52 protein-coding genes and 1 pseudogene (1 of these 53 only partly in view) are annotated in these 56,050 nt (G+C 73.9%); 18 read left to right on the top strand and 35 right to left on the bottom strand.

From position 1 onward, the window contains the following. The 6 genes from AC067A_RS24150 to AC067A_RS24175 form a co-directional block, all read right to left on the bottom strand. Positions 1-261, bottom strand: the beginning of a protein-coding gene (locus tag AC067A_RS24150; RefSeq protein WP_479244551.1) for an ATP-binding protein. 1,911 nt of this gene lie to the left of the window's left edge; only the first 261 of its 2,172 coding nucleotides appear in the window; it begins with the start codon at positions 259-261; its stop codon lies beyond the left edge, outside the window. Positions 262-312: 51 nt separating this feature from the next. Further along, the gene (locus AC067A_RS24155) at positions 313-1,902 is read right to left on the bottom strand and encodes a molybdopterin-dependent oxidoreductase (protein ID WP_479244552.1); all 1,590 of its coding nucleotides are present in this window, start codon (positions 1,900-1,902) and stop codon (positions 313-315) included. 96 nt (positions 1,903-1,998) lie between these two features. After that, positions 1,999-2,901, bottom strand: a complete 903-nt coding sequence (locus AC067A_RS24160; protein WP_479244553.1) for an amino acid ABC transporter permease — start codon at positions 2,899-2,901, stop codon at positions 1,999-2,001. Then, entirely contained in the window at positions 2,898-3,563 is a 666-nt protein-coding gene (locus AC067A_RS24165; RefSeq protein WP_479244554.1) for an amino acid ABC transporter permease, read from the bottom strand. Before AC067A_RS24165 ends, AC067A_RS24160 begins: the two co-directional genes overlap by 4 nt. A gap of 10 nt (positions 3,564-3,573) precedes the next feature. Beyond that, entirely contained in the window at positions 3,574-4,422 is an 849-nt protein-coding gene (locus AC067A_RS24170; RefSeq protein WP_479244555.1) for a glutamate ABC transporter substrate-binding protein, read from the bottom strand. Between the two features lie 44 nt (positions 4,423-4,466). After that, positions 4,467-5,222: an amino acid ABC transporter ATP-binding protein gene (locus AC067A_RS24175; protein ID WP_479244556.1), complete on the bottom strand. Its 756-nt coding sequence runs from the start codon at positions 5,220-5,222 to the stop codon at positions 4,467-4,469. A gap of 451 nt (positions 5,223-5,673) precedes the next feature. Between AC067A_RS24175 and AC067A_RS24180 the strand changes: the two genes are divergently transcribed. Further along, positions 5,674-6,132 carry a Crp/Fnr family transcriptional regulator gene (locus AC067A_RS24180; RefSeq protein ID WP_479244557.1) on the top strand — a complete coding sequence of 153 codons (459 nt, stop codon included), beginning with the start codon at positions 5,674-5,676 and terminating at the stop codon, positions 6,130-6,132. Between the two features lie 53 nt (positions 6,133-6,185). Here the strand turns inward: AC067A_RS24180 and AC067A_RS24185 are convergent, their stop codons facing one another. Then, positions 6,186-6,854: a Tat pathway signal sequence domain protein gene (locus AC067A_RS24185; protein ID WP_479244558.1), complete on the bottom strand. Its 669-nt coding sequence runs from the start codon at positions 6,852-6,854 to the stop codon at positions 6,186-6,188. A 519-nt stretch (positions 6,855-7,373) separates the two neighbouring features. Here AC067A_RS24185 and AC067A_RS24190 point away from each other — a divergent pair. From AC067A_RS24190 to AC067A_RS24210, 5 genes are all read left to right on the top strand, one after another. Continuing rightward, complete coding sequence (locus AC067A_RS24190) at positions 7,374-8,048, top strand: TetR/AcrR family transcriptional regulator (protein WP_479244559.1); 675 nt, start codon at positions 7,374-7,376, stop codon at positions 8,046-8,048. Positions 8,049-8,243: 195 nt separating this feature from the next. Next, the gene (locus AC067A_RS24195) at positions 8,244-8,903 is read left to right on the top strand and encodes a DUF6230 family protein (protein ID WP_479244560.1); all 660 of its coding nucleotides are present in this window, start codon (positions 8,244-8,246) and stop codon (positions 8,901-8,903) included. Positions 8,904-8,905: 2 nt separating this feature from the next. After that, positions 8,906-9,358: a DUF6114 domain-containing protein gene (locus tag AC067A_RS24200; protein ID WP_479244561.1), complete on the top strand. Its 453-nt coding sequence runs from the start codon at positions 8,906-8,908 to the stop codon at positions 9,356-9,358. A gap of 370 nt (positions 9,359-9,728) precedes the next feature. Then, a complete protein-coding gene (locus AC067A_RS24205; protein ID WP_479244562.1) occupies positions 9,729-11,066 on the top strand; it encodes a carboxyl transferase domain-containing protein in 1,338 nt (445 codons plus the stop codon). Between the two features lie 111 nt (positions 11,067-11,177). Next, positions 11,178-11,915: a nucleotidyltransferase domain-containing protein gene (locus AC067A_RS24210; protein WP_479244563.1), complete on the top strand. Its 738-nt coding sequence runs from the start codon at positions 11,178-11,180 to the stop codon at positions 11,913-11,915. A 79-nt stretch (positions 11,916-11,994) separates the two neighbouring features. On the opposite strand, the pseudogene AC067A_RS24215 reads toward AC067A_RS24210, so the two are convergent. Together AC067A_RS24215 and AC067A_RS24220 are read right to left on the bottom strand one after the other, a co-directional pair. After that, positions 11,995-12,195: pseudogene (locus AC067A_RS24215) on the bottom strand (TrmO family methyltransferase domain-containing protein); the annotation flags it as partial. Between the two features lie 39 nt (positions 12,196-12,234). Then, entirely contained in the window at positions 12,235-12,666 is a 432-nt protein-coding gene (locus AC067A_RS24220; protein ID WP_479244564.1) for a hypothetical protein, read from the bottom strand. 162 nt (positions 12,667-12,828) lie between these two features. On the opposite strand from AC067A_RS24220, the gene AC067A_RS24225 reads away from it, so the two are divergent. Continuing rightward, positions 12,829-14,535, top strand: coding sequence for an FAD-dependent monooxygenase (locus AC067A_RS24225; protein WP_479244565.1), 1,707 nt, complete (start codon positions 12,829-12,831; stop codon positions 14,533-14,535). Here the strand turns inward: AC067A_RS24225 and AC067A_RS24230 are convergent. The 4 genes from AC067A_RS24230 to AC067A_RS24245 form a co-directional block, all read right to left on the bottom strand. Next, positions 14,476-16,122 carry a glycosyl hydrolase family 8 gene (locus AC067A_RS24230; protein WP_479244566.1) on the bottom strand — a complete coding sequence of 549 codons (1,647 nt, stop codon included), beginning with the start codon at positions 16,120-16,122 and terminating at the stop codon, positions 14,476-14,478. The genes AC067A_RS24225 and AC067A_RS24230 overlap by 60 nt on opposite strands. Positions 16,123-16,491: 369 nt before the next feature. Continuing rightward, positions 16,492-17,199, bottom strand: a complete 708-nt coding sequence (locus tag AC067A_RS24235; RefSeq protein ID WP_479244567.1) for a 4'-phosphopantetheinyl transferase family protein — start codon at positions 17,197-17,199, stop codon at positions 16,492-16,494. A 10-nt stretch (positions 17,200-17,209) separates the two neighbouring features. Next, the gene (locus tag AC067A_RS24240; RefSeq protein ID WP_479244568.1) at positions 17,210-17,467 is read right to left on the bottom strand and encodes an acyl carrier protein; all 258 of its coding nucleotides are present in this window, start codon (positions 17,465-17,467) and stop codon (positions 17,210-17,212) included. A 75-nt stretch (positions 17,468-17,542) separates the two neighbouring features. Next, positions 17,543-18,403 (bottom strand): class-II aminoacyl-tRNA synthetase family protein, encoded by an 861-nt coding sequence (locus tag AC067A_RS24245; protein ID WP_479244569.1) that lies wholly within the window; start codon positions 18,401-18,403, stop codon positions 17,543-17,545. A 442-nt stretch (positions 18,404-18,845) separates the two neighbouring features. Here AC067A_RS24245 and AC067A_RS24250 point away from each other — a divergent pair, with 442 nt between their 5' ends. The 4 genes from AC067A_RS24250 to AC067A_RS24265 are packed head-to-tail and all read left to right on the top strand — an operon-like array spanning position 18,846 to position 24,330. Then, the gene (locus AC067A_RS24250) at positions 18,846-19,949 is read left to right on the top strand and encodes a phytanoyl-CoA dioxygenase family protein (RefSeq protein ID WP_479244570.1); all 1,104 of its coding nucleotides are present in this window, start codon (positions 18,846-18,848) and stop codon (positions 19,947-19,949) included. Then, a complete protein-coding gene (locus AC067A_RS24255) occupies positions 19,931-21,235 on the top strand; it encodes a DUF6271 family protein (RefSeq protein WP_479244571.1) in 1,305 nt (434 codons plus the stop codon). Before AC067A_RS24250 ends, AC067A_RS24255 begins: the two co-directional genes overlap by 19 nt. A 46-nt stretch (positions 21,236-21,281) precedes the next feature. Continuing rightward, the gene (locus tag AC067A_RS24260; protein ID WP_479244572.1) at positions 21,282-23,045 is read left to right on the top strand and encodes a condensation domain-containing protein; all 1,764 of its coding nucleotides are present in this window, start codon (positions 21,282-21,284) and stop codon (positions 23,043-23,045) included. Between the two features lies 1 nt (position 23,046). Next, the gene (locus AC067A_RS24265) at positions 23,047-24,330 is read left to right on the top strand and encodes an MFS transporter (RefSeq protein WP_479244573.1); all 1,284 of its coding nucleotides are present in this window, start codon (positions 23,047-23,049) and stop codon (positions 24,328-24,330) included. A gap of 65 nt (positions 24,331-24,395) precedes the next feature. Here the strand turns inward: AC067A_RS24265 and AC067A_RS24270 are convergent, their stop codons facing one another. Then, a complete protein-coding gene (locus tag AC067A_RS24270) occupies positions 24,396-25,811 on the bottom strand; it encodes an amidase (RefSeq protein ID WP_479244574.1) in 1,416 nt (471 codons plus the stop codon). 140 nt (positions 25,812-25,951) lie between these two features. After that, positions 25,952-26,746, bottom strand: coding sequence for a polysaccharide deacetylase family protein (locus AC067A_RS24275; RefSeq protein ID WP_479244575.1), 795 nt, complete (start codon positions 26,744-26,746; stop codon positions 25,952-25,954). A 233-nt stretch (positions 26,747-26,979) separates the two neighbouring features. Here AC067A_RS24275 and AC067A_RS24280 point away from each other — a divergent pair, with 233 nt between their 5' ends. Then, the gene (locus tag AC067A_RS24280) at positions 26,980-27,375 is read left to right on the top strand and encodes a hypothetical protein (RefSeq protein ID WP_479244576.1); all 396 of its coding nucleotides are present in this window, start codon (positions 26,980-26,982) and stop codon (positions 27,373-27,375) included. Positions 27,376-27,513: 138 nt separating this feature from the next. On the opposite strand, the gene AC067A_RS24285 is transcribed toward AC067A_RS24280, so the two are convergent. The 5 genes from AC067A_RS24285 to AC067A_RS24305 all read right to left on the bottom strand — a co-directional run bounded on the left by AC067A_RS24285 (position 27,514) and on the right by AC067A_RS24305 (position 35,866). Next, positions 27,514-29,925 (bottom strand): polysaccharide lyase 8 family protein, encoded by a 2,412-nt coding sequence (locus tag AC067A_RS24285; RefSeq protein ID WP_479244577.1) that lies wholly within the window; start codon positions 29,923-29,925, stop codon positions 27,514-27,516. 108 nt (positions 29,926-30,033) lie between these two features. Then, a complete protein-coding gene (locus tag AC067A_RS24290; protein ID WP_479244578.1) occupies positions 30,034-31,164 on the bottom strand; it encodes a LacI family DNA-binding transcriptional regulator in 1,131 nt (376 codons plus the stop codon). Positions 31,165-31,331: 167 nt separating this feature from the next. Then, entirely contained in the window at positions 31,332-33,365 is a 2,034-nt protein-coding gene (locus AC067A_RS24295) for a helix-turn-helix domain-containing protein (RefSeq protein ID WP_479244579.1), read from the bottom strand. A gap of 146 nt (positions 33,366-33,511) precedes the next feature. Then, the gene (locus AC067A_RS24300) at positions 33,512-34,879 is read right to left on the bottom strand and encodes an MFS transporter (RefSeq protein WP_479244580.1); all 1,368 of its coding nucleotides are present in this window, start codon (positions 34,877-34,879) and stop codon (positions 33,512-33,514) included. Between the two features lie 192 nt (positions 34,880-35,071). Continuing rightward, the gene (locus tag AC067A_RS24305; RefSeq protein ID WP_479244581.1) at positions 35,072-35,866 is read right to left on the bottom strand and encodes a 3-hydroxybutyrate dehydrogenase; all 795 of its coding nucleotides are present in this window, start codon (positions 35,864-35,866) and stop codon (positions 35,072-35,074) included. A gap of 304 nt (positions 35,867-36,170) precedes the next feature. Between AC067A_RS24305 and AC067A_RS24310 the strand changes: the two genes are divergently transcribed. Continuing rightward, positions 36,171-36,947: a CoA transferase subunit A gene (locus AC067A_RS24310; RefSeq protein WP_479244582.1), complete on the top strand. Its 777-nt coding sequence runs from the start codon at positions 36,171-36,173 to the stop codon at positions 36,945-36,947. Between the two features lies 1 nt (position 36,948). Next, positions 36,949-37,596, top strand: coding sequence for a CoA transferase subunit B (locus tag AC067A_RS24315; protein WP_479244583.1), 648 nt, complete (start codon positions 36,949-36,951; stop codon positions 37,594-37,596). Between the two features lie 67 nt (positions 37,597-37,663). On the opposite strand, the gene AC067A_RS24320 is transcribed toward AC067A_RS24315, so the two are convergent. The 9 genes from AC067A_RS24320 to AC067A_RS24360 form a co-directional block, all read right to left on the bottom strand. Further along, the gene (locus AC067A_RS24320; protein ID WP_479244584.1) at positions 37,664-38,185 is read right to left on the bottom strand and encodes a DUF3291 domain-containing protein; all 522 of its coding nucleotides are present in this window, start codon (positions 38,183-38,185) and stop codon (positions 37,664-37,666) included. Positions 38,186-38,217: 32 nt separating this feature from the next. After that, complete coding sequence (locus tag AC067A_RS24325) at positions 38,218-38,925, bottom strand: helix-turn-helix transcriptional regulator (protein WP_479244585.1); 708 nt, start codon at positions 38,923-38,925, stop codon at positions 38,218-38,220. A 9-nt stretch (positions 38,926-38,934) separates the two neighbouring features. Continuing rightward, positions 38,935-40,344, bottom strand: a complete 1,410-nt coding sequence (locus AC067A_RS24330) for a tetratricopeptide repeat protein (protein ID WP_479244586.1) — start codon at positions 40,342-40,344, stop codon at positions 38,935-38,937. A gap of 228 nt (positions 40,345-40,572) precedes the next feature. Then, positions 40,573-40,923 carry an ArsR/SmtB family transcription factor gene (locus AC067A_RS24335; RefSeq protein WP_479244587.1) on the bottom strand — a complete coding sequence of 117 codons (351 nt, stop codon included), beginning with the start codon at positions 40,921-40,923 and terminating at the stop codon, positions 40,573-40,575. A 99-nt stretch (positions 40,924-41,022) separates the two neighbouring features. After that, positions 41,023-41,382 (bottom strand): zinc ribbon domain-containing protein YjdM, encoded by a 360-nt coding sequence (locus AC067A_RS24340; RefSeq protein WP_479244588.1) that lies wholly within the window; start codon positions 41,380-41,382, stop codon positions 41,023-41,025. Positions 41,383-41,455: 73 nt separating this feature from the next. Then, on the bottom strand, positions 41,456-42,178 hold the full coding sequence (locus AC067A_RS24345; protein WP_479244589.1) for a response regulator transcription factor: 723 nt from the start codon (positions 42,176-42,178) through the stop codon (positions 41,456-41,458). After that, positions 42,175-43,317, bottom strand: a complete 1,143-nt coding sequence (locus AC067A_RS24350; protein ID WP_479244590.1) for a sensor histidine kinase — start codon at positions 43,315-43,317, stop codon at positions 42,175-42,177. The genes AC067A_RS24345 and AC067A_RS24350 overlap by 4 nt, the downstream gene beginning before the upstream one ends. 63 nt (positions 43,318-43,380) lie before the next feature. Beyond that, positions 43,381-45,438: an MMPL family transporter gene (locus AC067A_RS24355; RefSeq protein WP_479244591.1), complete on the bottom strand. Its 2,058-nt coding sequence runs from the start codon at positions 45,436-45,438 to the stop codon at positions 43,381-43,383. A gap of 168 nt (positions 45,439-45,606) precedes the next feature. After that, complete coding sequence (locus tag AC067A_RS24360; protein ID WP_479244592.1) at positions 45,607-46,215, bottom strand: TetR/AcrR family transcriptional regulator; 609 nt, start codon at positions 46,213-46,215, stop codon at positions 45,607-45,609. Positions 46,216-46,332: 117 nt separating this feature from the next. Here AC067A_RS24360 and AC067A_RS24365 point away from each other — a divergent pair, with 117 nt between their 5' ends. Both AC067A_RS24365 and AC067A_RS24370 read left to right on the top strand, forming a co-directional pair. After that, a complete protein-coding gene (locus AC067A_RS24365; protein WP_479244593.1) occupies positions 46,333-47,832 on the top strand; it encodes an APC family permease in 1,500 nt (499 codons plus the stop codon). Positions 47,833-47,839: 7 nt separating this feature from the next. Further along, positions 47,840-48,721 (top strand): carbon-nitrogen hydrolase family protein, encoded by an 882-nt coding sequence (locus AC067A_RS24370; protein WP_479244594.1) that lies wholly within the window; start codon positions 47,840-47,842, stop codon positions 48,719-48,721. 142 nt (positions 48,722-48,863) lie between these two features. On the opposite strand, the gene AC067A_RS24375 is transcribed toward AC067A_RS24370, so the two are convergent. Next, positions 48,864-49,709 carry a class I SAM-dependent methyltransferase gene (locus tag AC067A_RS24375; protein ID WP_479244595.1) on the bottom strand — a complete coding sequence of 282 codons (846 nt, stop codon included), beginning with the start codon at positions 49,707-49,709 and terminating at the stop codon, positions 48,864-48,866. A gap of 104 nt (positions 49,710-49,813) precedes the next feature. Here AC067A_RS24375 and AC067A_RS24380 point away from each other — a divergent pair, with 104 nt between their 5' ends. After that, positions 49,814-50,401: a TetR/AcrR family transcriptional regulator gene (locus AC067A_RS24380; RefSeq protein ID WP_479244596.1), complete on the top strand. Its 588-nt coding sequence runs from the start codon at positions 49,814-49,816 to the stop codon at positions 50,399-50,401. 126 nt (positions 50,402-50,527) lie between these two features. Next, positions 50,528-50,662, top strand: coding sequence for a hypothetical protein (locus AC067A_RS24385; RefSeq protein WP_479244614.1), 135 nt, complete (start codon positions 50,528-50,530; stop codon positions 50,660-50,662). A 141-nt stretch (positions 50,663-50,803) separates the two neighbouring features. Here the strand turns inward: AC067A_RS24385 and AC067A_RS24390 are convergent, their stop codons facing one another. From AC067A_RS24390 to AC067A_RS24410, 5 genes are all read right to left on the bottom strand, one after another. Further along, the gene (locus tag AC067A_RS24390; protein WP_479244597.1) at positions 50,804-51,682 is read right to left on the bottom strand and encodes a 4'-phosphopantetheinyl transferase family protein; all 879 of its coding nucleotides are present in this window, start codon (positions 51,680-51,682) and stop codon (positions 50,804-50,806) included. A gap of 7 nt (positions 51,683-51,689) precedes the next feature. Then, positions 51,690-52,979 carry an MFS transporter gene (locus tag AC067A_RS24395; RefSeq protein WP_479244598.1) on the bottom strand — a complete coding sequence of 430 codons (1,290 nt, stop codon included), beginning with the start codon at positions 52,977-52,979 and terminating at the stop codon, positions 51,690-51,692. A gap of 200 nt (positions 52,980-53,179) precedes the next feature. Next, positions 53,180-53,548 (bottom strand): hypothetical protein, encoded by a 369-nt coding sequence (locus AC067A_RS24400; RefSeq protein WP_479244599.1) that lies wholly within the window; start codon positions 53,546-53,548, stop codon positions 53,180-53,182. Continuing rightward, entirely contained in the window at positions 53,542-54,753 is a 1,212-nt protein-coding gene (locus AC067A_RS24405) for a glutamate synthase-related protein (RefSeq protein ID WP_479244615.1), read from the bottom strand. The genes AC067A_RS24400 and AC067A_RS24405 overlap by 7 nt, the downstream gene beginning before the upstream one ends. 236 nt (positions 54,754-54,989) lie before the next feature. Further along, a complete protein-coding gene (locus tag AC067A_RS24410) occupies positions 54,990-55,997 on the bottom strand; it encodes an asparagine synthetase A (protein WP_479244600.1) in 1,008 nt (335 codons plus the stop codon). Positions 55,998-56,050: the final 53 nt, after the last annotated feature.

The following is a 56,050-nucleotide window of genomic DNA, read 5'->3' on the forward strand; positions in this document are numbered from 1 at the left end:
GTCGGCGAGGTCGACGGAGTCGGCGACGAGTGCGACGAGGAGCCGGTCGCCGTCGAGCTGGGTGAGGTCGGTCCACCAGGCCCCGTCGGGGTGGCGCCCGGCGGCGCGGTGCGCCGCGCGCAGCGCGAGCCGGGTCTTCCCCACTCCCCCGACGCCGGTCACGGTGACGAGGCGGTGCTCCGCCAACGCGACGGATATTCGCTCCAGTTCCGTGCGGCGTCCCACGAAACCGGGGTTCTCGTCCGGCAGATGTCCACGCACGGCAGCAGTCTCCCTCATGAAGGCCGCGAACGGGGGTGTGGAGTCCGTTCGTTATCCACCTTCGACCCTGACGACGACCGAGTGCCACCCCTGCGCGCCGTCGGGCGTGGTGGGGGTGCGCTCCTCGGGCTGGGTGGTGCCGGTGCCGTCGGTGGCGCGGACGGTGAGGGTGTGGCGGCCGGGGGTGGCGGTCCAGGGGTGGACCCACTGGCGCCAGGTGTCCCGGGTGTCCTCGGCGGCGAGGGTGGCGTCGTGCCAGGGGCCGTCGTCGATCCGTACCTCGACGCGGCGGATGCCCCGGTGCTGGGCCCAGGCGACGCCGGCGACCATGACGGTGCCCGGGGCGGTGCGGGCGAGGGCGCGGGGGGTGTCGATGCGGGACTGGGTCTTCACGGGGGCCCGGGCGGCCCAGCCGCGGGGGACCCAGTAGGCGTCGTAGGCGTCGAAGGTGGTGAGTTCGATGGACCGGATCCATTTGCAGGCGGAGACGTAGCCGTAGAGGCCGGGGACGACCATGCGGACGGGGAAGCCGTGCGAGAAGGGCAGGGGCTCGCCGTTCATGCCGAAGGCGAGGAGCGCGTCGCGGCCGTCCATGACCTCCTCGACGGGGGTGCCGATGGTCATGCCGTCGACGGAGCGGGCGACCAGCTGGTCGGCGGGGCCGCCCTCGGACGGGGGGCGGACGCCGGCCTCGCGGAGCAGGTCGGCGAGGCGCACGCCGAGCCAGCGGGCGTTGCCGACGTAGGGGCCGCCGACCTCGTTCGACACGCAGGCCAGGGTGATGTCCCGCTCGACCGTCGGGCGCGCCGTCAGGTCCCCGAGGGTGAAGGTGCGTTTCCGGCGCACACCGCTGCCGTGCAGTCGCAGCCGCCAGCGGTCGGCGTCGACCTTCGGGACCACGAGCGCGGTGTCGACGCGGTAGAAGTCCCGGTTGGGGGTGAGGAAGGGGCTGATGCCGGGGACGCGGAGCCCCGCGCCGGCGGGCACGGCCGGGGCGGGTGAATCCGGCCGGGGCAGGCGCAGCGCCGCCCGGGAGGCCGCCGCGTTCTCCTGTACGGGGGTGCCGACCGCCCTGCCGAGTGCGGCGGCGCCGGTGGCGGCGAGTCCGGCGGAGCCGGCGACGATCAGGAAGCCGCGCCGGTCCGCCCGGTCGGTTCCGGGCCTCGGGGCGCGGAGGCGACCGGTCAGGACGTGGAGCAGGGCCGCGCCCGCGACGGCCCCGGCGAGGGAGGGCAGGGCGTCCGCGGCGGAGTCCGAGTCGGGGCGGGTGACGGCGGCGAGTGCCCCGAGGAGCCCGAAGGCACCGACGGCCGCCGTGCCGAGCGGGCGCCTGCGCAGGGCGAGCAGCCCGACCCCGGCGGCGAGGAGCCCGAGGAGGACCAGGATGCCGAGCTGGAGGACTGCCTTGTCGCTCTCCCCGAAGACGCGGATCGCCCATTCCTTCAGGGCCGCCGGCGTCCGGTCGACGACGGCGCCGCCGACGGCCGGGACGGGGCCGGCCTCGGGCCGTACCCGGGCGGCGACGAGGTCCGCGACGGCCAGCGACACGTACGCGGAGACCACGCCGCCGAGCGCGGCGAGGAGACGGTCGGTGCGGGTGGGTTCGTACGGTCGCTCGTGCGCGGTCCTGGTGGTGTTCATGGTGGGTACTTCGGCACGTCGGGGCGCCGGGACGGCGTCCGCGGGGGTGCCTTCACCCGGGCGGCGGAGTGATCGGCGGGACTTCCCGGACGGTCCTCACGGCTTGTCGGGGTGTTCGCCCGGGGTCGCGAGGTCCTCGACCGCCTCGGCGCCGACGACCGCGCCGGTGGACCTCTTGCCGCGGCGGAGCCGGCCTTCGAGCCAGGAGGCGAAGGTGGTGAGGGCGAAGTTGAGGAGGACGAAGATGACGGCGACGACCGTGAAGCAGGCGATGGTGTTGGCACCGTAGTTGGCGCTCATCGGTCGCACGGAGGCGAGGAGTTCGGAGAAGCCGAGCATGGCGCCGCCGAGCGCGGTGTCCTTGACGATGACGACGAGCTGGCTGACGAGGGCGGGCAGCATGGCGGTGACGGACTGCGGGAGCAGGACGTACGTCATGGTCTGGCCCTTGCGCATGCCGATCGCCTTGGCCGCGTCGGTCTGGCCGCTGGGGAGGGCGAGGATGCCGGCGCGGACGACCTCGGCGAGCACGGAGGCGTTGTAGAGGACGAGGCCGGTGACGACGGCGTACAGGGGGCGGGTGTCCGGACTGATGTCGGTGAACTCGGAGTACGCGGCGTTGGCGAAGAGCATGAGGATCAGGACGGGGATGGCCCGGAAGAACTCGACGACGGTGCCGGCCACGCCGCGTACGGAGCGGTGGTCGGAGAGCCGGGAGATGCCGAGGAGCGCGCCCAGGGGCAGTGCGATCACCATGGCGAGCGCGGCGGCGATCACCGTGTTCTTCAGGGCGGGCAGGAGGTACGTCTCCCAGACGCGGGGGTCGGTGAAGAAGGGGGCCCACTTCGACCATTCGAGCTGGTTCTTCTCGGCGAGGCTCGCGACGACCCACCAGACGACGGCGGCGAGTCCGGCGAGGAAGAGCAGCGTCCAGACGAGGTTGCGCCGCCGGGCGCGGGGGCCGGGGACGTCGTAGAGGACGGTCGGGGTGTCCTTCACCGTTTCACCGCCGCCTTCTTGGCGACCCAGCCGAGGAACAGTCCGGTGGGCAGGGTGAGGCAGAGGAAGCCGACGGCGAAGATCGCGGAGATCAGGATGAGCTGGGCCTCGTTCTCGATCATCTCGCGCATCAGGAGGGCGGCTTCGGCGACGCCGATGGCGGCGGCGACGGTGGTGTTCTTGGTGAGGGCGATGAGGACGTTGGCGAGGGGGCCGACGACGGAGCGGAAGGCCTGCGGGAGCACGATGATCCGCAGCACCTGCGGGAAGCTCAGTCCGATGGCGCGGGCCGCCTCGACCTGTCCGAGGGGGACGGTGTTGATGCCGGAGCGGAGGGCCTCGCAGACGAAGGCGCTGGTGTAGGCGGTGAGGCCGAGGAGGGCGAGCCGGAAGTTGATGACGGTGAACCGGTCGGCGCCCAGGCTGACGCCGAGGGTCTGGAAGAGGCCGAGCGAGGTGAAGACGATGATGACGGTGAGGGGGATGTTGCGGACGATGTTGACGTAGGCGGTGCCGAAGCCCCGCATGAGGGGGACGGGGCTGACGCGCATGGCGGCCAGCAGCGTCCCCCAGACGAGGGAGCCGATCGCGGAGTAGACGGTCAGCTGGACGGTGGTCCAGAAGGCTCCCAGCAGGTCGTAGCCTTCGAGGAAGTCGAACACGGCGGCCTGCTCACTGGACGACGACGCCGATCTTCGGGGCCGGTTCGTTCTGGTAGCCGGCGGGCCCGAAGTTCTTCTTGACCGCGGCCTCCCAGGAGCCGTCGGCGACCATCTTCTCCAGGGCCGTGTTGATCTGGGCCTTGAGCTCGCTGCCCTTCTGGACGCCGATGCCGTAGTTCTCGTTGCTCATCTCGAAGCCGCCGAGCTTGAACTTGCCCTTGAACTCGGGCTGCGAGGCGTATCCGGCGAGGATCGAGTCGTCGGTCGTGACGGCGTCGATGACTCCGTTCTCCAGTCCGGTCAGGCACTCGGAGTAGCCGCCGTACTCCTGGAGTTGGGCGTCGGGGGCGATCTTGTCCTTGACGTTCTGCGCGGAGGTCGAGCCGGTGACCGAGCAGAGCTTCTTGTTGTTCAGGTCGGACGGCTTCTTGATCGAGTCGTCATCGGCCCGGATCAGCACGTCCTGGTGGGCGAGGAGGTAGGGACCGGCGAAGTCCACCTTCTCGGCACGCTTGTCGTTGATCGAGTACGACGCCGCGATGAAGTCCACGTCGCCGCGCTGGAGCAGCGTCTCCCGGTCGGCGCTCTTGGCCTCCTTCCACACGATGTCGGACGGGTCGTGCCCGAGCTGCTTGGCGATGTACGTCGCCACGTCGACGTCGAAGCCGGTGTAGGTGCCGTCGGGGGTCTTCAGGCCGATGCCCGGCTGGTCGTACTTGATGCCGATGGTGATCTCGTCTTCGCCGTGGTCGCGCGGCGCGGCGCCGGTGGCGCCGTGGGCGAATCCGGCGGAGGTGAAGGAGAGGACGACGGCCGCGGCGACGGCGACGGTGGTCCTGCTGGTCCTGTGCGGGTTCATGAGGATCACCCCTGGGGGCTGTGGGTCGGGCGGCGTCCGCCGGCTCAGTGGTGGAGGATCTTGGACAGGAAGTCCTTGGCGCGGTCGCTGCGCGGATTGCTGAAGAACTCGTCCGGGGTCGTCTCCTCGACGATTCTCCCGTCGGACATGAAGACGACCCGGTTGGCGGCGGAGCGGGCGAAGCCCATCTCGTGGGTGACGACCACCATCGTCATGCCGTCCCGGGCCAGCTGCTGCATGACCTCCAGGACCTCGTTGATCATCTCGGGGTCGAGCGCGGACGTCGGCTCGTCGAAGAGCATCACCTTCGGATCCATGGCGAGGGCGCGGGCGATCGCCACCCGCTGCTGCTGGCCGCCGGAGAGCTGCGCGGGGTACTTGTCCGCCTGGGTAACGACCCCGACCCGGTCGAGGAGGGCACGGGCCCGCTGCTCGGCGGCCTTCCGGTCCTTCTTGCGGACCTTGATCTGACCCAGCGTGACGTTGTCGAGGACGGTCTTGTGCGCGAAGAGGTTGAACGACTGGAAGACCATGCCCACGTCCGCCCGCAGGGCGGCCAGTTCCCGGCCTTCGGCGGGCAGCGGACGCCCGTCGACGACGATCTCGCCCGCGTCGATGGGCTCCAGGCGGTTGATCGCCCGGCAGAGCGTCGACTTCCCGGAACCGGAGGGACCGATGACGACGACCACCTCGCCGCGGTGGATCGTGAGGTCGATGGACTGGAGGACGTGCAGGGGGCCGAAGTGCTTGTCGACACCGCGCAGCACGACGAGTGCGTCACCGCCGTCCGGGACGGGCATGGCACCCTCCTGGGTCACGCCCCCCGTTCTGCCGCTCCCTCTCACGTTCATGCTCGCCCCTCCGCCCGGCCCGCGCACGCCGGAGGGGCGTACGGAGGGTGAGCACGGCTACGCGCGCCCGTGGTGCCCGGAGGGGTTCACACGCGCGTAGGGGGTGGCGGGGGTCAACCGGCGGTCTGGCGGACGGCCGGTTCGGCGAGGTCGCCCGCCTCGGGATCACGGCGCCGGAGCGTCGGCGACCGACGACAACGCGGCGAGCGGGCGTGCCGGGCGCCGCGAGCCCGGCACGATCGGCAAGGCACCCCCTGGCGGCAGGGCGGTGGGGCCGCACTTCCGGTGCCCTCCGGGGGCGACGGCGGTCCCGCGGGGACGGGGCCCGGGCATCGCCTGCGGAGCCCGGCGCCCTGTCGGACACTGGGGGTGGGAGTCGAGTGCGCGAGGAGGGTCCGCCATGAGCAGTGCCGCACCCAAGGTCAGCACGTTGCCGCCGGAGCACCGCGAGCGTCTGATGGCCTTCGCCGAGGACGTGTACTTCGATTCCGGTCACCGCCTCTTCGAGGAGCAGCAGCACGCCGACCGGTTCTGGATCGTGAAGACGGGCGCCGTGACGCTCGACGCGAAGGTGCCGGGGCGCGGGTCGCCGGTGATCGAGACCCTGCGCCACGGTGAGCTGGTGGGACTGTCCTGGCTGTTCCCGCCGTACCTCTGCCAGTCGGGGGCCGAGGCGATGACGCCCGTGCGGGCGTACCAGTTCGACGCTCCGGCCGTCCGCTCGATGTGCCGCTCGGACACGGAGTTCGGCGCGGCGGTCGTGTTCTGGGTGGGGGCGATCCTGGCCCACCGCCTCCATGTGACGCGGGTCCGGCTCCTGGACCTGTACGCGCCGCACGGGAGCGGCATCCTGGCGTGAGCCGTGCCCCCTTCCTCGTACGCGGAAGGGGGCACGGCGGCGCGGTGCCGCGGTCAGTTCACGAAGACGGCGGGGCTGCCGGCCTGGCTGGTGTCCAGAACGGGCCCGTACTTCGCGGAGAAGTAGCCGCTGCCCGGACAGGTGCCGGGACCGCTGGTCTTGCTGAACAGCTGGTCGGTGAAGGTGAGGGAGTTGTCGGTGTTGGAGGGGGTGGCGGTGAGGCTCGTGGCCCGGTAGACGCAGGTCGTCAGGCCGAGGATGGTGTTGATCTTCAGCGTGGTCTGGATCGGGCCCGCGGCGCCCGCGGTGACGGTGAGCGCCCCGCCCGAGGTGACGGCGGCGGCGAAGGGCAGGTTGTTGACCGTGATGCTCTGGACGCCCGTCGCGCCGAGGATGTTGGTGGTGCAGCTGCTGAGCGTGTGAGCCGTGACGGACTCGGTGGCGGTGCCCGGCGCGGCCGGGTTGCCGGTGACTGTGGCGGTGAACGCGGAGGTGCCGCAGGTGATGCCGGTGCTGCCGCCCGCGGTGGTGGCGATCCGGGCCTTGGTCCCGGCGGGGAGCGAGGCGGAGAGGACGTCGCCGACGGCGACGGCGGTGCCGCCTGCGCCACCGGTGGTGAGGACCTCGCCGGCCGCGGCGCCCGAGGCGCCGGCCTGGGTGGTGGCGGCCAGGGTCGCGGTGACGGCGAGGCCGATGGACACGAGGAGAGCGCGCTTGCGCATGGGGGTGCTTCCTTCCGTACGGAGTGGGGGTGCGGAACTCGGCTGTACTGGCGGTGCGCGTGGGGGCGCGGGGGAGGTTCCGGGGCAGCGCGGGACCGGTACGGGGGTGGGTACCGGGCGCGCTCGGGGATGCCCTGAAGGCGAGCCTGGGTGAGGGAGGTGCGCGGCGTTGCGGGTCGGTGCGCCGGGTTGCGGGGTGGTGCGCGGTGTACGGGTCGGCGCGCCCGGGGTTGCGGGATGGTGCACGGTGTACGGGTCGGCGCGCCCGGGGTTGCGGGGTGGGTGGTGCGCGGTGTTACCGGGTGGTGTGCGGCCGCCGCCGGGACGATCCGGCGCCACGGATGTCCGGCAGCGGTGTCGCGAGAGGTGCGGGAGCGTGATACTCGGTGCGGTGTGCGGTGGGGACGCGTCCCGTCCCACGGGGAGCGGCTCCGACGTTCGGCACACCGAGAGGAAAACCCATCAGGGTTGTAATCCTGTCGAGTATGTGACGTCAACAACCCCGGGAGGATGTGGCCGATGACGAGTGCTCGCGGAACCGAGGAGGATCTCGTCCTGCCGGGTGCCCGTTCGGGACGGGAGCCGGAGCGCTCTCTCCGGCCCGGGCCCCGTCGTCTGACGCCCGAGGAGGTGGCCTCGCGGCAGCGGGAGCGACTGCTCGACGGAGTGGCGACGACGGTCGCGGCGAACGGCTACGCGGGCGCCCGCATCAGCGACATCTGCCGGGCCGCCGGAGTGACCCGACCGGTCTTCTACGAGCTGTTCTCCGGCAAGGAGGACGCCGTCATCGCCGCCTACCGGGGCGGCACGCAGCAGGTCGTACGGGCGATGCGGAGGGCGTACGAGGAGGGGGGCGGCGCGGCGGAGTGGCCGGCCGCGGTGCGCGCCGGACTGCGGGTGCTCCTGACGGTGCTCACGCAGACGCCGGCGTTCGCCACGATGGTGGTCGAGATCGAGTCCCTGGGGCCCGCGGGGCGCCGGGCGCGCGCCGAACTTCTGGCCAGTTTTCGCTGGTTCTTCACCGACGCCCCGCCGGGGCCCGCGTGGGTGCCGCGGGGTGAACTGGTCGACATCGTGGTGGGCGCCGTCCACGCAGCGGTCCACCGGGCGGTCGACGAGGGGCGGCTCACCGATCTCCCCCTCCTGCTCGACAGTCTGGTGCACGTCCTGGTGGCCCCGTTCACCTCCGAATGATCGATCGTCCGACGCCCAACAGGCCTTCGATGCAGAGGAGTTGACCGCGGGTAACAGCAAGCCTTACGGTCCGAAAGGTTCCCTGCGGCACGTCTGCCTCCGCACCACGCGAGGAAGACCCAGGCGGGTTGGGGGACTGTCCGCGCCAGGACGCGCCGCGCAGGTCTGTTTCCTCACTCATGTCAGGAGCACCGCATGGCCCTGTCCGAAGACACCCCCGACGAGCACACGAACCCCGTCACGACCGAGGACGGCTCCGGCAGACGCGGCCGGGTCCGCTACCGCCGCGCCGCGATGATGGGCGGACCCGCGCTCGCCATCGCCGCCACGCTCGTCGTCCTCACCGCGCAAGGGGCGCTCGCCGCCCAGTTCGCCATCTCCGGCATGCCGTTCACCGTCGCCGCCGACTCCATGGAGGGCACCGGCTTCGGTCAGTTCGGAGGACTCGACAACATGGCCGAGGGCAGCCCCAACGCCGGCGACACCGGCGGACAGGTGCTGGTCATCGTCACCGCGATCCGCGAGGCGAAGCTCACCAACCTCTGCCAGAGCGTGGAGCTCGGCGGCACCTACCTGCGCATCACCGCGGGCGGCAAGGGCACCCCGGTCAAGGCGTCGGGACTCACCACCGACTCCACCGAGATCAGCGGCAAGGTCGCCGACTTCGACAACATCGAGATCGGCGGTGACGCCAGCACCTTCGACAAGCCGCCTCTCAAGGGTCCGCTCGGCTCCTTCGGGCAGCAGGCCGACACGGTCACCATCAAGGACCTCCGGCAGACCAACTACGCCACCACCGCCGTCCGGTTCACCCTGCCCGACCTGCACATGAGCTTCAGCTCGAAGGGCTGCTGAGCGTGGCGCCCGGCCGTCCCCGGCACCCCTGGCGGACCTTCCGGCGCTGGCGGCACCACCGCCCCTTCGGCGCCGGCGTCACGCTCGCCCTGGGCGGGGCGGAGATCCTGCTGACCCAGCGGGCGAGCATCACCGTGATCCTCACGGCGGGGGCGGACAGCCTGGTGGGCTACGTCCTGCCCGTCCTCATGGTCATCTGCGGACTGCTCATCGTCCTCAACCCCCGCCAGCGGCTCTTCTACTCGGTCGTCGGAGTCCTGGCGGCCCTCGGGAGCTGGGTGACCTCCAACCTGGGCGGTTTCGTCGTGGGGATGCTCCTCGGGCTCGTCGGCAGCTCGCTCGCCTTCGGCTGGCTCCCGGACCGGCCGCCGCGGCAGCGCCGGCTCTTCCGGCGCCGGAGGCCGGCGGCGGCCGGAGGCACGGCGGAGACCCCGACGGCGGCCGGGACGGCCTGAACGATCACCCCGTGCCGGACCCGCCCGACCGCGGGGCCCGGCACGGGGTGCCGCTCCACCACGGGGCCGGACTCCGCCGCGCGAGGCCGGGACCCACACCACGCACGGTCCGGCACCGAAGCCGCTCCACGGGCAGAGCCGGACTTCGTCGCCCGACGGGCCGGGGCCCGCGCCACGGCGTTGCCTGGTACGGGTGCCGCTCCACGACGGGGCCGGGGCCGTGGCGAGTCCGCACTCGAACACCGTGCGAACGGGCGGCCGTGGCCTCGCCCGACCGGGCGGTACGGTGGGAGGGCACGACCGGGCCGTGGCTCCGCGCCGGCCCTGACCCCACCCGTACGCACACTCCGGCGACGAGCGGCGAGGCCCCATGAGCGACCCGAGGACGGCACGCGAGGCGATCGCCCTCGTGGCGGACGACTTCACCGAACTCCCCTACGGCGAGGAGCCCCTGGCAGGTGACGGGCCGATCGGCTGGCCGGGCTACGCCGACGCCCACGCCCGTGCCGCCGAGCGCACCGGCGAGACCGAGTCGGTGGTCTGCGGCACGGGCACGGTGTGCGGGGTGCGGGTGGTCCTGATCTCCTTCGAGTTCCGGTTCCTCGGCGGCTCGCTCGGCGAGCGGACGGGGGCGCGCGCGGCGGCGGCCCACGAGCTGGCCCGCGCGCGCCGACTGCCGGTGGTCGTCCTGCCCGCGACCGGCGGCAGCCGGATGCACGAGGGCATGCGCGCGCTCCTCCAACTCCAGCTTCTCGCGCGGGAGTCGGAGCTCACCCGGGCCGCCGGGCTGCCGCAGATCGCGGTCCTGCGGAATCCGACGACGGGGGGCGGCTGGGCGACGCTGGGGGCCGGCTCGGACGTCGTGCTCGCCCTCCCGGAGGCCCAGGTCGGCTTCGCGGGGTCACGCGTGCGGCCGCAGGACGCGGACCCCGCCGCGTACACCGCCGAGGCCCAGCTCGCCCACGGCCACGTCGACGCGATCGTGCCGCCCGACGAGTTGCGCACCACCCTCGGGCGCTGGCTCGGCCTGCTCACCCGGCCCGCACTGGGCCCGGTCCCACCGCCGCGCGCCCTGTCCGCCGCGGGCTCCGAACCCGCCGGGAGCGGCCGGGAGGCCGTGGCGCGCGCCCGGCACCCCGACCGGCCTCGGGCTCCCGCGTACCTCGACGCCCACTTCACGCTCCGCGAGGAGATCTCCGGCGACCGCTGCGGCGGCGTCGACCCCGGCATGCGCTGTGGCTTCGGGCGGCTCCCCGACGGCCGTAGCGTCGCGTTCGCCGCCCAGTGCGGCACGGCGACCCGCCCGGCCGGCTTCCGTACGGCCGCACGGCTCGTCCGCCTCGCGGACCGCCTCGGCGTCCCGGTCCTCACCCTCGTCGACACTCCGGGGGCGGCCAACGATCCGGCGGCGGAGTACGCGGGAGCCGGGCCCGCCATCGCGGACCTCTTCGCCGCCGTCGCCACCGCCCGCGTCCCCCTGACGTCCCTCCTCATCGGCGAGGGCGGCTCCGGCGGCGCCCTCGCCCTCGCCGCCCCCGACAACCTCTGGGCCACCCCCGACAGTTACTTCTCGGTGATCGCCCCCGAACTGGCGGCGTCCATCCTCAAGCGCGCCCCGAAGGAGGCGGACGCCACGGCGGACCAACTCCGCCTGTGCCCGCAGGACCTCCTGGACCTGGGCGTCCTCCGCGGCATCGTGAAGCCCTGACCACACCCCCGCACCACACCCCCGCACCGCGGGCCCGTCCTCGCACGTCCTCGCACGTCAGCGACGAAAACGGGTTCGCGGTCGACCGCCGGGTCCGGCATCATGCGCGGCATGACCGCAGACCCCGTCGACCAGGCTCGACGTCTCGTGCAGGCCCGTTTCCCCGAAGCCCTCGCGGTGGTCCTCGCCGGCTCGACGGCCGCGGGCCGGGCCACGCCGGGCAGCGACCTCGACATCGCCGTCCTCGTTCCGGACGGCGGCGAGTCGTACCGGGAGACGATCCGCTTCGAGGGACGGGTGGTGGAGTTCTTCGTCCACACCAGGACCGGCCTCGGCGAGCTGTTCGCGGCGGACGTCGCCGCCCGGCGGGCGGTGCTGCAGAGCATGTACGCCGACGGGCTCGTGCTCGTCGACCGGGACGGCGCCGCCGGGGAGGCCCGCGCACTGGCGGCGGCCGGCCTCGGCGCCGGGCCGCGCCCGCTCGCCCCCGAGGCGGTCGAGACGAAGCGGTACGGCCTGACGGACGCGCTGGACGACCTCGCCGACACGAGCGACCGGGTCGAGCGGGTCGCCGTGGCCGGGTTCGTCCTCGCCGGCGCCGCCGACCTGCTCTGCGACCACCGCCGCGCGTGGATCGGCAGCGGGAAGTGGCTGCCCCGGCGCCTCCTGGCGGCGGATCCCGTGCTGGGCGCCGCCCTCCTGGACGGCCACCTCCGGCTCTGCGTCTCCGGCGACCCCGCGCCCCTCGCCGACGCGGCCGCCGCGGTCCTCCGTCTCGTCGGCGGCCCGCTCCGCGAGGGCTACCGGCGCACCTGGCAGGGGGTCATCGGCTCGGTCGGCGCGCGCTGAGGGGGATCGGCTGCCGGGCCCTGTCCGGGCCTTGGCCGCCCGCTGGACGGGAGGCGGGGGTGGGGGGCCGGACGAGGCCTCAGTAGGAGCGGCGCATGATCTCGTCGGCCCACGCGGGCTGTTCGGTCGGTCCCTGGGGGCCGAACTCGGCCATGTACGGCTTGATGTCGAGCACCGGGGTGCCGTCGACGGCGTCGAGTCCCCGGACGTGGAGGTCGAGGCCGTCCGTGCGGATCAGGCGGCAGCGCGAGACGCCGATGCGGTGGGGGCGGTTCTTGCCGCACCGTACCTCCTCCGCCGAACGGCCCTCGAAAGTCCGTCAGATGCCCGGTCCGTAACCGGGATCAGGTCCCTGCGGCGGATTCCAGCAGGCCGCCAGGCCCCAGAGGCCGAGAGCGACGACCGCGGCGCAGACGAGCGCCGCCTGCCACGGCCGCAGCCGGCGGATGGCCGCCGCGTAGGTCAGGGGCGGCACGACGAGACCGGCGCAGAGGATCAGCGGCAGTTCGACGAGGATCACTCCCCAGTCCCGGGCGTGCGCCTCGAAGCCACCGTCGATGGTGTACGCGGCCCGGGTCAGCGCGAACGCCCCGACGACCGCGACCCCGGCGACGGCGAGAAGACAGCCCAGGACGCTCTCCGCCCGCTCGTCCCCGTGCTCCTCGTCCCCCTGCTCCTCGTCCCCCTGCTCCTTGCTTGCGTGCCGCTCGGGCCCGTGCCGCTCGGCGCCGGGTGAAGGGTTCTCGCTCATGCCGGTGACGGACGCCGGAAGGCCCCTCACGGTTCCGTGTCCGCAGGTCCGCGGGGCTCCGCAGGGGTGCGTCGGCCCCGCGCGTTCGCCGGGCGGGCGGGGCCGGGCGACCATGGTCGTACGGGGATCTGACCGGAGGCCGGGCAGCACCGGGAGGCAGCGATGGCCCACTTCCCCACGGACACCGGCGGCACCACCGCCGACGTCCTCGTCGTGGGCGCGGGGCCGGTGGGCCTGAGCGCCGCCGCCGAGCTGCGCCGCCGGGGTGTGCGCTGCCGCCTCGTCGACCGGCTGCCGGCGAGGCTGCCGTACGCGAAGGCGGTCGGGATACAGCCGCGCACGCTGGAGCTCTGGGACCGGATGGGTCTGGTCCGCGAGGTGCTGGAGGCCGCTGTTCCGCTGCGCGGCCAGCTGATCTACGTCGACGGACGGGAGCAGGCGAGGATCGAGCTCTCGCTGCCGCCCGAGGTGCCGTACGGGTTCGCCGCGCTGCCCCAGTACGAGACCGAACGGCTCCTGGAGGCGTACGTCGCCGGTCTGGGCACGTCGATCGAGCGCGGCACCGAACTGCTCTCGTTCGCCCAGGACCCGGACGGGGTCACCGCGCGGCTGCGGACGGCCCCGGGCGCGGAGGAGGAGCTGCGGGTGCGCTATCTGATCGGCTGCGACGGTGCGCACAGCGTGGTCCGCAAGACGCTGGGCCTCTCCTACGAGGGGGGCGCGTTCCCGGAGACGTACATGCTGGGCGACGTCGAGGCCGACTGGGACCTGCCGCAGGGGTACGGCGTGCGCTCCAGCGGCCCGTCGCCGGACGGCGCGGGCGACGAACTGCTGGTGTGCATCCCGCTGCCGGGGGCGGGGCGCTACCGCATGTCGATGAAGGCGCCTCCCGCGTCCGCGGCGCCGGAGCGCGCCGGGGACGGTGTCGCGCACGGTCTGGAGGGCGGCACCGGACCCGCGCTCGCCGATCTCCAGGCCGTCGTCGACCGTCTGGCACCGCGGCCCACGAGGCTCTCCGCGCTGCGTTGGTCGTCGGTGTTCCGCATCAGCCACCGGATCGTCGACCGGTACGGCGAGGGGCGGGTGTTCGTCGCGGGCGACGCGGCCCACATCCATCCGCCGGTCGGCGCGCAGGGCATGAACACGGGTGTCCAGGACGCCTGCAACCTGGCCTGGAAGCTGGCCCTGGTCCTGCGCGGCGAGGCGGCGCCCGCCCTGCTGGCCAGCTACGACGAGGAGCGCCGCCCGGTCGGCGAGGAGGTGGTGGGCCGGACCGTCCGGCATGCCACCCAGGGCATGGAGACCGGCCCCGACCAGCGACGGACCCTGATGCTCCGCGAGGCCCAGCTGCTCGTCGGCTACCGCGACGGTCCGCTCTCCGGTGCCCCGTACGGACCGGACGGGGCACCCCAGCCCGGCGACCGCGCCCCGGACTGCGCGGGCCTGACGACACCCGTCGCCGTGTACCCGCTGCGCCTGCTCGACGTGCTGCGCGGGCGGGTCGGACACGTCGTGGTCCTGTACGGGGACGATGCGGCCGCGCTAGCCCGGGCGGCCGACGCGGCCAGGACCGCGAGCGGCCTGCCGGCGCTTGCGGTCCTGGCCCGGGAGGCTCCGGACGGCGTGCCCGCCGGAGCTTCCACGGTCCTCTACCGTGACGCCGCCGGGGAGTTCGCACGGCTCTACCTCCCCGGCGGCGCGACCGGCTTCGTGGTCCGTCCGGACGGACAGCTGGGCGCCCGGTTCCCGCTGGGCGGCACCGCGGCCGCCCTGTCTGGCTACCTCAGGGGGCTGTCCGTCCCCCGGGGGCTACGGGACCCAGTGGTTGCCGGAGACGGTGATCATGACCTGGAGCTGGATGCTCGCTGAGAAGTAGCTGCTCGTGTCGATCGGCGTGGCCACCATCTTGTTCCAGAGGGCGTCGAGCCAGGCCTGGCTGCCCGGGTCGGTCATGGCCGCCACCGCGAAGGGGGCGAAGAAGGCGGCCTCGCTGCCCGAGGAGATCTGGGTGCCGTTGAGCTTGTAGCCGATGGCGATCTTGTTCGGGTCGCCGCCGGTCTTCGACTTGATCCAGCCGTTGAGCTTCCGCGCGGCCGCGAGGGAGGTGGCGTCCCCGCTCGTCACGGCGTCGTCGGCGATGCGCCACGGGGTGCGGCAGGCGTTCCACCAGTAGGCGCCGTCGTTGGGGTCCTCCAGGACCTGGCCCGGGGCCGGCCTGGGGGTCGTGTTGGTGTCGACGACGAAGTCGGGGAGGAGGCCGGTGCCGGGGGCGTAGGTGGACTGCAGCCGGGAGATCTGGGTCTGGTGCGCGGTGCGCACGGCGTCCCAGGTCGTGTCGCCGGAGGCCGTGCGGAAGGCGCGGAAGTGGTCGACCATCCAGTCCGACGTGCGGGTGATCCAGTAGTACTGGTCGCCGGAGCTGCTCCAGTCGCCCAGCTTCAGCAGCTTGCTGGTCGGGTTGAGTTCGTCCTTCTTGATCGCGGCGATGTGCTTGAGCGCGAGGTCCTTGTAGTTGTACGTGCCGGTGCTGCCCCACTGCTTGTCGGCGAGGAGCAGGCCGTAGGCCACGTCCATGTCGCCGTCCGTGGCGCCGTCGCCGCCGTTGACGCTCTTGCAGGCGACGTCCTGCTCGGCCGCGAGCAGGTTCGGGTTGACCGAGGACGGGTGGTCGATCTTCCACTTCACCAGACCGTCGAAGATCTTCTTCGCGTCGGGGTCGGCGCCCGCCATCGTCGCGGTCACGACCATGCCGTAGCCCTGCGCCTCGGCGACGTAGGGGTGGTCGGCGTCCGGCGAGATGATCTGGTACCAGCCGTTGCCGCAGTTCTGCCGGACGAAGGCGGCCTTCCACCTGTTGTAGTAGTCGACGACCTTCTGGTCGATCGTCGCCTGCGAGCCGGTGGGCTTCAGCATGCCCGCGGTGTACGGCCTGAGGTGGCTGCCGAAGGGCACCGCCGTCCCTCCGCCTCCCCCGCCGCCGGTCGGCGCGCCGTACACCTCGAACTCCCAGAGCGAGTAGCCGTACGGGGTGCCGCGCCCGGTCCCGTACATCCGCACGTACCGGCCGCTCCCGGAGACCGTCAGGTCGTCCGTGGCCCCGTCGCCCGCGCTCGTGGAGTAGACGTCGCTCCAGGTCGTGCCGTCCGCGGAGGTCTGGACGCGGTACGCCTTGCCGTACGCGGCCTCCCAGTTGAGCTTCACCCGCGAGATCGTGTGGTTCGCCCCGAGGTCCACCCGTATCCACTGCGGGTCGACCCCTTCCACGCTCGCCCAGCGGGTGGCTCCGTTGCCGTCCACGGCCAGCGCGGGCCCGAACGCCGAGGTCTCGACGGACGAGGCCGTCACGGCCTTCCCGGTGGACACCAGGCCGTCGGCGGCCTGCGCCTGCGGCATCACCGTCAAGGGCAACGCCAGCAGACCCGCGAGTCCGAGAAGCGAGGCGCTTCGTCTACGCATGACAACTCCCTTTCTCTCCCTGCCCAATAGATAGGAAGTATTCCTAACCATTGGCGGAGACTAGAGAGCCCGACAGCCCGGCGCAAGACCTCTGACATGACACCCCGGTGAGCGCCCGGGGAACACCTGCGGCGCCCGGAGGATCACACGTGGGACCTCAAGGAAACTTGAGGTCCCACGGTCCTCGTATGACCTGCACGGCGACGTACGGGCCCCGAACCCGCAGCACCAGGAGGGGACTTGACATGACGACCCGACAAGCGCGGCACTCCTCCGACGTCGACGCCGACGCCGACGCCGACGCCGACGCCGACACCGACCTCGTCCGGCAGCCCGCCGCCTGCTGGACCGGTGTCGCGGACGAGGCGCTCAACGCGGGAGGGACGGCCCCCCGACGGACCCCGGGACCTCGGCGAACGGCGGGACGCGAACGCCGGCCGCCGGGGCGGCGGGGGCCACCCCGGAGGAGACGGTGGCGGGTGTGGCGCTCGCGACGGCGACGACGGCCGCGCGGCGGTCGTCGGTCCATTCCAGGAGTCGGAGACCGGGGTCGCCTGCCTTGAAGAGGGCCTCGTGCCGCACCCACAGGCGCACGTGGGCCGCGGCGGGGTCGGGGAGGGCGGCGGCGGCCCGGAGGTCGGCCTCGGGAAGGAGCCGGCGCAGGACGGAGAGGGGGCCCGGACGGCGCGTCGAGGGTTCCACGTCGATGCCGACGGCACCGGGACCGACCGCCGCGGCGACGAGGCCGTCGGCGTGACTCATGCTGAGGCCGGTCCCCGGGCGGCCGGGCAGGAAGGGGCGGCCGTGCCCGGACCGGCCGCACGCGGCGCAGGACTGGGCCGGGCCGGACGCGCACGGGGGCCGGCCGGTGAACCGGGCGACGCACAGCCGCAGGAGGAGCCGCGCCGCAAGGACGTCGTCGCGGCGGGAGGGGACCCGGACCGTCGCCAGCCGCCGTACCTCCCAGGGGGCGAGCAGCCCCTCGTGGAGCGCGGGGTGGGCGAGGACCTCCGCGGTGGTCGCCACCGCGGCCAGGGCCGGCCGGTCGTCCCGCCGCGGCACGCGGCCGCCCGTCACGGACGAGGGCTCATCCGGCGGCGGCCGGGGCGGGGGCCGGTCCGGTGGCGTCGAGGAAGCGCGCCCGCACCCGGTTCAGGGTGCGGAAGTCGTCGATGGTGACCTCCTGGAGGTCGATGGTGTCGCCGGTCAGGTCTTCGAGGAGGTCGATGAACTCCAGGAAGTCCATCGAGTCGATGAGCCGGGCCTCGATGAGGTCCTCGTCGGCGTCGATCGGGCCTTCGAGGCCGGGGTTCTTCTCGTGGAGCCAGTCGGAGATGCGTTCCATGGGGCGGGCGTGCTCCTGTTCCGTGGTGCGGGGGCGATGGGTCGGGCCGGGGGCGGAGACCTTCCGGCCGGGGGGTCAGATCCGTGCGGCGTCGCGCACCCGGTCGAGCGCCGCCTCCGGGGTGCCGTGGGCGAGGATCATCGCGTGGACCCAGCGTTCGACGCCGAAGGCGACGCACGCGCTGTAGGCGGGGCCGTGGGAGCCGGCGCGGATGTCCAGGCGCTCGCCGAAGAAGTTGCGGTGCCGGTTGACGGAGGCGATGGCGGTGCCGTCGGGGGCGCTGAACTCGTGCTTGACCGGGTCGAGGGCCATCAGCCGGGCCCGGGAGCCGCCCTTGTCGTAGAACGGGTCGTCGGCGGTGGCCCGGGTCAGGACGAGGCCGAGCCGGCCGGCCAGTTCCCGGACGAACCCGGCGCCGCTCTCCAGGTGTTCGACCGCGCCCTCTTTGGTTCCCAGGTAGAGGACCTCTCGCATGTGGAAGCCCCAGAGGCGGCGCAGCCCGTCGTAGTGGGTCTCGTTGCGGAAGCAGCGGCCGGCGGCGGAGAGCCGCAGGCCGCCCTCGCCGACGTCCCGGCCCTCCAGGGAGAGGAGCAGGCCGTAGCAGGTGGCGGACGGCAGGAGGTAGCCGGTCGGCGTGAGCGGCAGCCCGCCCGGCTCCTCGCCGGCCGCGAGGCCGTCGAGCGCCTCGGGGGTGAACCGTCCGGCGGAGACCCCGAGATGGGGGAAGTTCCGGAAGAAGTCCAGTCGCGCGAGGCCGTCGACGGAGAGGAGCGGCGGCCCCGTCACCTCGGGGGCGGCGAGCCGCCCGGCCAGTCCGGTCAGCAGGTCGTCCAGGCCGTGCAGCAGGGCGGTGTGGACCGGGTCGAGCGTGATCAGGCCCGCACCGGGGTTCCTCAGGCCGCCGTCGGGCAGGGCCGTGGTGTCGGGTGTGCTCATGGAAACCGCTCCCTCTGGGCGTGGACGAACAGTCGGGGCTCCGGAGGCCGGAAGGGTTCCGGAGGGGCCCGCGTCCGCCGTACCGGCGGACGGACGCACACCCCGACACAGGCGCCTGACGGCCCATCAGGCCGTGGCCGCACACCAGGACCCTAGGTCAGCTTCTCCGAACTTGTCTAGACCAAAGTCGGCCCGCCCGCACGCGACCGGAAACTCCCCCACCACCCTCCGGTCGTACGCGAAACCGACACGACTCCGCATGTCGGCATCGCACTTGACAGAACAGATGGTCTACACCAATTCTGCTGAGCGGCACGACTTCAGCACCCCGCCGCGGCACGGCCTTCCGGCCACCGCGGCGCCCGGCGTCGTGCCCCGCGGCCGCCGGACGGCCACCGGAAGCGACCGTCCTCCGCCCTGACCACCGCCTCGGAGGGACCCCTTGACGACACCCGCCGCAGACCGCCGCCCGCGCCGCCCCCACCTCCACCGAGCGGCGACCGACCGCCCCTACTTCAGCGCCGACGGCGAGTCCTACCTGGCCCAGACGACCCTGCGGGAACTGCGGAAGTCACGGCCGCTCCGGGTCCTGTCCGAGGAGGACTTCGCCCACTGGCAGACGTACGGATACGTCGTCGTCCGGGAGGCGATCCCGGCCGACGCGGCCCGGCGGCTGCTCGACTTCACCTGGGACTTCCAGGGGCTCGACCCCGAGCGCCCGGACGGCTGGTACGCGGACCGGCCGTTCCGCTCCGAACTGGACCAGCAGCTCCACGTGTACGGCTTCGTGGAGGCGTACCACCACCAGCTCCTCTGGGACAGCCGCCAGTCCCGGCGCGTGTACGACGCCTTCGTCGACGTCTGGGACTGCGAGGAGCTCTGGGTGACCCTCGACCGGCTCAACCTCAACCCGCCCAACGTCGGCAACCGCGACCGCGCCCTCATCGAGACCCGCGACCGCGGCTTCGACATCGACCTGCACTGGGACATCGACACCACGCTCGGCGTGCCTCCCCAGCGGGTGCAGGGCATCATCGCGCTCAACGACACCCGGCCCGAGACGGGCGGCTTCCAGTGCGACCCGGAGCTGTTCCGCCGGTTCGAGGAGTGGAAGCTCGGCCAGCCGGCCGACCGGGACCCCCTCCGTCCCGCCGTGGACCGCGACGAGTTCCCCGTCGTACGACCGGATCTCCACCCCGGCGACCTGCTGATCTGGAACGGCCTGCTCGCCCACGGCGTGGCGCGCAACGTCTCGCGGGACGGAGTGCGAGCGGTCCAGTACCTGTCGATGATGCCGGCACTCGAAGAGCACGAGCGGCTGCGGAAGTCCCGCGTCGACTCCTGGCGCCACCTGCGCACCCCGCGCTGGAACCGCACCCTCGTCGGCGACCCGGTCCTCCACGAGTCCAAGCGCTACCCCACCGCCGAACTGACCGGCCTCGGCAGCCGCCTCCTCGGACTCACCTCGTGGAGCGACGCGGGCGAGGCCGCCCCCGCCACGGCCCCCGCGCAGAGCGGAGGGTCCGCGTGCGCCGCGTCTGCCTGACCCTGCCCACCCACCGCGCCTGCCCGGACACCATCGCCGCGGTCGCCGAGGAGGCCGCCTACGGCGCCGCGCACTTCGACGTCGAGGTCCGGTTCCTGATCCTGGACTCCTCGGACGCCGCCACACGCGCCGGGCACCGCGCGGCGGTCAGCGCGCTTCCACCCGCCCCGGGCGTGGTCGTGCACCACCTGGACGAGGCCGGGCAGCGGGCCGTCCTGCGCGAGGCGATCGCCGCCTCCGGCGTCGGCTCCCCCGGGCGGCTGCTCGACCTGATGCTGCCGACCCGCGTGTCGTACGGCGCCTGCACCAACCGCGCGTTCCTCGTCGCGGAGGCCCTGGGGTGCGCGTCGGTGCACCGCCGGGACTCCGACAGCCGCTACCAGTACGTCGACGGCGAGCCCGTCTTCCCCCTGCACCACGAGCTCGCCGCCCTCGGACGGCGCGCCGCCGACGTGGCGCCCCTCGTGACCCGGAGCCGGCTCGACCCCGCCTGCGCCGACCGGCCGGTGGCCGTGGTCGGCGGATCGTTCGTGGGCGAGATGTCGGTGGACGTCTCGGAGATCCGCCGACTCGACCCCGCCGTCTACGGCGAGGTCATCGGCCTGTCGATACCCGACGGCTACCCGGACCCCTGGCGGGCGAACCTGATCGAGGAGTCCTTCCGCGGCGCCGGGACCACCGCGTTCACCACCGACCGGACCACTCTCACCGGCGTGGGCCCGACGCGGGTGGACATGTGCAACGTCGGCTTCGACCGCGGGGTCTACGGCCGGGTCCCGCTCCCCCCGGCGACCGACACCATCGGCAGCGACTACTTCCTCCTCCACCTGGTCCACGGCGCCCGCCTGCCCGGAGTGCTGCACAACCGGCACATCGTCAACCACCACACGGGAGAGCGCCGTTCGGACAGCGGGTTCCTGGCCTACCAGCTGCGCTTCGCCAAGTTCCTGCTGTCGACCGGGTACCTCCACCCCGTGTACGCCCGTTTGGCGGCGGCCGGCGACACGCTGCTCGACGCCACCGGACACGTCCGCGCCGCGGCCGTCGCCGAGATCGTCCGGGACGGCACACGTCTCGGCCCCGCCGGGAACGCCGAACGCCTCGACGTGCTCGACCGCTGCTACCGCAAGCTGGGCGGGCGCTACGCCCAGGCCGCCGACCTCCTCGCCGCCCGCGCCGGGCAGCTCCTCGCCGAGGCCCGGCAGGACATGGCGGACTTCGCCCTCCTGATCGACGCCTGGGCCCCCCTCGTCCGCTCCTCGCACTCCGTGAAAGGCATCGCATGAGCCGCCCCCCGAGGCACTCCCCCGCGCACCCGAGCCGGCCGGGCCCGTGCCGGTGAGCGCGCACGGCTCACCGCGCCCGACGGGCACCCGCACCGTCACCGTCGCGTACCGGGGCGGCACGGCGCGCCGGGGCCGCGTCACGATGGGGCAGGCGAACATGATCCGCTGCGTCCTGCGCGACGAGCCCGCGCAGATCAACATCCACGACGTGTGGCCGGTGCCGGCGGGGACCCGTACGGAGGCGGCGATCGACGCCCTGCGCGCCCTGGCGGTACGCCACGAGGCCCTGCGCACCACGTTTCCCGCCGCACCAGGCGGAGGCGTACCGGACGAGCAGGTCGTGGCGGCGGAGGGTGAGTTCACGCTCACCGTCGTCGACCACGACGAGCTGCCGCCCGAAGCGGCGGACTACGCCGAGTCGCTGGCCCGCGCGGCGCGTGACGACCGCTTCCACCTCGAACGGGACTTCCCCCTCCGGCCGTCCCTCGTCGCCGTGTCCGGCGCGCCGGCCTTCGTCGCCCTCGCCGCCAGTCACGCCGTGACCGATGTCGGCGCCCTCGCCGTGCTCCGGGAGGAGTGGCTCGCGCTGCTGGCCGGCGCGCGCCTGCCGGACGTCACGGCCCTCACGCCGATCGGTCTCGCCGCCGAGGAGGCGTCCCCGGCCGGCCTGCGCAGGTCGCGTGCCTCGCTGGCCCATTGGGAGCGGATCATCCGCACCGGACCACAGGCGATGTTCGCGGAGCCGGGCGCCGGGGGCACCGACGTACGGACCCCCGGTCTCACCCTGCGGTCGCGGCGCGGCGCCCGGGCGCTGGCCCGCGTGGCCGAACGCACCGGCGCGCTGCCGGCCACGGTCCTTCTGACGGCCTGGTGCGCGCTCGTCGCCCACCGCGCCGGTCAGACGGCGTGCGTCACCGCCGTGCCGACCTCCAACCGGTACGAGCCCCGGCTGGCCCGCTCCGTGAACACCCTGTCGCAGGACGCGCTGCTCTGCCTCGACCTGCGGGTCCCGTCCTTCGACGCGCTCCTCGCCAAGGCGTGGGGGGCGGCGCTGGGCGCGTACCGGCACAGCCGGTTCGACGCGGTGGCCCTGTGGGAGATGATCGGGCGGACCACCTTCGAGCGCGGCAGCGCGTTCGCGCGGGACGTCGTCTACAACGACGTGAGCACGCTCCCCGCGGGGCCCGCGACCACACCGTCGGGACCGGCGGACGAGCCGGGCCCCGAACTGGAGCTGAGCGGGGCCCCGGAGCAGATTCTGCCGACCCGCCTCCTCACCTTCGTCCACGAGACGGCGCCCCTCCTCCGTCTCTCCCTGTGGGCGGACCCGGCGCTGTTCCCCCGCCCCGAGGCGGAGGGCTTCCTCACCGGTCTCGTACGGCTCCTGGAGGCGGCGGCCGACGGGGACGTGCCGCTCACCGGGCTCACCGGGGCGACGGGCGTCCACCCGGTCGCGCGCGGCACGGACTGGAGCCTGGTCGACGGCTCCTGGGTCTCGCCGCCCGCCGTGGCGGACGCGCTGAGCCGGGCCCTCGACGGCGCGCCCGTACACGTCACCCTCGACGCGCCGGCCGGGGACGGTGACGGGCCGGAGCCGCACCTCACGGCGTTCATCGCCGCCGACGGCTCCCCGCCGACCCCCGCACGCGCCCACGCGGCGCTGATGGACACCCTGCCCGGCCAGCCCGGAGTGCTGGCCCCGCGCCGGTACGTGATCGTCCGGGGCGCGCCCGTCGGCACCGAACCCGGCAGCGCGTGGCTGCGGCGACCGATACTCATGGAAGGGACCGGCCGAGACCGGCAGATGTGACATGACGATGGACGACACGACCGTCCGGCGGAAGCCGGACGCCCTCCCCAGCCCCTGGCGGTCCAGCCGGTTCCGGCGCTTCTTCACGGCCCGCAGCACGTCGCTCCTCGCCGACGGCATGCTGATGGTCTCGATCACGACGACCGTGCTGGCGGCCGGGTACGGTGCCGGCGGCGTGGGGTACACGCTGGCCGCCTGGATGGCCCCGATCGTGCTGCTCATCCTGTTCGGCGGGGCCCTGGCCGACAAGTTCACGCCGCGGGTGATGATGGTCGGCGCCGACGTGGTGCGGATGGCGACCATGCTCACGCTCGCCGGCCTGCTGGCCGGCGGTGAGGTGCGGCTCTGGCACGTCATGGCGCTGATGGCGGTCAGCGGTGCCGCCACCGCCATGTTCCAGCCCGGCCTGGCCGCTCTGGTCCCCCAGGTCGCCGAGGACATCCAGCGGGCCAACGCGCTGCTGCGCGTCTCCGAGGCCGTCTGCACCCTTCTCGGCCCCGGCCTGGCCGGGCTCCTCGCGGCCTCCTGGGACGTGGCCGGCTCCTTCCTGGTCATCGCGGCGGCCTACGCGGTCAGCGCCCTGGGCCTGTTGTCGCTGCGCCACCTCCACACCGACCGGGAAAACGGCGACGACAGCGACGACCCCCTGCTGCGACGGCTGGCGACGGGGTGGCACGAGTTCCGGTCCCGTTCCTGGCTGTGGGGCGTCATCGTCGTCTGGGCCGTCTACGGGCTGTTCGTGTTCGGCCCCTCGGTGCCGCTCGGCGCGGCGCTGCTCACCGAGCAGCACGGGGCCGGCGGCTACGGCTGGATCGCCTCCGCCGACGGCGCCGGGACGATCGTCGGCGGCCTGCTCGGCATGCGCGTCCGTCCCGCCCGGCCGCTCGTCGCGGGGGCCTGCGCGATGTTCTTCTTCACGCTGAACCCGCTGGCCCCCGCGCTCGGCTGGTCGTTCACCGTCACGGCCCTCACCGGCGTCGTGGCCGGGTGCGGATTCGCCTTCTGGGGCGTGATGTGGGCGACCAGCGTGCAGTCCCACATCCCGGTGGCCGTCCTCAGCCGCGTCTCGGCCTACGACATCGCCGGCTCCATCATGGTCATCCCGCTCGGCCGCGTCCTGGCCGGCCCGGCGGCGGAGTCCTTCGGAGCCGACCGCGTCCTGCTCTTCTCCTCGGTCATGGGCGTCCTCTGCATCGCCGTCATGCTCGCCGTCCCGGCCATCCGCGGCCTCGGCAGGGCGCCGACGGAGCAGGCCGCGGACGACCTGCCGGCCGGACGGGCCTGACCGCCGCACCGCCGTCGGCCGTCGCCCGCCCCCGGTCGCCCGTCCCCCGTCGCCGGGGGATCCCGTCAGACGTCCTGGATACGCCGGAAGGGGCGGTCCGCCTCCAGGGTGAAGGCGACGTCGAGGAGGGTGCGCTCGCTGCCCGGCCGGCCGGAGAACAGGACGCCGACGGGCAGCCCGTCCTCCGTGGCGGTCGGGGCGGGCAGCGAGATCGACGGCGTTCCGACGATGTTGTCGACGGGGGTGAACGCGACGTACCGCAGGATCCGCTCGACGAGCTCCGGGTACGGAACGGTGGGGCTGAGGTGGCCGATCGGCGGCGCCGTGTGGGCCAGTACGGGAGACAGCAGCAGGTCGAAGCCGCGGAACGCCGCCGCGTAGGCCACCTTCGTCCGCTTCAGCCTGCGCAGCACGCCCGGGGTGTTCCGCCAGTTCGTCACGTACGCGGCGTGGAGCCCCCGGCTGAGACCGTCCATGCGGCGCCGGTCGAAGTCCGGGCCGAGGGTGCGGCCGGTGGCGCCGATGAGGAACGAGAGCAGTCCCCAGTAGGTGAGGAAGTCGTCGGTGAACCGGGGGTCGATGGCGGGCGCCACCGGCTCCACGGTGTGGCCGAGCCGCCGGAGCGTCTCCACGGTGTCGGTCACGGCCGCCCGGGTGGCCGCGTCGGCCGTGACCCCGTTCGGCGAGTCGAGCATGAACCCGACGCGCAACCGCCTCCCCGAGGGGCCCTCCACCAGGCCGACGGGCGGCAGTTTCGGGTTGCGCCAGTACGTCTCGGCGGCGGCGATGAAGGCGGCGGTGTCCCGGACGGAGCGGCTCACGATGCCGTCGGAGACGATGTCGAGGGGCAGCCGGCGGCTCTGCTCGTTCGCCACGACCCGGCCGCGGGTCGGCTTCAGGCCGACGAGGCCGCAGCAGGCGGCGGGGATCCTGATGGAACCGCCGCCGTCGTTGGCGTGGGCGATCGGCACCGCCCCGGCGGCGACGAGCGCCGCGCTGCCACCCGACGAACCCCCGGCCGAGTGGCCCGTGTTCCACGGGTTGCGCACCGGCTCGTCCGCCTCGTACTCCGTGGACGGGCTGAAACCGAACTCGGGCAGCCGGGTCTTGCCGAGCACCGTGACGCCGCTGCCGAGGAACTGCCGGGTGAACGGCGCGTGCCGCCGCGCCTCCCTCGGCGTGAAGGCCGCGCTGCCGTGGCCGGTGGGCAGGCCGCGGTAGTCGGTGTTGTCCTTCACGAACGTCGGCACTCCGGCGAAGGGGCCTTCCGCCCCGGCGGCGGGCGCCGGGGCGTCGACGTGCGTCCGGACCGCGTGCAGCCGTTCCTCGACGGCGCGCACCCGCTCGGCCGCGGCCGCGGCGGCTTCGGCCGCGCCGACCTCGCCGCGCCGGATCGCCGCCGCGAGACCGACGGCGTCGTGCTCCCCCAGGGCGTCGTCCCTGAAGGCGTGCACCGTGGTCCGTTCCTCGAAAGTCGTCACCGCTACCTCAGCCCCCGGCCGTGTGGATGGTTGCCACCATCATTGCGTACCGGCGAGTAACACGCGAGGGGGCGAGCCCCCGCCTCGCCCCGGGCGCGGTGCGGCGGGGAGTACGGGAGGAGGACCCGGGCGACGGAGGGTCAGGGGGTCGTGCGCACCGGGAAGCTGAAGGCGTGGCCCTGCTCCTTGAGCCACGGCAGCACCTGCCGCAGGGCCTCGACGGTCTGGCCGCGGTCGCCGCCGCCGTCGTGGAAGAGGATCGTCGGCCCGTTGGACAGCTGGCTCTTGACCGTGTTGACGATCGAGGCCGTGCCCGGCTGCTCGAAGTCCTTGGTGTCGACGTTCCAGCCCAGCGGCCGCATCCCCTCGGCGGCGGCGATCCGCCGGCTGTCCGGGGTGAACGCGCCGCCGGGGGCCCGGTAGAACTCGACCTTCGCGCCTCCGGCCGCGTCCTCGATCATCCGCTTCGCGTCCAGGATCTGCTGCTTCTGGTACGCGACGGGCTTCTTGTCCATCGAGGTGTCGTGGTCCATGGTGTGGTCGCACAGCTTGTGGCCGTCCGCGACGATCTTCTTCACGAGCTCGGGGTGCTGCTTCGCCTGCGGTCCGATCATGCAGAACACGGCCTTGACGCCGTTCTCCCGGAGGATGTCGAGCATCTGCGGCGTGAACCGCGGGTCGGGGCCGTCGTCGATGGTGATGTTGACGGCCGTGCCGCCCGCCTCCGCGTCGTGCGCGATGCTCTCCGGCACCCGCTGCGGAGGGATCCGGGCCGGCTTCTGCGTCTGCTCCACCGACGACCGGTCTCCCGGCCCGGCCCCCGCCTTCGCGGCGGCCTCGGTGTTGGTCAGCACGGCGGCCCCCCACACCGCGAGACTGATCCCCACCGCCGAGGCCACCACGGCTATGTGCGTCCTGTACGTGTTCTGCCCCATGGAATGCCCACTCCCCGTGCGCTCGCGACCGACTCCCAGGTGAGAGGACGGTACAAGCACCGAGAAGGTTTCACTCCATCCCGATCGTTCGGATGGCCCGCGGCTCCGCCGCGCCGGACGGAACGCCTTCTTTGACGGTGTCTCGGGCTGTGGTGTATCCAACACCGGTGGCGCGGAACGAGCGTCGGATCCGCGCCACCCGCACACCCACCGACCGAAGAGAAGAAGCATCGATGGCACTCCACGACGGACAGCGGGTGAAGCTGGCGTCAGACGTCAGGCTGGCGGGTTCCCTCACCGTGGCCGGGGACTCCCCGGACGCGACGGATGACGTCGGGGGGTCCCTCTCCCTCGCGTCGGGCACCGGGGGCACCGTGGAGCGTGTCGTCGCGCACCCCAAGGAGGAGAGCCACGAGGTCCGCGAGTACCTGCGGCTCACGTCCCTCCTCGACGGCTTCGGCGCCCAGATGCCCCCGGCCAGCAGGAGCAGGCTGGAGGAACAGGTCGGCGCCCTGGAGGCGGACTGGCTCGCCCATCAGGAGCAGCGGCCCCGCGTGACGGTCCGCGTCCGCCTGGACAACGGCTTCGTCCTCGACGGGACGCCGGAGACCCTGTTCGTCCCCGCCTGACCTCGCGTCACCGCGCACACGAGGTCCGGGACGGGCCGCGGCGGGATCCGGGCCGGGGACGCCGACGAGACCCGGGATGCGGGCGGCGGCGAGACCCGGGGTGCGGGCGGCGGCGAGCCCGGGAGCCCCGGCTCCGTGTCAGCCCAGGCGGACCCGGATCTTCTGGGGAGCGCCCGCGGCCCGGGTGAGGTCGCCGAAGACGAGCTTCAGGGCGGCGCCCGTCGTGACGGCGGTGACAGTGGCGGGCCTGGAGAGCACCGAGGAGACCCGCTTCGCCCAGGTGATCTCCAGGGAGGCTGCCTGGCGGGCCGGGTCGGAGACGACGACGGTCGCGGTGCCGTCGCGGTGCTCGCGGACGAGGACGGACGCGGGCGCGTCGGCGGTGAGGGGTCCCGCGGTGCCGGCGGCCCAGAAGTTGACCGCGGTGAGGCCCAGGCGGGGTACGCGGACGCCTTGTCGGGAGCCGGTGTTGGCGAGGATCCGCAGGCGGCCGCGGTCGGCGGCCCGCAGCGCGGTGGTCGCGGCGCTCACGCCGGGCAGCAGGACGTAGGCGTAACCCGCGCCGGCCGGGTCGGTGCCGTGGTCGGTGCAGAGGGTGAGGTAGCGGCGCGTCAGCGGCGTGGTGGGGCCGCCGGTGTTGATGTCCCGCCAGGATCCGGTGCGTTCCTCGCGTACGGCGGTCAGGTCCAGGCCCTGGGGGAAGACGTAGCCGGCGTGGCCCTCGATGTGCGCCCAGCCGGCGTCCTCGAAGGTGTGCCGCCACCCCTGCGCCACGGGCTGGACCCGGCCGTCGACGGTGAACGCGGGCGCGCCGGTCGTGCCGAGGGCGCGGTTGTCGACGGTGGTCTCCACGGCGTGGCCGTCGGCGGAGGTGATGCCGGCGCCCAGGCAGACGACGGAGTCGTCCAGCCAGAACCACGACTTCCTGGCGTTCATCGTGGAGGCGAGGCCGATGAGGTGCTGCCCGGTGGCGCCGAACTCGCCGTCGGTGGTGCCGCCGACCCAGGCCGCGTCCGGCATGGGCTGGCCCCAGTTGCCGCCCTCGCCGTCGGCGAGCGGCTTGCGGGAGGCGGTGATGCCGGGGAGGCGGTACGGGTCGACGGTCGGCCAGTACGCGTCCGAGTACTGGTCCAGGCCGTGGTCGTCGCCCCACCAGGAGAGCCAGCCGGCGCCGGTGTGGTAGCCGCGGGCGTGCTCACCGTTGCCGAACTCGTAGTGCGCGATGCGCTTCGACGCCATGGAGACCGAGGCGCACCAGCCCCGGCGGCGGTGGGTGGCCCGGTCCATGTGGTGGAACAGCCGGTGCTGGACGGGTTCCGGCGCGGGCGTGACCGAGGTGTCGTCGAGGACGGACTGGAGCAGGGCGGCGCGGACCAGGCTCAGCTTCGGGTTCGCCAGCGGCGGGGCGTAGTGGTCGCGCCGCATCCAGCCCTTCACCATGCCGCGCCAGCGGGCGTTCTCCTGCTCGCTCGCGCCCTGGCCGACGAGCACGATGGTGGCGAGCAGGGCGTGCGCCCTGGTGTGGTCGGACGTCCCGGCCCGGCTGATGCCGCGTGAGGAGACGTTGTCCATGATCAGGCCGTTGTGGACGAACGGCGCGATGGCGTTGTCGACGGTGTCCAGGAAGAGCTGCGCGTCGGGCGAGTCCACCGGCCACCGGGAGGCGCGCAGCAGGGCCATGAGGCGTCCGACGCCGTCGTGGAGGACGGAGCCGTAGCCGCCGATGTAGGGGACGTTGCGGTGCTGGACGAAGGACCCGTCGGCGTAGAAGCCGTCGCCGGCGGTCACGTACGGGAAGACGGGGTCGAGCGCGGCGACGGCACGGGCGAGCCGGTCGGCGTCCTCCCCGACGATGGAGCGCAGGATGACGCTGCGGCACAGGTCGACCCGGTTGGCCCCGGTGGAGGTGCCGGTGTAGGAGTCGAAGACGGAGTCGGGCACGAAGTGGTCGACGGCCCGGCAGTACGCGGCGATCCGCTCGGCCGTCAGGTGGTCGTGGACCAGCACGCAGGTGTCCATGAACGCCTGCGGGCCGCCGATCTGCCAGTTCCACCAGTTGCCGTAGCGCGTCGTGTTCTCGTTGTAGACCCGCGAGTGGACGTGCTCCAGGCCGGTGAGCACGGCCTCCAGCGCGGCCGGGTCACCCGTCAGGCCGGTACCCGGCTGCGCCCACGCCTGCGCGAGCGTACCGAGCCGGTTGAGGCTCTCGTTCATCATCGCCGAGAAGCCGTACGACTCCGCGTCCGTGTCCGGTTCCGGGTCCTTCCACACGGCGTCCGGCCACAGCGACCCGTCGGCGGGCGCCATCGTGGACAGGTGTCCGCGCGCGGTCCTGCCGAGTTCGGCGAGCAGCGTCCTGAACGGTTCGGCGGTGGGACTGAACCCCGCCCCGAGGACGAGGTCGCGCCACGTGGCGCGCAGCGCGGCGAACTCCTGTGCGTCCGCTTCCGCGGCGGCGGCCGGCCCGGCCGTGACGCCGAGGAGTCCGAGGGTCAGCGCGGTACCTCCGCTCGCCTGGAGGAACGTACGCCGGCGCGGTGAAGAGCCCATGGGGAACCAGCCTTCGCGGAGGTGTCGGAGGGGGGTGATGCCTGAACGGCAGCCTCCGCAAGCGCTTTCTGTCCGTCAAGGGACGGCGCTGATTCGGGCAGTTTTCGGTCAGTCGGAGGGCGGGGGCCACGCTTCGGACCCGCCCTGCGCGCGTGCGGCGCCACAGGAGTCCCGGACGACGAGCCTCGGCAGCCATTCGACGGCCGAATGGGCCGCGTCGGGGTCCTCGAGGCGGCGGACCAGGAGGCGGACGGCGGCTTCGCCGACCGCGAAGGTGGCGGGACTGACGGAGGTCAGGGGGACGTCCGCGAGGGCAGCCGTCTCGTCGTTGTGGCAGACGAGGGCGAAGTCGTCGGGGACGCGGACGCCGTGCGCGGTCAGCCACTGGAGCAGGTTGAGCGCGTCGACGTCGGTGTGGACCAGGGCGGCGCTCACCTCGCCCGCCTCGACGAGGGCGAGGAGCCGCTCCCGCGCGATGTCGTCGGGGTGCCCCCAGGGCCCGCTCGGGGGCGGGGAGAGGTCGTCGTCGGGCAGGTCGAGGGCCCGGACCGCCGAGAGGTAGCCGGTGCGCACGGCGGGCCGCGTGTGGGTGTGACGGGCCAGCAGGGCGACCCTGCGGTGGCCCAGCCGCGCCAGGTGCCGGACGGCGAGGGCCGCCCCGCCGGCGTGGTCGGAGACGACGCGGTCGAGGTGGGAGCCGGGCACGCCGAGGGGGATCCGGCGCTCGACGAGGACGGCGGGGACGGCGGGTTCGGCGAAACGGGCGGCCTCCTCCCGGGTGGGGCCGCCGACCGTCCAGCTGGGGGCGAGCAGGAGTCCGTCGACGCCCGCGGCGAGCAGCGTGGCGATGTGCTGGAGGTCGCGCTCCGCCGAGTAGTCGGTGATGCCCACCAGGAGCCGCGCGCCGATGTCCGCCGCGGCCTGCCGGGCGCCCTGGATGACCGCCCGGTAGTAGTAGTCGGACACCGGCACGACCATGCCGAGCACCGGCCCGTCCGCCGCCCGGGGCGCGCTCCGGCGGGCGAGCCGGGCGTCGCGGGCGTTGAGCGGCGCGGTCGGCCAGGTGACGCTGCCGTGCAGCCGCCGCACGCGTCCCACGTCGGCCAGCGCGGCCACGTCCCGCCGCGCGGTCTCCACGGACACCCCGAGGGCCGCGGCCAGTTCCCCGATCCGCACGCTCTCGCGTTCCCGCACGACCCGCAGGATGCGGCGGTGCCGCTCCTCCACGCTCTCCCGCATCGGTGCCGCCCCTCGCTCCCGGTGGTCCGCGCGGGCGCAGCGTAGCCCATGCGCGGCTGGGGTCGATCGCCCTGCCGGGACGGAACGGACGGGCCCTGCCCGGTCGCCCCGGTCGCCCGCCGTGCCCGGACCCGCGCCACCGGTACGGCCCGGCCGGGCAGCGCCGGTCAGCCGGCGCCGGTGCGCCGGGCGAGCTGGTGGAGGCGGAGGGCCAGGTGGGTCTCCAGGGCCCTGGCGGGGGTGTTCCAGTCGGGGCCCAGGAGTTGGGCGACGCGGTCGAGGCGTTGCACGACGGTGTTGACGTGGACGTGAAGGGCGTCCTTGGCCCGGGAGAGGCTGCCGCCGTGGTCGTAGTACGCGCGCAGGGTCCGCACCAGTTCGGTGCCGCGCTCGGTGTCGTAGGCGAGGACGGGGCCGAGGACCCGCTCGACGTACGAGCCGACGTCGGACCGGTCGCCCAGGAGGACGCCGATGAAGCCCAGGTCGGCGATGTCGGCACCCTCGCCGGTGCGGTCGAGGGCGTGGAGGGCCGTGAGGCACCGCACGGCCTCGGTGTGGAGCGCGGCGAGGTGCTCGGGCCCGTGTCCCGGACCGGCGGCGCCCACGGTGACGGGCGTGCCGAGCGTCCGGGCGAGGTCGGCCGACAGGGAACGGGCGAGGGCCCCCGGACGGTCACCCGGGGCCAGCAGGACGACATGGCCGTGCCGGGTGCCGGCGAGGCCGCCGAGGCCGCGGGCCTTGCGGGCGGTCTCGTCGGAGAGCCGGGGGCGCAGGGCCGCCTCGCAGTCGAGGACGGCGACGGAGTGCGGCCGGGCGAGGTCCACTCCGAGGCGCCGGGCCCGCAGGGTCAGGCTTCCGCCGTCCCGGCGCGGCGACGCGGCGGGGTCCACCAGGAGGTCGTCGAGGAGTTCGCCTCGCACCCGGTCCTCGGTCTCGGCGACGGACCTGCGCATCAGGAGCAGGAGGGCCGTCACCAGCGCGGCGCGCTCGAACAGCCGCCGGTCGGCCTCGGAGAGGTCGTCCCGTCCGGTCAGCACGATGCTGCCCAGGGCCTCGGTCCCGGCCAGGACGGCGCAGGTCCACACGGAGTCCGCGCGGACGGCACGGCCGTCGGTCTGCGAGGCCGCGAGGCTGTCGGCGGAGGGGGCGACCGGCCCGGTGCCCGACCGGGCCAGCTCGCTGCCGTCGGTGTCGTGGACGGCGACCCCGCCGCCGAGCAGCGCCGCGATCTCGGCTGCCACGTCGTCGATGCCCGCTCCCCGCAGCACCAGTTTCGTGAGGCGGTCGTGGGCGTCGGAGGCCCGGTGCAGCGCCTCGCTGTGCGCGTGGGCGGTCGCGTTCGCCGCTTCGAGCCGGCTCAGGGTGGAGCGGGTCTCCTCCAGGAGCCGGGCGCTGTCGATCGCGACGGCGGCGTGGTCGGCGAGCGAGCCGAGCAGGGCGATGGCGTCGGGGGTGAACTCGCGCGGCCCCCGGTCCGCCGCGAACAGCACCCCGATGATCTCCTGGCCGACGCGCAACGGGACGCCGAGGATGCCGCCGAGCCCCTCCTCGGCCACGCCGTCGTCGATCGCGCCGGTGTGGCGGAAGCGCCGGTCGGTGCGGTAGTCCGTGCTGGCGTAGGGGCGGGCGGTCTGGGCGACGAGACCGCCCAGGCCTTCTCCCATGCCCAGCCGGAGCTGCTGGAACGCCGCGGAGACGGAACCGTCGGTGACCCGCATGAACGTGTCGTGGGCGACCGGGTCGTTGAGCGTCAGGTACGCGATGTCCGTACCCAGGAGCGTCCTCGCCCGCCGGACGATGGCGCGGAGCACCGCGTCGAGGTCCCGCAGTCCCGCCAGGTCGCTCGCCGTGTCGAAGAGCGCCACGAGTTCCGCCTCCCGGCGGCGGTACTGGTCGAGCACCCGCCGCACGGACAGGGCGACCTCGGTGGTCTCCTCGATCCACGCGACCTCCGGGCCGTCCGCCCCGCCGGCCCGCGACCTGCCCGGCTGGGCGGCGAGCTGCTCGGCGGGCGCCCCGGCGGCGAGGAGGTCCAGCAGGTTCCGGGCAGCCGCCCCGGCGGGCTCCGACGGCGTCGGGACTCCGGCGGATTCCCGGCCCCCGGCCCCGGCGGGCTCCGGCGTCCGGGCTCCGGCGGGCCCCGTCGTTCGTTCGCCTTCCGGCGCCGGTGGCCCCGTCTCGGCTCGACGGTCGGCGGTCATGGGGGGCCTCCTCGCGGGCCGTGTGCGGGGTGGGATGCGGCGCATGGCCCGGTCCGTCGCGTTCTCCCCCATGATGGCGGCGGACCGGGCGCCTCACGAGTGCGGCGACGCCGGGGCGGTCCGGCCCCGGCGTCGCCGGCGGGCCGCTACGCCGGGTCGCCCGCGCGCACCGCGGAGGGAGCGTCGGCGGTCTGCTCGTCCCGGGAGCGGGTGAGGTCGCGGCCGAGGGTCTCGCGGGTGACCGCCACGGTGATCGTGGTGATCACGGCGGCCGCGCAGAGGTAGACGCTGATGGGGGTGGAGCTGCCGTAGTCCTTGAGGAGCTCGACCGCAATGATCGGGGCGAGGGCGCCGGCGAGGATGGAGGCGAGCTGGGAGCCCATGGAGGCACCGGAGTAGCGGACCTTGGTGTCGAACATCTCGGAGATGAAGGCCGCCTGCGGGCCGTACATCGCACCGTGCAGCAGCAGGCCGGCGGTGACGGCCAGGGTGATCACGACGAACGACTTCGAGTCGACGAGACCGAAGAAGGCGAAGGCCCAGATCGCCATGCCCACCGAGCCGATCAGGGTGACGGGACGCCGGCCGATCCGGTCGGACAGCGCGCCCCACAGGGGGATGGTGACGAAGTGGACGGCCGAGCCGATCAGGACGGCGTTGAGCGCGGTGCTCTTCGACAGGCCCAGGTGGGTGGTGACGTACACCAGGAGGAAGGAGGTGAGGATGTAGTACGAGATGTTCTCGCCGAAGCGGGTGCCGATCGCGGACAGGACCTCGCGCCAGCTGCGCTTGAAGACCTCGACGACCGGGGCCTCCTCCTTCGCGCCGGCCGCCGCGGCGGCCTCGGCCTTGGCCTGGGCCTCCAGGAACACCGGGGACTCGGAGACCGAGACCCGGATCCAGAGACCGATCATGACGAGCAGCCCGGAGAGCAGGAACGGGACGCGCCAGCCCCAGGACTGGAAGGCCGCGTCCGACTGGACGGCGGCGAGCAGGGACAGCACGCCGGTGGCCAGCAGGTTGCCGCCCGGGGCGCCGGCCTGCGGCCACGAGGCCCAGAAGCCGCGGTGCTTGTCGCCTCCGTGCTCGGAGACGATCAGCACGGCCCCGCCCCACTCGCCGCCCAGCGCGAAGCCCTGGACCAGGCGCAGCACCGTCAGCAGGATCGGCGCCCAGACGCCGATCGTGTCGTAGGTGGGCAGCAGGCCCATCGCGAAGGTGGCACCGCCCATCATGAGGAGGCTGAGCACCAGCAGCTTCTTGCGTCCGATCTTGTCCCCGAAGTGGCCGAAGACGATGCCGCCGAGCGGCCGGGCGGCGAACCCGATGGCGTACGTGATGAACGCGATCAGCGTTCCCACCAGCGGGTCGGCGGTGGGGAAGAACAGCGTGTTGAACACGAGGGCGGCGGCCGAGCCGTACAGGAAGAAGTCGTACCACTCGATGGTGGTGCCGATCAGGCTGGCGCCGACGATGCGACCGATGCCGCTTCTCGGGGTGGTGGTGTCAGACATGGGTTCACCGGGTTTTCACAAGGGGGACGGGACGGGATGGTACGGGTGGTACGTGAAGGGGGCGCCGGGCGGTCCGGACCCGACGGGAATGGTCAGACAGGCCCTAGGGCTCGACCCGCGGACCGCCCGGGTGGTCGGCGCGGTCCCGGGCCCGAGGCCGGCCGGCCGACGGTCCGGCCCGGGGGCGACGGGTCAGCCCGCGGTCCAGCCGCCGTCGAGCGGCAGGGACGCGCCGGTGAGGTAGCCGGAGTGGGGGCCGCACAGCCACAGGACGGCGGCGGCCACCTCCTCGGTCTCCAGGAGTCGTTTGACGGGCGAGCGGGCCAGCATCACGTTCGACAGGACGTCGCCCTCGCTGATGCCGTGGGCGGCGGCCTGGTCCCGCACCTGGCCCTCGACGAGCGGAGTCCGGACGTAGCCGGGGTTGACGCAGTTGCTGGTCACGCCGTGGGGAGCGCCCTCGATCGCGGCGACCTTGCTCAGCCCTTCGAGGCCGTGCTTGGCGGCGACGTAGGCGGACTTGAAGGCGCTGGCCCGCAGTCCGTGGACGCTGGAGACGTTGACGATCCGGCCCCAGCCGCGGGCGTACATGTGCGGCAGGACGCGGCGCATCAGCAGGAACGGCGCGGTGACCATCACCTTCTGGATGAGTTCGAAGCGCTCCGGGGGGAACTCGGTGAGGGGCGCGACGTGCTGGAGGCCGGCGTTGTTGACGAGGATGTCGACCTCGGCCGGCAGGAGGTCGACGGCACCCGGGTCCGCGAGGTCGGCCACGTGGGCCTGCCCGCCGGCGATCTCCGCGACGGCCTTGGCCGCGTCGGCGTCCCGGTCGACCACGTGGACGACGGCGCCGGACTGCGCCAGGGCGAGCACGCAGGCCCGGCCGATGCCGCTTCCGCCGCCGGTCACCAGGGCCGTACGCCCGCCCAGGTCCACCGCGGCGGTGGGCGGCGGCAGGGGGGCCGGGGCGCGAAATGTGTTCGTCATGGCCGGAAACACTAGGGAGCGCCTCGATCCCGTCCCATGTGAGTGACCGCTACAAAGCGCTGCTCGTGAATGGTGGCTTCCGCCATAACCGCCGACGGACCGGGGCGGTTCCCTCTCGGTTCCCTTACGGGCGGCCGGTATCGGGCCCGGGGGAGGTGGCCGTCACCACCTTCCCCGGGGTCGATGTGTGGATGACATCCATGGTCGCCCTCGCGCCGCCTGCCTAGGCTCGCTGCCTGTCGGTTGTACCGGCACCGGCTCTGACCTGCGCGGTCGGCCCGGCTGCCCGAGGGAAAGGGACCGTATGGGTCTGGACAAGACAGTCGCGAGCGCGGCGGAGGCGGTGGCCGACATATCCGACGGCGCCTCCCTCGCGGTGGGCGGATTCGGGCTGTGCGGCATACCGGGCACGCTGATCGACGCCCTGTGGCAGCGGGAGGTCGACGGCCTCAGCATCGTCTCCAACAACTGCGGCGTCGACGACTGGGGCCTCGGGCTCCTGCTCGCCGCCGGCCGGATCTCGCGCATGACGAGCTCGTACGTGGGCGAGAACAAGGAGTTCGCCCGGCAGTACCTGAGCGGCGAGCTGGAGGTGGAACTCGTGCCCCAGGGCACCCTGGCGGAACGGCTGCGGGCCGGCGGCACGGGCATCCCGGCCTTCTACACCCCGGCGGGCACCGGGACCCAGGTCGGCGAGGGCGGGCTGCCCTGGCGTTACGCCGCCGACGGCTCGGTCGCCGTCGCCTCGCCCGCCAAGGAGACCCGGGACTTCGGGGGACGCCCGCACCTGCTGGAACACGCCATCACCACCGACTTCGCCCTGGTCCGCGCGACCATCGGCGACCGGCACGGGAACCTCGTCTTCCGCTCGTCCGCCCGCAACTTCAACCCGCTCGCCGCGATGGCGGGCCGGATCACCATCGCCGAGGTGGACCACCTCGTCGAGCCGGGTGAGCTCGATCCCGACGAGGTCCATCTCCCCGGCGTCTTCGTCCAGCGCGTGGTCAAGGTGTCCCCCGGCGATCCCGCGGCCGAGCGGCGCGTCGAGCGCCGGACCGTTCGACAGGAAGGCGGTGCCTGACATGGCGCTCACCCGCGAGCAGATGGCGGCCCGCGCCGCCCTGGAACTCACCGACGGCAGTTACGTCAACCTCGGCATCGGCCTGCCCACGCTCATCCCGAACCACCTGCCGGACGGCGTCGAGGTGGTCCTGCAGTCCGAGAACGGCATTTTGGGTGTCGGCCCCTACCCCACCGAGGACGAACTCGACGCCGACCTCGTCAACGCCGGCAAGGAGACCGTCACCGCCCTGCCCGGCGCCTCGTTCTTCGACTCCGCCCTGTCCTTCGGCATGATCCGCGGCGGTCACATCGACGCGGCCGTCCTCGGTGCCATGCAGGTCTCCGCCTCGGGCGACCTCGCCAACTGGATGATCCCGGGCAGGATGGTCAAGGGCATGGGCGGCGCGATGGACCTCGTCCACGGCGCCGGCCGGGTCATCGTCCTCATGGAGCACACCGCGAAGGACGGCAGCCCCAAGCTCGTGGGCAGCTGTGACCTGCCGCTCACCGGCCGGTCGGTCGTCGACCGGGTCATCACCGACCTCGCGGTCGTCGACGTCACCGAGCACGGCTTCGTCCTGGTCGAACTCGCCCCGGGCGTCACCCTCGACGAGGTCCGCGCCGCCACCGGCGCCGAACTGACGGTGCCGGCCGGCGTCGTCGGCTGAGGAGGGGCCCGAAGCGCCTTCCGGGACCGTTCCCACGCCCCAGGCAGCGGCGGCGGCCCGGGCCCGTTCAGACCGCCGGCGGCATGGCCTCGAGGCGCGGTGGGGCCTCGCCCGCGGGGTGCGGTGCGGCCTCGCCCGCGGGGTAGGAGGAGGCGAAGGTGAAGGCCCGCGGGGACGGGCCGTGCGCCCGCAGGTCGGCCAGTCGCTCCATGGCCTCGCCGACGGTCGGGACGTGTCCGGCGGGGACCCACCACAGCACCAGGTGCGCCTCGACGTGCCGGGCGAACCACTCACGGCGCCGTCGCATCGCCTCCAGGTGCCCGCTGCGGTAGGCGAAGTCCCACAGGGCCTCCTGCGTCTCCCAGACCGACAGGTTGACGATGACGTCCTCGCCCGCCGGGCGCAGCCCGGTGGCGTCGGCCGCGCCTTCCTCCACGAGCCGCCACACGAAGCCGGGCGCGCCGTCGGCGGCGGCGTTGACCGGGTCGAGCATCTCGACGAACGGCGCGACGCGGGGGTCGTCGAGGGGGTACCGGAGCGTGGCGACGTTGAGCTGGGCGAGGTGGGCGGCGTGCCGGGGTGCGGTCATGACCTCATCCCAGCACGGCCCGCTTTTCTATGTCAATCTTCATTGTCTTTAGAAGGTTCCGCCCGCTCCACCACCACGCAGCACTCCCCCGGCCGGGCGTCCATGCGCGCCCTGACGGGGCCGTCCGTGCCGATCAGCCCTTCGAGCAGCGCGAGGTTCATGCCGCAGACGAGCGGCGGGAAGCGCTCGGCGACGGCGTGGAAGGGGCAGTTGCGCATGCGGACGACCCGCTCCACCTCACCGTCGACACCCTCCCCCGCACCCGCTTCGGCGACGGTCTCGAGTCGCGGCTCGTAGCCACGGCCGGCCAGTACCCGCACGACCTCGTCGAGGTCGCCGCAGGCCGGCGCCGACCCCCTCAGCACCTCGCCGCGGCGCCGGGCGGCCGCACAGAGCCCGGTGTCGAGACCGGCCTCCTCGGCGGCCTCGGCGAGCAGCTCGGCGGCCGTGCGGTAGTCGCGGGCGGGCAGCGACACCGAGCGCTCCGCGCTCGACCGGGTGTAGACCTTGGCGGGGCGGCCGGCCCCCGGCCCCGAACGGCCGGTCAGCCGACGGGTGCCGCTGTCGAGGAGGCCGGCCTCGGTCAGCTTCTCCAGGTGGTGCGCGGCGAGCGTCCGCGCGACGCCGGCCGCCTCGGCGGCCTCGTTGCGCCCGACCTCACGGCCCTGGGCGGCCACGTACTCGTACAGGCGGCGCCGCACCGGATCCTGCAGCACCGCGATCACATCGATGTCCTCCACACGCCCATTCTAGGAACAATGCGGATTGGCGATAGAAAGGCCGCCCGGACCCCGCCCGCCGTCCGCCTCCCGGTCACCGGACGCGGTGGCCAGGCGTGCCTGGCTCAGCCGGTTGTACGGGCTGTCCGGACGCAGTCCGCTGCGCTCGCTGATCAGGGCGCGGGCCAGGTCGTGCCGGCCGGCCCTGAGGGACGATTCGAGGAGGGTCTGCTGGACGGCGTCGCGCTGGGCGTGGCTGCCGCCGAACTCGTGGAGGCGGCGGCGGAGCGGCCACAGGAGGTCCACGACGGCCCCGTGGTCGCCGTGCGCGTGCGCGACCAGCGCCCGGCAGACCGGGAGGCCGATCTCCGCCGTCATCGCGTCGTTCGTCGAAGCGCCCGCCCCCGGTCGCTCCAGCCACCGCTGCCGGTCGGCGACGAGGCGCTCGGCCTGCGCGGGTCGTCCGGCTCCGACGTAGGACATGACGGCGTGCACGTCGTTGAAGGCGTAGAACGGCGGGTCGGCCCGCGCGGTCCACGCGTCGGCCAGCGCCTCCCACCGCGGGGCCTGGTCGTGCCCCGCCAGGTGCAGGCGCCACAGCAGGGCCGCCGCGTCCAGGAGCTGCATCGCCAGACCGGGGGACGTCGCGTGGTGCAGGTGCGCGTCGTACACGCGCAGCGCGGTGGCGGTGTCGCCCGCCTCCAGGGCGAACAGCGCGTAGTGCCACCAGTTGTGGACCGCGAGGAAGTTGTCGCCCGACCAGTCCCCGGTCCGCGCGTCGAGATAGGCGATGCCGTCGGCGTACCGGCCCCGCATCTCGTAGGTGTGCACGACGGCGTGGACGGCCCAGACGTCCTGGGGATGGCACGCGACCGCGGCCGCGCCGACCTCCTCGGCGCGCTCGTAGTGCCCCGACTCCTCCAGGCCGAAGGCGTACATGCCGAGCAGCGGCCCGCGGTGGGGGTCACCCGCGTCCCACGCGGACAGCGCGCCGCCGACGCGGTCGCGCAGGCGCACCGCGTCACCGGTGAGGAAGTCGAGCTGGTGCCCCACGAAGAGGGCGAGCGCGTCCCGCGGGTACGCCAGGGTCAGCCGCTCCAGGAGTCCGCCGGCCCGTCGCAGGTCACCGGCGAGGAGGCTCTCGGCGGCGGCCGTGTGCAGGCGCTCGCGCGGCGGCAGCGCCGTACGGTCCAGGCCCGCCGCGTGGTCGGCGAACCGGCTCCGGGCGACGGCGGCGTCGGCCGGCTCGGTGCCCAGCACCCCCAGATAGGCCGCGAAGGCCTGGCCCACGGGCGACACCGGGTCGGCCGCGAGCAGGTCCCCGACGGCCGCGACCACCTCCGGCCTGAAGAACAGCAGCGCCTCCACCGCCCGGTCCAGGTGCGCGGCCCCCTCCTCCGTACCCTCGTGCAGGAAGTGGCCGTACCGGTCGGTCGCCATCCCAGATCACCTCACGCGACGCCTCGGGGGAACGCGGAAAGGCGCTCCGTACGGCGCGCCGCCCCCATGAAGCCAGCTCCCGGCCACCCCGCACAGGCCCCGAACAGGTGACGTCCGGGCACACGCGGGCGCATCCGGGGCACACAGGGCTCACAGGGCCCACGGCGGTCGCGCTCCCCGGAGTCCTTCCCGCCGTCAGGCGGTCGGCGCGAGGTCCGGCACCCGCCGTCAGACGGTCGGCGGCTCTTCCGGCGTCGCGGCGCGGAGGTCGGCGAGGAGTTCGGCCTGACCCACGAGGACGCCCGAGAGGATCGCCCTGGCCACCGCCAGCAGCTCGGCCACCTGAGGATCGGTGAGCGAGTAGTGGACGGCGGACCCCTGGCGGCGCGCGACGACGAGGTTCGACCTGCGGAGCACCGCGAGCTGCTGGGAGAGGTGCGCGGGCTCGACCCCGACCTCCGCGAGCATCTCCGAGACGGCGTGCTCCCGTTCGCTCAGCAGCTCCAGGACGCGGATGCGCACCGGGTGCCCGAGCGTCTTGAAGAACTCGGCCTTCAGTCGGTACAGGGGCGTGCTCACCGCGCCCACCGCCGATCCGCCCGGGATCGCGCGGTCCCGCGGCCCGACCGCACGCTCACCCGCGTCCCCGCCGTGTCCATCGTGTCCCTCCGGAGCCGTTCAGGCCTTCTTGACGACGCCGGACTTGAGCTGCATGGGCCCGAAGCCGTCGACCTTGCAGTCGATGTCATGGCCGTCGACACCGTCCACCAGCCGGATGTTGCGGACCTTGGTTCCGGCCTTGATGCCGGTGGGGCTGCCCTTGACCCTGAGCGTCTTGACGACGGTCACCGTGTCCCCGTCCGCGAGCACGTTGCCCACCGAGTCCTTGATCACCTTCTCGCCTCCCGCGTCGGCGCCCTCGGCCGCGCCGGCCGACAGGGACCACTCGTGACCGCATTCGGGGCAGACCAGCAGCGCGCCCATCTCGTAGGTGTAGGCGCCGGAGCACTCGGGGCAGGCAGGCAGGTTCTCGTTCACCCGGGCGAGTCTAGAGCGAGATAGCCAATTGCGAAAATTGGCAATCAGCCTCCCAGCGCTCTCGCGATGGCGGTCACCGGCGCACCCCGGGGGTGGCTCCCGGTATGCCCCGGAGGGTGGTTCCCGGCGTGCCCTCGGGGGTGGCTCCCGGCGTGACCAGCCCCGACTCGTACGCCACGATGACCAGTTGGGCCCTGTCCCGCGCCGCGAGCTTCCCCATGATCCGGCTGACATGGGTCTTCGCCGTCAGGGGCGAGAGTCCGAGGGCCTCCGCGATCTCCGTGTTGTTCAGGCCTCGGGCCACCAGGGCCAGGACCTGCCGCTCGCGGTCCGACAGCCCTCCCGGGCCGCCCGTCGCGGGCGGATCGGGAAGCGCCAGGGCCCGGGCGATCAGCCGGGACGTGGGGCCCGGCGACAGCAGGGACTCCCCCGCCGCCACCGTACGGATCGCGGCGAGGAGCTCGGCCGGGCGGATGTCCTTGACCACGAAGCCCGACGCGCCCGCCCGCAGCGCCTCCACGATGTGCTCGTCCGTGTCGTACGTCGTGAGGACCAGCACCTTCACCCCGGCGAGGTCCTCGTCGTCGGCGATCAGCCGGGTGGCGCCGATCCCGTCGAGCTCGGGCATCCGCACGTCCATCACCACCACGTCCGCCCGCGCCGAACGGGCCAGGTCCACCGCTTCCCTGCCGTTGGCCGCCTGGCCCACCACCTCCATGTCGGGCGCCGAGTCGACGAGCATCGCGAACGACGCCCGGACGAGCAGCTGATCGTCCGCCAGCAGCACCCGGATCACACCGCCACCTCCCTCACCGCGAGCGGCAGCGCCGCCGTGACCTCGAAGCCCCCGCCCTCGCGCGGCCCCGCGCTCAGTGTGCCGCCCACGCTCCTGGCCCGCTCGCGCATGCCGACGATCCCGTACCCGGAACCGCTGGGCGCGCCCGTGGCGGCACCGCTGTCGGTCACCCGCACGGTCAACACCTCGTCCGCCAGGCCGACATCGACCCGCACGCACACGCCGGGGCCGCCGTGCCGGACGGCGTTGGTCAGCGACTCCTGCACGATGCGGTACGCCGCCGCGCCCACCGCCGCCGGGACCTTCGCCTCCCCCGTCCGTACCGTCAGGACCGCGCCCGACGGCCGTACGAGGTCGGGCAGCGAGGCCAGGTCCGGCAGGGGGCCCTCCGGGGCGGCACGGAGCACGTCCAGGGTCGTGCGCACCTCGGCCCGGGCGTCCCGGCAGGTCTCGGATATCCCTTCGAGCGCGCGGACCAGCGCCTCGCGGTCGAGGCGGTCGGGGTCGGCGACCAGGACGTGCGCGGCGACCGACGCCTGCACGCCGATGAGGGTGATCGAGTGGGCGAGGAGGTCGTGCAGGTCCCGTGCGATGCGCAGCCGCTCCTCGGCGGCCTTCCGCTCTCCCTCGCGCTCCGCCCGCTCCACCACGCCCGCCACCAGCTGCCGGTAGAGCCGGATGCTCGCGCCGAAGACGAGCATCGCTATCACCCAGCCGGAGACCCTCAGCAGCTCGACCGTCTCATGGGGGTTGACCACGACCTGGACGGTGAGCGTGACGCAGGTGACGGACAGCCCCACCATCAGCGTGCGCTTGGGCCGCCCGGTGGACGCCACCGTGTACAGCGCGGTCATCGACGCCGGGATCGGCGCCAGGTGCATGTAGTCGAGTGCGTGGTACGGGGCCACACAGGCCACGACCGCGAGCAGCACCGGCATGGGCGCCTTGCGCCGCCAGGCCAGCGGCACGTGCGCGGCGAGCAGCAGCGCCCAGCCGAGCACGTCCGGCCGGCGGCCGTCGTCGACGGTCAGGGCGAGGAGGGCCGCCACGACCGCGAAGCCCGCGGCGGCCGTCGCGTCGCACCGCACGGGGTACGGCGCCGCCTGCGGGTCACGGGTCAGGGCCGCTGCGAAGTCCATGGTCCACATCCTCCCTGCGGGCCGGGGCCCCCGGTAGTCCCGGGAGCCCCCACTCGCCCCTGATCAGACCCGTACGGGCACCGGCTCGTCCGCGGACTCCGAACCGGGCCGCGCCTCGGGCCTCTTGGCCAGCGGACCCGGCCACCACACCCTCCGGCCGAGCAGCACGCTCGCGCTGGTGACGAGGTACGTGCGGACCAGGAAGGTGTCGAGGAGGACGCCGACCGCGATCACGAAGCCGAGCTCGGCCAGTTGCACCATGGGCATGTTCACGAGGACCGCGAAGGTCGCGGCGAGGACGAGTCCCGCCGAGGCGATCACCCCGCCGGTCGTGCGCAGCGCGGTCAGGGCCGCGGCGCCCGGCTCCGTCCCGTTCAGGCACTCCTCGCGCATCCGGTGCATCAGGAAGATGCCGTAGTCGACGCCGAGGGCGACGAGGAAGACGAAGGAGAGCAGGCCCAGGCCGGGGTCGGTCCCCTCGAAGCCGAAGAGGGACTCGAAGACGAGGCCGCCGATGCCGAGGGCCGCGCCCCAGACGGCGACGACCGCGGCGACGAGGAGCAGCGGGGCCACCAGGCTCCGCAGCAGGGCGATCAGCACGATCGTCACGACGACGAGGACGAGCGGGACGACGAGGTCCCGGTCCCGGGCGCTGGTGTCGGCCATGTCGAGCTGTTCGGCGCTCGGCCCTCCGACGTACACCCCCTCGCCGAGCGCGGACCGCAGTTCCTTGATGGTGGCGGTCTCGGCGGCCGACTGCGGCGGGTGCGCGGCGACGACGGAGATCTCCGTCCAGCCGTCGCCGCTGCGGCCGCGTTCGGCCCTGACGACGCCTTCGGTCGCCCGCGCCGTCTCCAGCGCTCCGGCGGAGTCCGCCGTCGGGGCGACCACGGTGATGGGCTGGGTTCCCGTCTGCGGGTACGCGACCGCGAGCGTCTTCATCGCGGCGACCGCCTCCGGGGTGGAGCTGAAGGAGTCCTCCTGCTTGAGGGCCCCGGGCAGGTTCAGCGCGCCGAGGGCGAGGGCGGCCAGGGCCGCGGCGCCCGCGAGGAGGACGGCGAGCGGGCGCCGGCCCGCCGAGGAGCCCATCGCCGCGAAGAGGGACCGGCGCGTGGTCTTCGGCTCGCTGCCGTGCGCCGGGATCAGCGGCCAGAACACCCGTCGGCCGAGCACCACGAGCAGGGCGGGCAGCAGCGTCGTCATCGCGACCAGGGCGCACAGCACCCCGACGGCGGCCGTGGGTCCCATGCCCCGGCTGCTGTTCATGTCCGCGGCGAGCAGGCACAGCATGCCGAGGGCGACGGTCCCGGAGGACGCGAGGACCGCGGGGCCGCAGCCGCGCAGGGCGGCGGCCATCGCGTCGTACGGACGCGGGAAGCGACGCAGTTCCTCCCGGTAGCGCGAGACGAGCAGGAGCGCGTAGTCCGTGCCGGCACCGAAGACCAGGATCGTCATGACGCCGGTGCTCTGGCCGGACACGCTGATGTCGAAGCCCTGGTGGAGGGCGTAGGCCACTGCCCTCGACAGGAAGTTCGCGCCGCCGGCGACGACCAGCGGGACGAGCCAGAGGAACGGGCTGCGGTAGATGACGATCAGCAGGAGGGCGACGACGGCGACGGTCGTGTAGAGCAGCGGGCCGTCGAGCGACTCGTACACCTCGCTCGCGTCCGTGGCGAGGGCCCCAGGGCCTCCGACCTCGCCGCTCACCGTCTCGCGGACGTCGTGGACGAACGCGTCCCTGGCCTTCTCGTCCGAACCGGGCTCGGTGCTGGAGACCGCGTACAGCAGGGTGGTGCCGTCTTCGGACGGTACGGCGCGCGGGGTCGAGCTCAGGGGGTGCTCGGCCGCGACCCGCTGCACCTCCCGGGCCGCGGTGGCCCTGTCGGCGGCGGTCAGACCGCCCTCGCGGTGGTACACGAGCACGAGGTCCGTGGAGTCCCCGCCGGGCAACCGCTCGGTGATCCTCGCCACCCGAGTCGAGTCCGCGCTGCCCGGCAGGTAGTCCACGGCCCGGTCGCGCTGTACCTCCCCGAGCTTCCCCGCGAACGGTGCGGCCAGGGCGATCACGATCACCCAGAGGGCCAGCACCCCCCACCCCACGAACCTCTTGCGGCCCTCCATCCCGGGCCTCCCTCCGTCGGTCCTCATCGGTTCGCTCCCAGACTCCCGCCGCGGGAAGGGGGATTCGTCGCGCTGAGGACCGAGCCGAGGGGTACTCCCGTGGGTGTCGCGGGGCCGCGGTTACTCCCTGGGGAGTACGGGAGCGGAGCGGTCGGCGGCCCGCCTCCGTCAGTCGCGCGCGGCCGGGTCGTGCCCCGTGACCGCCCGGGCGTAGGCGTGCAGGGCCGCGATCACCTCGGCGCGGGTGCGGCGGCCAGCGAGGAGTTCCATCTGGTAGCCGTCCTCCATGGCGACGAAGCTGGCGGCGAGCATGCGCGGCGGGTCGTGGAGGGTGAAGTGTCCCTGGGCCTGTCCCAGGACCAGGATGCCCGAGTACACGGCGATCTGACGTTCGGTCAGCGCGCTGTCGAGGGCCGCGGCCTTGGCGTCGCGCAGACAGCGGGGCCAGTACTCGAAGAGCAGCCGGGTCAGCGTGTCGTCGGGTCCGTCGGCGACCCCCTGGTCGATGCAGGCCCCGAGTTGCCGGCGCGCGTCGGCGAACCGGTTCGCGGCCCGTTCGCGTTCCTGGCTGTAGCGCTCGATCGCCTGCTGGTAGGCGGCGTGGACCAGGGCGTCCAGGTCTCCGTAGTAGAGCACCGCGGCGGGGGTCACCCCGGCTTCCTCCGCGACGTCCCGCAGGCGCAGGCCTTCGAGGCCGCGCGCCACCAGGGCACGCTCCACCGCCCTGCCCAGCTCGGCCCGGCGGGCCTCCTTGTCCGTGCCCTTCCTCGCGGCCACGCCACTCCCCTCGTCTCTGTTGTATCGAGATTTAACAATAGCCCCTCGACTATTGACCGACCAGCAACGCACGTCTTAAATCTGCGTTTAACAAACCTGTCGGCCTATGGAGGCACCATGCCCAACGTGAACGACGCCGAGGTCAGATCCGGGCCCGAGCCCGCCCGCGGCAAGGGGCTGCGCAGCGGCTCGGTGGGCCTGCTCGCCTCCGTCACCCTCGGGCTCTCCTGCGTCGCCCCGGCCTACAGCATCGCCGTCACCCTCGGCTTCGTGACCCTGACCGTCGGGGACCTCGCACCGGCCGCACTGCTGCTCGGCTTCGTCCCGATCCTGCTCACCGCGTTCGCCTTCCGCGAGCTGAACCGCGAGATGCCGGACTGCGGCACCACCTTCGTGTGGACCACTCGCGCGTTCGGACCGCTGACGGGCTGGCTCGCCGGCGGCTGGGTGGTGCAGGTCGCCACGTTCATCGCGATGACGGCCCTCTCCCAGGTCGGCGCCACGTACCTGCTCCACCTGCTCGGACTGCACTCCCTCGCCGGCAGCGGCCTCGCCGTGACGATCACCGCGGTGGCCCTACTGGCGGCGGTGACGGCGATCGCCTACCGGGGGCTGCACCTCTCGGCCGCCGTCCAGTACGTGCTGCTCGGTCTGCAGTTGGCCGCCCTGCTCGGGTTCGGCGCCGCAGCCCTCGCCCGCCACGGCGCCGACACCCCGTCCCCGGGCTGGCTCGACCCCCTCGCCTTCTCCGGTTTCGGCCCGTTCGCCGAGGCGGTGATGCTGTGCCTGTTCATCTACTGGGGCTGGGACGCGCTGATCACCGCGAACGAGGAGACGCGCGACGGAGAGCGCGTCGCCGGCCAGGCCGCCGTCATCTCCACCCTCGTGCTGCTGGGGACCTACCTGTTCACCGCCTTCGCGGCCATCGCCTTCGCCGGCACCGGCACCGACGGCACCGGCCTCGGCAACCCGGACAACGCCGCCGACGTGCTGTCCACACTCGCCCCACCGGTCCTGGGCCCCACCCTGGCGAAGGTGATGGAGCTGGCCGTCTGCGTCTCGGCGGTCTCCGCCCTGCTCACCAGCCTCGTCGGCTCCTCACGCAGCACGCTGTCCATGGCGGCCCACGGCGCCCTGCCGGCCGCCTTCGCCCAGGTCCATCCCCGCCACCGCACCCCCGGCTTCGGGACCCTCTTCGCCGGCGCGACCGCCGCCTGCCTCCTCGTCCTGCTCACGCTCGTCTCCACCGACTTCCTCGGCGACGCGATCCTGTGCGTCGGACTGCTGATCGCCTGCTACTACGGCACCACCGCGCTGGCCTGCGTCTGGTACTTCCGGGGACGGCTGCGCAACTCGCCGCGCGACCTGCTGCTGCGCGGGGTCCTGCCCCTGCTCGGCGGGCTGATGATGCTGGCCGCCTTCGCCCGCAGCGCCCACGACATGTACGACCCGGCCTACGGCAGCACCTCCTTCCACGGCATCGGCGGCGTCTTCCTCCTCGGCGCCGGGTCCATCGCCACCGGCGCCCTGGCCCTGGCCGCCGCCCGCACCCGCTTCCACCGCTTCTTCCGAGACGGCCGCACCACGGTCGCCCGACTCACGATCACCGAGGACTGACACACTCATGCGCACGCTCGCCATCGCCGCCGTCCAGACCGTCCCCGTCGCCCACGACCTCGAAGCGAGCTGGCAGCGCTTCGCCGACCAGGTCCGCACCACCCGCGCCCTGTTCCCCCATGTGCAGCTCGTCGTCGTACCCGAACTGCTGCTCGCCGCGGAAGGCCCCCTGCTGCGGCCGTCGGCCGACGACTGGATGGAACGGGCCGCCGTCACGATCCCGGGCCCGCTCACCGACCGGCTGGGCGCCCTCGCCGTGGAGACGGGCCTGTGGCTGGTCCCGGGAAGCGTGTACGAGCGCGCCGGGGACGGGCGCATCCACAACACCGCCCTCGCGATCTCACCGGAGGGCGAGATCGCGGCCCGCTACCGCAAGGTCTTCCCGTGGCAACCGTACGAGAAGACCGCCCCCGGCCACGAGTTCACCGTCTTCGACATCCCCGGGGCCGGCCGGGTCGGCCTGGCCATCTGTTACGACGGCTCCTTCCCCGAGACGGTCCGGCAGCTCGCCTGGCTCGGAGCGGAGGTCGTCATCCAGCCCACCCTCACCCCCACCCGCGACCGGGAGATGGAACTGGTCTGCGCGCGCGCCAACGCCTGGACCAACCAGGTCTACGTCGTCAACGTCAACGCCGGCGACCCGGCCGGGGTCGGCCAGAGCGCCGTCGTCGACCCCGAGGGCAACGTGCGCCAGCAGGCCGGCCCCGGCGAGGAGATCCTCGTCGACGTCCTCGATCTCGACACGGTCGCCCGGGTACGCCGCTACGGCTCCGCCGGTATCAACCGCCCCTGGAGCCAGCTCGCCCGCCACGGCGCGTCGGTGCGCCTTCCGATGTACGGCGGCGGAGGATTCCGCACGCCGGACTGGCTGGAGGACGAGACCCCGTGACGGCTCCCGCGGTCGTTCACGGGAAGGCGGCGCCTGTCCCGGCCCCGGAGGAGCCGGGACAGGCGCCGCCTTCCCACTGCATGCCCTCCGGGCGGACTTCCGGCCCGCAAAGCTCCTGTGCGAGGGGAGCCCGGTGGGGGGATCAGGCGGCGACCGTGGCCGTCAAGAGCCAGCCGGTGCTGCGCAGCCGGACCGCGCCCTCGTTCTCGTGGGCGCCGAGGTCATCGGTCAGGCGGCGCCGCGCTTCGGCCTGGGTGGCGGGCCCGACCGAGCTGAGGAGGTGCCGGCCGGGGCCCGAGTCGAGGAGGAAGTCCGCGGCCTCCGAGGCGGTGCGGCCCCAGGTCCCGTGCGCCTGGACGTGCTCGGCGCGGACGTTCCGGAGGCCGGCCGCACGCAGCAGGCCGGTCGCGGTGTCGGGGTCGGCGAGGGAGAACATGCCCGGTCCGCCCGGAGCGCCGAAGCCGCCGATCGGCAGGATGTCCTGGAGGGCGGTGAGCGCGGTGAGCCACTCGTTCCCCTCCGGCTCGGCCGCACCGAGGAAGGCGATACGCCCTCCCGGACGCAGGGCGGACGCGATGTTGGCGAACGCGGCGGGCGGATCCGCGAAGAACATGATGCCGAAGCGGCTCATGGCGACGTCGAAGGCGGCGCGGGGCAGGTCGTGGACCTGGGCGTCCCCGTGTGTGAAGGAGATGTTGGCGATTCCCTCCTCGGCGGCGACGGTCCGGGCCTGCTCGACCATGGGACCGGAGAGGTCGAGGCCGGTGGCGTGGCCCTGTTCGGCGGCCCGGGCGGCCAGACGCGTGGTCGCTCCGGCGCCGCAGCCGATGTCGAGCACATGGTCCCCGGGACGGATCGACGCGGCCGCCAGCAGGGGCTCGTCGAAGCCGGCGTTGACGGCGTTCCAGCGGTCGTGGTGGGCGGCCCAGTGCGTGCCCTCATAGCCGTTCCATGCCCGCGCCTGGGCGGAGTCGGCGATCTGCTGCATGCGGATGACCTCCGATGGGGTCACGAGAACCCTAGAATGGGCGTACGCCCAAACAGTATGGGCGCTTGCCCATACATGCAACGCCCACCCCCGGGAGGAAGTTGATGTCACCGCGCGGAGTAGCCATCGAAGGCCTGCGCGAGCGGCTGTTCGCGGCCGCGGAGCGCGTCCTGGCCCGGGACGGGGCCGCGGCGCTGACCAGCCGCGCCGTCACCGACGAAGCCGGGTGCGCCAAGGGCGTGCTGCACACCCACTTCGCCGGACTCGACGAGTTCGTCGCCGAACTCGTCCTCCACCGGTTCGCGGCGGCCGCCGCCCTCTCGGAGGACCTGCCCTCCCGAGCGGGTACGGATCCGGTGGAGGACAACCTCGCCGACGTGGCCTCAGCGGTCCTGTCCCTCGACCCCGGCCTGGTCGGGCTGGCGGTGACCCGCCCGCTTGCGGCCCAGCGCGTCCGCGAAGCCTGGCGGGCCGGCGCCCCCGGCTTCACCGCCATCCAGGAGGCGGTCAGCGGCTACCTTCGCGCGGAGCAGCAGCTCGGGCGGGTCGCGACCCCGCTGGACGCGGAGTCGGTGGCACTCGCGCTCGTGGGGACTCTGCACCACCTCCTGATGACCGGCTCGGCGGAACCGGCACCGGAGTCCCGCGCGCAGGTCGAGCGACTCATCCGCGCGCTGATCCGTACGCCGTGACGTCCACCGGGCGCCCGGGCGCCCGCAGCGGTCACCCGCCCGGCGGCCGGCCCGGCGTCACCGTCCTCGTCCCCGCCTCCAACGAGGAGAGGGCGATCGCCGGGCTGCGTCTCGGCCTTGCGGGAGGTGGATCACCCCGGCCTGGAGATCCTGGTCCTCCACGACGGCTCCACGGACGCGACGGTCACCGCGGCCCGCGGCCTGCTCCGCGGCCCGCGCAGGAGGCGCGTCGTCCGGGACCTGGAACGCGGCGGCACCTGACCGACGAGCGGTGGTGACCTGGCGGCCCTTCCGCCCGCCGCTCCGGGGTCCTCGACCGGCCCCGCCCGGCCGGGTGGCGGGCCGGGGTCGGGGCCGGAGGCGGAGTCGGGTCCGGGCGGGGGCGGGGGCGGGGTCGGGGCGTCAGCCGCGTACCGCAACCGCCGCTTGGTGGCCGGCGGGTACGGCCACGTCGGCCAGGAACCAGCCGGGTGGGGCGGTCGGGACGGGGCCTGAGCCGACGTATTCGGCCGAGGGATCGGCGCCGAGTCCGACGCCTGTTCCCTTCAGGTAGGCCTCCTTTCTCGTCCACACACGGGCGAAGGCCGCCGGGCGGCGGTCCTGGGCGAGTGCGGCCAGTTCGGCCGACTCGGCGGGGTGGAGGACCTCGGCGAGCTCGGTGACGAGGTGCGGGGCGGGGATCCGCTCGATGTCCACGCCCACCGGGGTGGTCGCGACGGCGATCAGACTCATCCCCTCGCAGTGCGAGAGCGAGAAGTGCAGCCGGCCGTCCGGGAGCACCGGCCGCCCGTGCGGCTCGCCGCAGCAGGGGCAGGGCGCCCGCTCCATCGTGATGCCGCGCGGTGCGACACCCAGGTGGGCGCCGAGCAGCCGCCGCAGGCCCACGTGCGCGCACAGGTACGTGGCGCGGTCGCCCGGCCGCCGGAACTCCCCCGCCCGCGCCAGCTCCTCCGCGTCGAGGACGAGGGAGGCGTAGTGGGCCGCGCTGTCCTCGTGCACCTCGGTGGCGACCAGCCACAGCTGCGGGCGGGCCGCACGCGGACCGGGCGGCAGTACCGGCGCCGCGGGCAGCGGCGGGAGCGGGGACGGACGGAGGAGTACGGCGCCGGGCCGGCGGTACGGCTCGGCCGGAGGTACGGACGGGGCGGGTGCGAGGACGGGCGGGGTCGGAGAGGGAGCGGACAGGACGGGAGAGGGTACGGACAGGTCGGGCGGCGGGACGAGGAGGTCGGGCCCGGGGGCGTACAGGGCGGGCGGAGGTGCAGGGGTCTGCGGGGTCATGTCTGCCTCACACGGACGTGGCGGTGGTCTCCGGTGCGGTACGGATGCGGTCCTCGGCGCGCGGCCCGGCGGCCTTCCCCGCGGCGCCGGCGCGCAGGGCGACGGCGGCGGCGATCGGGGAGACCAGGGCGAGGCCGGCGCAGAGCAGCCAGGTGCCGGTCACCCCGAGGTGCAGCGAGACCGGGGTGAAGACGGCCAGCGAGAGCGGTGCCGCGCCGATCCCGGAGAGGGCGAAGGTCGACATCGCGGCCCCCATCCGGCCCTCGGGGACGGCCTGCTGATAGGCCGTGACCAGCGCGGGCCCGTTGAGTCCCGAGAGCAGGCCGACGGCGGCGGCCGCGGCCGCGAGCAGTCCCGGCGAGGGCACGAGGGCCATCGCCCCCATGCCGAGGGCCAGGCCGGTGCCCGTCACCACGAGCTTCAGGTGGGTCGGGATCCGGTGGGCGAGCGCGGCGCCGAGCGCGGCCGAGGCGAGGGCGCCCACGCTGAACGCGGCGAGGACGAAGGCAACCGCGCCGACCCCCCAGCCCTGGTCCGCCGCGCGCAGCGGCAGCGCGACCTCGGCCGGCCACAGGAAGGCCAGGTCCATCGCGAAGCAGGCCACGAACATCCAGCGCAGGCGGGGGTGCGCGCCGAGCAGCCGGAAGCCGTCGCCCGAGCGGCGCAGCAGGGACGGGCCTCCCGGCGCGGCCGTCTCGGGCCTCTTCATGCCGTGGGTGACGTGCGCGGCACAGCCGAGCCAGAGGGCGCAGCCGACGGCGGCGGCGGTCATCGCGACGGGCAGGCCGCCGACCACGACGAGCCAGGCGCCGAGCGGGGAACCGGCGATCGGGGCGAGGCGCAGCACCATCGAGAAGAGGGAGTTGGCGCGGCCGAGGTGCTCCTGCGGTGCCAGGTGCGGCAGCAGGACGCCGGACGCGGGTCCGGTGAGGCCCAGCAGGATGCCGTCGACGAGGGCGATGGCGATCAGCGGCCACAGGGTGTGCGCGGTCGTCGTGACGACGACGCCCGCGACCAGCACGAGTACCCGGACGCTGGTGGCGCGCAGCAGGAGCGCGCGCGGGCCGAGGACATCGGTGAGGGCGCCGCCGAAGAGGAGCAGCAGGGCGCGGGGCAGGGTCGCGGCGAGGGTCACGGCGGTGACCGCGCCTCGGCCGCCGAGCTGGACGGCGGTCCAGCTCATGGCGATGAGAAGCGCGAAGCTGCCCGCCTGCACGGCGGCCTGGCCGACGACGAGACTGCTGATGCGGCGCCAGTCGACGGCGGGAGCGGGCGGATCGGCGAGGGGCGTGGCCATGGGGTCGGCTTTCTGTGGGCGGGGAGGGTTGCTGCCTTCGGATGGCTGGGGTCGCGGGTGAAGCGGGGGCCTCGCACCGCCTTCGGGTCGCTGGGGTCGCCGGTGGAGCTGCGAGGGTTGCTGCCTTCGGGTCGCTGGTGGAGCTGCGAGGGTTGCTGCCTTCGGGTGGGTGGGGTCCTTGACGTGGCGGGGCGGGCGGGTCAGGTGCCGAGGCCGGTGCGGGTGGGTGGGGTCGCTGTCGTGGCGGGGCGGGCGGGTCGGGTGCGGGGGCGGATGCGGGTGGTCGGGGGCGCTCCGTGGAGGGTGGCGGCCACCGCGAGGGCCACGGCGCGGTCGGTGGCCCGGCGCAGGAGGCGGGGGGCGAGGCCGCGGGGGGCGCGGAGTTCGACGTGGCCGCCGAGGTAGCCGCGGCCGGCCTCGCTGAGGGCGCGCTGCGCGGTGCGGCGGGCGAGGCCGTCGACGCCGTACGGCAGCGGGCCGGGGGCACCGACGGTGATGCCGGGGGCCTCCCGCACCGAGAAGCGGGCGTGCACGGTGCGGGAGGCCCCGCGGCGCGGCGGCCTCAACACGGGACCGCTCCCTGGGCCGGGTCCCAGAGGTCGTCCGGGGTCAGGGCGGCGGGCGCGTACTTGCCGAGGGCGCTGACGAGCAACCGGAGTTCGAGGGCGAGGGCCTCGACGAGGCGCTCCAGGCCGTGCTCGGGGTCCTCGTCGACGGCGAGGAGCGCGGCGCGGCCGAGGCCGACGGCGGTGGCTCCGAGGGCGAGGGCCCGGACGGCCCGGCCGCCCTCCCAGACGCCGCCGGTGGCGAGCAGGCAGCCCTCCGGCCGGCCGATCCGGCGCAGGCACTCGGCGAGGGGCAGTCCGACCTGGTCCAGGAAGACTCCGGGTGCCCAGCCGGTGCCGCCTTCGGCCCCGTCGACGGTGACGGCGTCGGCTCCGGCGGCCCAGGCGGTGCGGGCGGCGGACGCGATGTCGCGGCCGGGGTGGAACTTCACCCAGGTGCGGGCCTTGGGGAAGTTGTTGCGCATGAAGCGGAGCTGCTGGCGGAGGATCTCCTCGGTGAAGGTGCCGGGCGTGGCGCAGCGCAGCCGCTGCGGGGCGTCCTCGCCGAAGACCTCGCGGACCGTGAAGCGGCGGGCGAGCTGCTCGGCCTCGGCGCGGCCGACGACCGTCATGCCCCCGAGGCCGGGCTTGGCGCCCTGGCCGGTCTTCAGCTCGAAGGCGAGGCGCCCGGTCTCCAGGAGGGGGCGGAACGCGGGGTCGCTGTAGAGGAGGTTCCACACCTCGGAGTCGGCGTCCTCGGTGGACTGCTGGACGACGATGCCGCCGACTCCGTCGGGGGCGGCCTCCAGGTACGCCTCGACGCGGGCACGGAGGGCGGAGCGGGTCGCGTCGCCGGCCTTGCGGTAGCCGTGGACGGGGACCATGTTCTCGCCGATGACCATCGGGATGCCGAGGCGGGCGGCCTGGCGGCTCGCGTGGACGGCGAGGTCGCCGCTGCCGGCCCGGGTGGAGCCGAAGGCCGAGAGGTAGAGGGGCAGCCGGGCGGTGAAGCCGCCGACTTCGGCGGTGAGGTCGACGTCGCCGAACTCGGGCTCGCGGGCGAGGTCGATGAGCTTCTCCAGGCGCTCCGGCATGAAGACGGGCGGGACGATCCGCGTGCGGTCCAGCGCGTCCCCGCCGTGGGAGGCGGCCGGGCCGAAGAGGCGAGCGCCGTAGGTGGCGGCGTCCGGGAAGACGGCGGCGGACCCGGTCCGGGCCCGCGCCCGCACCTGCTCTTCGGCGAAGCCGGGGGCGGAGAGACCGGACGGGGCGGGCGTGGCCGAGGCCGTCGGCGGGGCGGGTGAGGCGAGCGGGGTAGGTGAGGCAAGCGGGGCGGGTGAAGCGAGCAGGGCGGGCGAGGCGGGCGGGAGGGGTGAGGCGGAGCCGTTCACGGGTTCCCCGGCGGGGGCGGCGGAGCCGTTCGCCGGCTTCACGGTGGGGGCGGCGGGGGCGGCGGGGATCGTCGTCACGGGGTCACGACCCCGGGGAGCTTCGGGTAGGCGCTGACCTGCCAGAGGGCGTCGAGGCCGGTGAGGAAGCGGACCAGGCGCTGGAGGCCCATGCCGAAGCCGGCGCTGGACGGGATGCCCTCGCGGGCCTCCTTCAGGTACCAGGCGTACTTGGCGGGGTTCTCGCCGCTCTCGCGCATCCGGGTGACGAGGGTGGCGTAGTCGGCCTCGCGTTCGCTGCCGGAGACCAGCTCGCCGTACCCGTGGGGGGCGATCAGGTCGAAGTTGCGGAGCACGCCGGGGCGGTCGGGGTCCTCGCGGTCGTAGAAGCCGCGCGAGCCCTTGGGGTAGTCGTCGACGAAGAAGGGGCGGTCGCTCTCCAGGGAGAGGATGCGCTCGCCGGTCCAGTCGATCTCGCCGTCGGGGTTCTGAGGGTGGCCGAGGGACAGCAGCCGGGCCACGGCCTCGTCGTGGGTGCGCACGTCGTACTTCCCGGCGCGGACGTCCGCGAAGTCGGCTTCCATGCGGCCGAGTCCGGTGAGGATCTCGGGGACGGTGGTCCAGACGTGCTCGGTGACGTGGGTGAGGAGCCCGGCGGCGATCTCCTGGGCCTCCTCGCGGCCCGCGTCGGCGATCTCGACGTCGATCTGGTGGAACTCGACCAGGTGCCGGCCGGTGGTGGCGGTCTCCTCGGGCTCCACGCGGACGTTGGGGGCTATGTAGAAGAGCCGGGGAAAACCGCGCAGGGACGCCTGCTTGTAGAGGATGGCGCTGGTCATGAGCTTGTACGGGTGCCCGTAGTAGTCGACGTCCAGGGCCTTGGCCCCGCGGCCGCCGGGGTCGGTGACGGGTCCGACGAGCGGCGGGAGCAGTTCGGTGAAGCCCTGGCCGCGCAGGTAGTCGCGGGCGCCCTGGAGGGCCTCCTGCTGGACGAGCATGGCGGCCCGCAGCTGGGGCGAGCGCAGGTGTTCGCCGAGCGGGGGCGGAGTGGCCGGGGCGGCGGAGGCGGGTGCGGTCTGGTCCATGGCGGGGCTCCTGATCTCGTACGGGAGGGGCGGGTGCGGGTGGCCGGGCCGCC

It is taken from the genome of Streptomyces sp. NPDC043176 (assembly GCF_056436715.1).

What these genes read in the sequence shown, in the direction of transcription:
- AC067A_RS24155 (WP_479244552.1), bottom strand. Translation starts at nt 1,902, where the DNA reads ATGAACACCACCAGGACCGCGCACGAGCGACCGTACGAACCCACCCGC.
- AC067A_RS24170 (WP_479244555.1), bottom strand. Translation starts at nt 4,422, where the DNA reads ATGAACCCGCACAGGACCAGCAGGACCACCGTCGCCGTCGCCGCGGCC.
- AC067A_RS24175 (WP_479244556.1), bottom strand. Translation starts at nt 5,222, where the DNA reads ATGCCCGTCCCGGACGGCGGTGACGCACTCGTCGTGCTGCGCGGTGTC.
- AC067A_RS24180 (WP_479244557.1), top strand. Translation starts at nt 5,674, where the DNA reads ATGAGCAGTGCCGCACCCAAGGTCAGCACGTTGCCGCCGGAGCACCGC.
- AC067A_RS24185 (WP_479244558.1), bottom strand. Translation starts at nt 6,854, where the DNA reads ATGCGCAAGCGCGCTCTCCTCGTGTCCATCGGCCTCGCCGTCACCGCG.
- AC067A_RS24190 (WP_479244559.1), top strand. Translation starts at nt 7,374, where the DNA reads ATGACGAGTGCTCGCGGAACCGAGGAGGATCTCGTCCTGCCGGGTGCC.
- AC067A_RS24195 (WP_479244560.1), top strand. Translation starts at nt 8,244, where the DNA reads ATGGCCCTGTCCGAAGACACCCCCGACGAGCACACGAACCCCGTCACG.
- AC067A_RS24205 (WP_479244562.1), top strand. Translation starts at nt 9,729, where the DNA reads ATGAGCGACCCGAGGACGGCACGCGAGGCGATCGCCCTCGTGGCGGAC.
- AC067A_RS24210 (WP_479244563.1), top strand. Translation starts at nt 11,178, where the DNA reads ATGACCGCAGACCCCGTCGACCAGGCTCGACGTCTCGTGCAGGCCCGT.
- AC067A_RS24220 (WP_479244564.1), bottom strand. Translation starts at nt 12,666, where the DNA reads ATGAGCGAGAACCCTTCACCCGGCGCCGAGCGGCACGGGCCCGAGCGG.
- AC067A_RS24225 (WP_479244565.1), top strand. Translation starts at nt 12,829, where the DNA reads ATGGCCCACTTCCCCACGGACACCGGCGGCACCACCGCCGACGTCCTC.
- AC067A_RS24230 (WP_479244566.1), bottom strand. Translation starts at nt 16,122, where the DNA reads ATGCGTAGACGAAGCGCCTCGCTTCTCGGACTCGCGGGTCTGCTGGCG.
- AC067A_RS24240 (WP_479244568.1), bottom strand. Translation starts at nt 17,467, where the DNA reads ATGGAACGCATCTCCGACTGGCTCCACGAGAAGAACCCCGGCCTCGAA.
- AC067A_RS24245 (WP_479244569.1), bottom strand. Translation starts at nt 18,403, where the DNA reads ATGAGCACACCCGACACCACGGCCCTGCCCGACGGCGGCCTGAGGAAC.
- AC067A_RS24265 (WP_479244573.1), top strand. Translation starts at nt 23,047, where the DNA reads ATGACGATGGACGACACGACCGTCCGGCGGAAGCCGGACGCCCTCCCC.
- AC067A_RS24275 (WP_479244575.1), bottom strand. Translation starts at nt 26,746, where the DNA reads ATGGGGCAGAACACGTACAGGACGCACATAGCCGTGGTGGCCTCGGCG.
- AC067A_RS24280 (WP_479244576.1), top strand. Translation starts at nt 26,980, where the DNA reads ATGGCACTCCACGACGGACAGCGGGTGAAGCTGGCGTCAGACGTCAGG.
- AC067A_RS24285 (WP_479244577.1), bottom strand. Translation starts at nt 29,925, where the DNA reads ATGGGCTCTTCACCGCGCCGGCGTACGTTCCTCCAGGCGAGCGGAGGT.
- AC067A_RS24290 (WP_479244578.1), bottom strand. Translation starts at nt 31,164, where the DNA reads ATGCGGGAGAGCGTGGAGGAGCGGCACCGCCGCATCCTGCGGGTCGTG.
- AC067A_RS24295 (WP_479244579.1), bottom strand. Translation starts at nt 33,365, where the DNA reads ATGACCGCCGACCGTCGAGCCGAGACGGGGCCACCGGCGCCGGAAGGC.
- AC067A_RS24300 (WP_479244580.1), bottom strand. Translation starts at nt 34,879, where the DNA reads ATGTCTGACACCACCACCCCGAGAAGCGGCATCGGTCGCATCGTCGGC.
- AC067A_RS24305 (WP_479244581.1), bottom strand. Translation starts at nt 35,866, where the DNA reads ATGACGAACACATTTCGCGCCCCGGCCCCCCTGCCGCCGCCCACCGCC.
- AC067A_RS24310 (WP_479244582.1), top strand. Translation starts at nt 36,171, where the DNA reads ATGGGTCTGGACAAGACAGTCGCGAGCGCGGCGGAGGCGGTGGCCGAC.
- AC067A_RS24315 (WP_479244583.1), top strand. Translation starts at nt 36,949, where the DNA reads ATGGCGCTCACCCGCGAGCAGATGGCGGCCCGCGCCGCCCTGGAACTC.
- AC067A_RS24320 (WP_479244584.1), bottom strand. Translation starts at nt 38,185, where the DNA reads ATGACCGCACCCCGGCACGCCGCCCACCTCGCCCAGCTCAACGTCGCC.
- AC067A_RS24330 (WP_479244586.1), bottom strand. Translation starts at nt 40,344, where the DNA reads ATGGCGACCGACCGGTACGGCCACTTCCTGCACGAGGGTACGGAGGAG.
- AC067A_RS24350 (WP_479244590.1), bottom strand. Translation starts at nt 43,317, where the DNA reads ATGGACTTCGCAGCGGCCCTGACCCGTGACCCGCAGGCGGCGCCGTAC.
- AC067A_RS24355 (WP_479244591.1), bottom strand. Translation starts at nt 45,438, where the DNA reads ATGGAGGGCCGCAAGAGGTTCGTGGGGTGGGGGGTGCTGGCCCTCTGG.
- AC067A_RS24365 (WP_479244593.1), top strand. Translation starts at nt 46,333, where the DNA reads ATGCCCAACGTGAACGACGCCGAGGTCAGATCCGGGCCCGAGCCCGCC.
- AC067A_RS24370 (WP_479244594.1), top strand. Translation starts at nt 47,840, where the DNA reads ATGCGCACGCTCGCCATCGCCGCCGTCCAGACCGTCCCCGTCGCCCAC.
- AC067A_RS24375 (WP_479244595.1), bottom strand. Translation starts at nt 49,709, where the DNA reads ATGCAGCAGATCGCCGACTCCGCCCAGGCGCGGGCATGGAACGGCTAT.
- AC067A_RS24380 (WP_479244596.1), top strand. Translation starts at nt 49,814, where the DNA reads ATGTCACCGCGCGGAGTAGCCATCGAAGGCCTGCGCGAGCGGCTGTTC.
- AC067A_RS24390 (WP_479244597.1), bottom strand. Translation starts at nt 51,682, where the DNA reads ATGACCCCGCAGACCCCTGCACCTCCGCCCGCCCTGTACGCCCCCGGG.
- AC067A_RS24395 (WP_479244598.1), bottom strand. Translation starts at nt 52,979, where the DNA reads ATGGCCACGCCCCTCGCCGATCCGCCCGCTCCCGCCGTCGACTGGCGC.
- AC067A_RS24410 (WP_479244600.1), bottom strand. Translation starts at nt 55,997, where the DNA reads ATGGACCAGACCGCACCCGCCTCCGCCGCCCCGGCCACTCCGCCCCCG.